53 protein-coding genes, 6 tRNA genes and 1 pseudogene (1 of these 60 only partly in view) are annotated in these 55,080 nt (G+C 72.3%); 40 read left to right on the top strand and 20 right to left on the bottom strand.

The annotated features are described in order from the left end of the window. Positions 1-220: the end of a histidine phosphatase family protein gene (locus tag ACFW6B_RS30095; RefSeq protein WP_386600835.1), read on the top strand. 374 nt of this gene lie to the left of the window's left edge; the window shows 220 of its 594 coding nt (coding positions 375-594); its start codon lies beyond the left edge, outside the window; it ends in the stop codon at positions 218-220. Here ACFW6B_RS30095 and ACFW6B_RS30090 read toward each other — a convergent pair. Next, positions 202-699, bottom strand: coding sequence for a DUF6314 family protein (locus ACFW6B_RS30090; RefSeq protein ID WP_386600833.1), 498 nt, complete (start codon positions 697-699; stop codon positions 202-204). The two genes, ACFW6B_RS30095 and ACFW6B_RS30090, sit on opposite strands and share 19 nt — an antisense overlap. A 119-nt stretch (positions 700-818) precedes the next feature. Continuing rightward, positions 819-1,640 (bottom strand): LysR family substrate-binding domain-containing protein, encoded by an 822-nt coding sequence (locus tag ACFW6B_RS30085; protein WP_386600831.1) that lies wholly within the window; start codon positions 1,638-1,640, stop codon positions 819-821. A gap of 82 nt (positions 1,641-1,722) precedes the next feature. Between ACFW6B_RS30085 and ACFW6B_RS30080 the strand changes: the two genes are divergently transcribed. The 7 genes from ACFW6B_RS30080 (at position 1,723) to ACFW6B_RS30050 (ending at position 8,156) form a co-directional block, all read left to right on the top strand. After that, positions 1,723-2,115, top strand: a complete 393-nt coding sequence (locus ACFW6B_RS30080; RefSeq protein WP_386600829.1) for a DUF5997 family protein — start codon at positions 1,723-1,725, stop codon at positions 2,113-2,115. Between the two features lie 135 nt (positions 2,116-2,250). Then, on the top strand, positions 2,251-3,186 hold the full coding sequence (locus ACFW6B_RS30075; protein ID WP_386600827.1) for an RNA-binding protein: 936 nt from the start codon (positions 2,251-2,253) through the stop codon (positions 3,184-3,186). A gap of 108 nt (positions 3,187-3,294) precedes the next feature. Beyond that, entirely contained in the window at positions 3,295-4,323 is a 1,029-nt protein-coding gene (gene argC, locus ACFW6B_RS30070; RefSeq protein ID WP_386600825.1) for an N-acetyl-gamma-glutamyl-phosphate reductase, read from the top strand. Beyond that, the gene (argJ, locus tag ACFW6B_RS30065; RefSeq protein WP_386600824.1) at positions 4,320-5,474 is read left to right on the top strand and encodes a bifunctional glutamate N-acetyltransferase/amino-acid acetyltransferase ArgJ; all 1,155 of its coding nucleotides are present in this window, start codon (positions 4,320-4,322) and stop codon (positions 5,472-5,474) included. Before argC ends, argJ begins: the two co-directional genes overlap by 4 nt. Then, positions 5,471-6,394, top strand: coding sequence for an acetylglutamate kinase (gene argB, locus ACFW6B_RS30060; protein WP_386600822.1), 924 nt, complete (start codon positions 5,471-5,473; stop codon positions 6,392-6,394). Before argJ ends, argB begins: the two co-directional genes overlap by 4 nt. After that, entirely contained in the window at positions 6,391-7,599 is a 1,209-nt protein-coding gene (locus ACFW6B_RS30055; RefSeq protein WP_386600820.1) for an acetylornithine transaminase, read from the top strand. The genes argB and ACFW6B_RS30055 overlap by 4 nt, the downstream gene beginning before the upstream one ends. 20 nt (positions 7,600-7,619) lie before the next feature. Next, positions 7,620-8,156 carry an arginine repressor gene (locus ACFW6B_RS30050; RefSeq protein WP_151468406.1) on the top strand — a complete coding sequence of 179 codons (537 nt, stop codon included), beginning with the start codon at positions 7,620-7,622 and terminating at the stop codon, positions 8,154-8,156. 82 nt (positions 8,157-8,238) lie between these two features. Here the strand turns inward: ACFW6B_RS30050 and ACFW6B_RS30045 are convergent, their stop codons facing one another. The 6 genes from ACFW6B_RS30045 to ACFW6B_RS30020 all read right to left on the bottom strand — a co-directional run bounded on the left by ACFW6B_RS30045 (position 8,239) and on the right by ACFW6B_RS30020 (position 13,836). Continuing rightward, complete coding sequence (locus ACFW6B_RS30045; protein ID WP_386600902.1) at positions 8,239-8,976, bottom strand: FAD:protein FMN transferase; 738 nt, start codon at positions 8,974-8,976, stop codon at positions 8,239-8,241. Positions 8,977-9,022: 46 nt separating this feature from the next. Then, positions 9,023-9,793: an FMN-binding protein gene (locus ACFW6B_RS30040; RefSeq protein WP_386600817.1), complete on the bottom strand. Its 771-nt coding sequence runs from the start codon at positions 9,791-9,793 to the stop codon at positions 9,023-9,025. Positions 9,794-9,812: 19 nt separating this feature from the next. Continuing rightward, positions 9,813-11,150, bottom strand: coding sequence for a ferric reductase-like transmembrane domain-containing protein (locus ACFW6B_RS30035; RefSeq protein ID WP_386600900.1), 1,338 nt, complete (start codon positions 11,148-11,150; stop codon positions 9,813-9,815). 428 nt (positions 11,151-11,578) lie between these two features. After that, positions 11,579-12,271: a L,D-transpeptidase gene (locus ACFW6B_RS30030; RefSeq protein ID WP_386600816.1), complete on the bottom strand. Its 693-nt coding sequence runs from the start codon at positions 12,269-12,271 to the stop codon at positions 11,579-11,581. Positions 12,272-12,274: 3 nt separating this feature from the next. Beyond that, complete coding sequence (locus tag ACFW6B_RS30025) at positions 12,275-12,862, bottom strand: pyridoxamine 5'-phosphate oxidase family protein (RefSeq protein ID WP_386600814.1); 588 nt, start codon at positions 12,860-12,862, stop codon at positions 12,275-12,277. Positions 12,863-12,996: 134 nt separating this feature from the next. After that, positions 12,997-13,836, bottom strand: a complete 840-nt coding sequence (locus ACFW6B_RS30020; protein ID WP_386600812.1) for a hypothetical protein — start codon at positions 13,834-13,836, stop codon at positions 12,997-12,999. 336 nt (positions 13,837-14,172) lie between these two features. On the opposite strand from ACFW6B_RS30020, the gene ACFW6B_RS30015 reads away from it, so the two are divergent. From ACFW6B_RS30015 to ACFW6B_RS29995, 5 genes are all read left to right on the top strand, one after another. Beyond that, complete coding sequence (locus ACFW6B_RS30015; protein ID WP_386600810.1) at positions 14,173-15,366, top strand: argininosuccinate synthase; 1,194 nt, start codon at positions 14,173-14,175, stop codon at positions 15,364-15,366. A 135-nt stretch (positions 15,367-15,501) separates the two neighbouring features. After that, entirely contained in the window at positions 15,502-16,935 is a 1,434-nt protein-coding gene (gene argH, locus ACFW6B_RS30010; protein ID WP_386600808.1) for an argininosuccinate lyase, read from the top strand. 129 nt (positions 16,936-17,064) lie between these two features. Beyond that, complete coding sequence (locus ACFW6B_RS30005) at positions 17,065-18,036, top strand: aldo/keto reductase (RefSeq protein ID WP_386600806.1); 972 nt, start codon at positions 17,065-17,067, stop codon at positions 18,034-18,036. A gap of 118 nt (positions 18,037-18,154) precedes the next feature. Next, positions 18,155-18,706 carry a TetR/AcrR family transcriptional regulator gene (locus ACFW6B_RS30000; RefSeq protein ID WP_386600804.1) on the top strand — a complete coding sequence of 184 codons (552 nt, stop codon included), beginning with the start codon at positions 18,155-18,157 and terminating at the stop codon, positions 18,704-18,706. Beyond that, positions 18,703-20,220 carry an MFS transporter gene (locus ACFW6B_RS29995; RefSeq protein ID WP_386600802.1) on the top strand — a complete coding sequence of 506 codons (1,518 nt, stop codon included), beginning with the start codon at positions 18,703-18,705 and terminating at the stop codon, positions 20,218-20,220. The genes ACFW6B_RS30000 and ACFW6B_RS29995 overlap by 4 nt, the downstream gene beginning before the upstream one ends. A gap of 368 nt (positions 20,221-20,588) precedes the next feature. Here the strand turns inward: ACFW6B_RS29995 and ACFW6B_RS29990 are convergent, their stop codons facing one another. Continuing rightward, entirely contained in the window at positions 20,589-21,218 is a 630-nt protein-coding gene (locus ACFW6B_RS29990) for a 1-acyl-sn-glycerol-3-phosphate acyltransferase (protein WP_225860412.1), read from the bottom strand. 448 nt (positions 21,219-21,666) lie between these two features. On the opposite strand from ACFW6B_RS29990, the gene ACFW6B_RS29985 reads away from it, so the two are divergent. The 3 genes from ACFW6B_RS29985 to ACFW6B_RS29975 all read left to right on the top strand — a co-directional run bounded on the left by ACFW6B_RS29985 (position 21,667) and on the right by ACFW6B_RS29975 (position 24,021). Beyond that, the gene (locus ACFW6B_RS29985; RefSeq protein WP_386600800.1) at positions 21,667-22,830 is read left to right on the top strand and encodes a glycerophosphodiester phosphodiesterase; all 1,164 of its coding nucleotides are present in this window, start codon (positions 21,667-21,669) and stop codon (positions 22,828-22,830) included. A 134-nt stretch (positions 22,831-22,964) separates the two neighbouring features. Next, positions 22,965-23,459 carry an RNA polymerase sigma factor gene (locus ACFW6B_RS29980; RefSeq protein WP_386600798.1) on the top strand — a complete coding sequence of 165 codons (495 nt, stop codon included), beginning with the start codon at positions 22,965-22,967 and terminating at the stop codon, positions 23,457-23,459. 58 nt (positions 23,460-23,517) lie between these two features. Continuing rightward, a complete protein-coding gene (locus ACFW6B_RS29975) occupies positions 23,518-24,021 on the top strand; it encodes a GNAT family N-acetyltransferase (protein ID WP_386600796.1) in 504 nt (167 codons plus the stop codon). Positions 24,022-24,046: 25 nt separating this feature from the next. On the opposite strand, the gene ACFW6B_RS29970 is transcribed toward ACFW6B_RS29975, so the two are convergent. After that, the gene (locus tag ACFW6B_RS29970) at positions 24,047-24,517 is read right to left on the bottom strand and encodes a hypothetical protein (protein ID WP_386600795.1); all 471 of its coding nucleotides are present in this window, start codon (positions 24,515-24,517) and stop codon (positions 24,047-24,049) included. Position 24,518: 1 nt separating this feature from the next. Then, positions 24,519-24,878, bottom strand: a complete 360-nt coding sequence (locus ACFW6B_RS29965; protein WP_386600793.1) for a hypothetical protein — start codon at positions 24,876-24,878, stop codon at positions 24,519-24,521. A 619-nt stretch (positions 24,879-25,497) separates the two neighbouring features. Between ACFW6B_RS29965 and ACFW6B_RS29960 the strand changes: the two genes are divergently transcribed. The 8 genes from ACFW6B_RS29960 to ACFW6B_RS29925 all read left to right on the top strand — a co-directional run bounded on the left by ACFW6B_RS29960 (position 25,498) and on the right by ACFW6B_RS29925 (position 36,912). Further along, complete coding sequence (locus ACFW6B_RS29960; protein WP_386600791.1) at positions 25,498-26,532, top strand: methionine ABC transporter ATP-binding protein; 1,035 nt, start codon at positions 25,498-25,500, stop codon at positions 26,530-26,532. Continuing rightward, entirely contained in the window at positions 26,529-27,266 is a 738-nt protein-coding gene (locus ACFW6B_RS29955) for a methionine ABC transporter permease (protein WP_386600789.1), read from the top strand. Before ACFW6B_RS29960 ends, ACFW6B_RS29955 begins: the two co-directional genes overlap by 4 nt. 123 nt (positions 27,267-27,389) lie before the next feature. Beyond that, positions 27,390-28,223 carry a MetQ/NlpA family ABC transporter substrate-binding protein gene (locus tag ACFW6B_RS29950; RefSeq protein ID WP_386600787.1) on the top strand — a complete coding sequence of 278 codons (834 nt, stop codon included), beginning with the start codon at positions 27,390-27,392 and terminating at the stop codon, positions 28,221-28,223. 175 nt (positions 28,224-28,398) lie between these two features. Beyond that, a complete protein-coding gene (locus ACFW6B_RS29945; RefSeq protein WP_386600785.1) occupies positions 28,399-29,037 on the top strand; it encodes a GNAT family N-acetyltransferase in 639 nt (212 codons plus the stop codon). 311 nt (positions 29,038-29,348) lie between these two features. After that, the gene (gene cbiE, locus ACFW6B_RS29940; RefSeq protein WP_386600783.1) at positions 29,349-30,560 is read left to right on the top strand and encodes a precorrin-6y C5,15-methyltransferase (decarboxylating) subunit CbiE; all 1,212 of its coding nucleotides are present in this window, start codon (positions 29,349-29,351) and stop codon (positions 30,558-30,560) included. A gap of 346 nt (positions 30,561-30,906) precedes the next feature. Beyond that, a complete protein-coding gene (cobT, locus tag ACFW6B_RS29935; protein WP_386600781.1) occupies positions 30,907-34,647 on the top strand; it encodes a nicotinate-nucleotide--dimethylbenzimidazole phosphoribosyltransferase in 3,741 nt (1,246 codons plus the stop codon). Between the two features lie 149 nt (positions 34,648-34,796). Further along, complete coding sequence (cobA, locus tag ACFW6B_RS29930) at positions 34,797-36,029, top strand: uroporphyrinogen-III C-methyltransferase (RefSeq protein ID WP_386600779.1); 1,233 nt, start codon at positions 34,797-34,799, stop codon at positions 36,027-36,029. Positions 36,030-36,093: 64 nt separating this feature from the next. After that, positions 36,094-36,912 (top strand): TrmH family RNA methyltransferase, encoded by an 819-nt coding sequence (locus ACFW6B_RS29925; RefSeq protein WP_386600778.1) that lies wholly within the window; start codon positions 36,094-36,096, stop codon positions 36,910-36,912. Positions 36,913-36,953: 41 nt separating this feature from the next. On the opposite strand, the gene ACFW6B_RS29920 is transcribed toward ACFW6B_RS29925, so the two are convergent. Continuing rightward, entirely contained in the window at positions 36,954-38,279 is a 1,326-nt protein-coding gene (locus tag ACFW6B_RS29920) for a serine/threonine-protein kinase (RefSeq protein ID WP_386600898.1), read from the bottom strand. Between the two features lie 196 nt (positions 38,280-38,475). Between ACFW6B_RS29920 and ACFW6B_RS29915 the strand changes: the two genes are divergently transcribed. From ACFW6B_RS29915 to ACFW6B_RS29900, 4 genes are all read left to right on the top strand, one after another. Further along, positions 38,476-38,709, top strand: coding sequence for a hypothetical protein (locus ACFW6B_RS29915; protein WP_386600777.1), 234 nt, complete (start codon positions 38,476-38,478; stop codon positions 38,707-38,709). A gap of 241 nt (positions 38,710-38,950) precedes the next feature. Then, positions 38,951-39,157, top strand: a complete 207-nt coding sequence (locus tag ACFW6B_RS29910) for a hypothetical protein (RefSeq protein WP_386600775.1) — start codon at positions 38,951-38,953, stop codon at positions 39,155-39,157. Positions 39,158-39,759: 602 nt separating this feature from the next. Then, a complete protein-coding gene (locus tag ACFW6B_RS29905) occupies positions 39,760-40,719 on the top strand; it encodes a phosphotransferase family protein (protein ID WP_386600773.1) in 960 nt (319 codons plus the stop codon). A gap of 74 nt (positions 40,720-40,793) precedes the next feature. Further along, positions 40,794-41,084, top strand: a complete 291-nt coding sequence (locus tag ACFW6B_RS29900) for a zf-TFIIB domain-containing protein (RefSeq protein ID WP_386600771.1) — start codon at positions 40,794-40,796, stop codon at positions 41,082-41,084. Positions 41,085-41,245: 161 nt separating this feature from the next. On the opposite strand, the gene ACFW6B_RS29895 is transcribed toward ACFW6B_RS29900, so the two are convergent. The 5 genes from ACFW6B_RS29895 to ACFW6B_RS29875 all read right to left on the bottom strand — a co-directional run bounded on the left by ACFW6B_RS29895 (position 41,246) and on the right by ACFW6B_RS29875 (position 41,705). Beyond that, positions 41,246-41,317: transfer RNA gene (locus ACFW6B_RS29895), tRNA-Val, on the bottom strand. Positions 41,318-41,357: 40 nt separating this feature from the next. Next, positions 41,358-41,429 (bottom strand) — tRNA-Val (locus tag ACFW6B_RS29890). 19 nt (positions 41,430-41,448) lie between these two features. Next, positions 41,449-41,520 (bottom strand) — tRNA-Val (locus ACFW6B_RS29885). A gap of 1 nt (position 41,521) precedes the next feature. Next, positions 41,522-41,595, bottom strand: a tRNA-Cys gene (locus tag ACFW6B_RS29880). Positions 41,596-41,632: 37 nt separating this feature from the next. After that, positions 41,633-41,705: transfer RNA gene (locus tag ACFW6B_RS29875), tRNA-Gly, on the bottom strand. A gap of 156 nt (positions 41,706-41,861) precedes the next feature. On the opposite strand from ACFW6B_RS29875, the gene ACFW6B_RS29870 reads away from it, so the two are divergent. The 3 genes from ACFW6B_RS29870 to ACFW6B_RS29860 all read left to right on the top strand — a co-directional run bounded on the left by ACFW6B_RS29870 (position 41,862) and on the right by ACFW6B_RS29860 (position 44,771). Further along, a complete protein-coding gene (locus ACFW6B_RS29870; RefSeq protein ID WP_386600769.1) occupies positions 41,862-42,908 on the top strand; it encodes a chorismate-binding protein in 1,047 nt (348 codons plus the stop codon). An 86-nt stretch (positions 42,909-42,994) separates the two neighbouring features. Then, positions 42,995-43,816 (top strand): aminotransferase class IV, encoded by an 822-nt coding sequence (locus ACFW6B_RS29865; RefSeq protein WP_386600767.1) that lies wholly within the window; start codon positions 42,995-42,997, stop codon positions 43,814-43,816. A gap of 130 nt (positions 43,817-43,946) precedes the next feature. Beyond that, entirely contained in the window at positions 43,947-44,771 is an 825-nt protein-coding gene (locus ACFW6B_RS29860; RefSeq protein WP_386600765.1) for a GNAT family N-acetyltransferase, read from the top strand. Positions 44,772-45,024: 253 nt separating this feature from the next. On the opposite strand, the gene ACFW6B_RS29855 is transcribed toward ACFW6B_RS29860, so the two are convergent. Continuing rightward, positions 45,025-45,558, bottom strand: a complete 534-nt coding sequence (locus ACFW6B_RS29855; protein ID WP_386600764.1) for a DsbA family protein — start codon at positions 45,556-45,558, stop codon at positions 45,025-45,027. Between the two features lie 198 nt (positions 45,559-45,756). Here ACFW6B_RS29855 and ACFW6B_RS29850 point away from each other — a divergent pair, with 198 nt between their 5' ends. After that, positions 45,757-46,203: a hypothetical protein gene (locus ACFW6B_RS29850; RefSeq protein WP_386600762.1), complete on the top strand. Its 447-nt coding sequence runs from the start codon at positions 45,757-45,759 to the stop codon at positions 46,201-46,203. Between the two features lie 155 nt (positions 46,204-46,358). After that, positions 46,359-46,511: a hypothetical protein gene (locus tag ACFW6B_RS29845; RefSeq protein ID WP_167455603.1), complete on the top strand. Its 153-nt coding sequence runs from the start codon at positions 46,359-46,361 to the stop codon at positions 46,509-46,511. A gap of 116 nt (positions 46,512-46,627) precedes the next feature. Here the strand turns inward: ACFW6B_RS29845 and ACFW6B_RS29840 are convergent, their stop codons facing one another. Next, the gene (locus ACFW6B_RS29840) at positions 46,628-47,191 is read right to left on the bottom strand and encodes a CGNR zinc finger domain-containing protein (RefSeq protein ID WP_386600760.1); all 564 of its coding nucleotides are present in this window, start codon (positions 47,189-47,191) and stop codon (positions 46,628-46,630) included. A gap of 356 nt (positions 47,192-47,547) precedes the next feature. Continuing rightward, positions 47,548-47,961 carry an SsgA family sporulation/cell division regulator gene (locus ACFW6B_RS29835; RefSeq protein ID WP_003959770.1) on the bottom strand — a complete coding sequence of 138 codons (414 nt, stop codon included), beginning with the start codon at positions 47,959-47,961 and terminating at the stop codon, positions 47,548-47,550. A 191-nt stretch (positions 47,962-48,152) separates the two neighbouring features. On the opposite strand from ACFW6B_RS29835, the gene ACFW6B_RS29830 reads away from it, so the two are divergent. From ACFW6B_RS29830 to ACFW6B_RS29800, 7 genes and pseudogenes are all read left to right on the top strand, one after another. After that, positions 48,153-48,599 (top strand): TIGR02611 family protein, encoded by a 447-nt coding sequence (locus ACFW6B_RS29830; protein ID WP_386600759.1) that lies wholly within the window; start codon positions 48,153-48,155, stop codon positions 48,597-48,599. An 81-nt stretch (positions 48,600-48,680) separates the two neighbouring features. Continuing rightward, positions 48,681-48,752, top strand: a tRNA-Val gene (locus tag ACFW6B_RS29825). A gap of 665 nt (positions 48,753-49,417) precedes the next feature. Beyond that, entirely contained in the window at positions 49,418-50,707 is a 1,290-nt protein-coding gene (locus ACFW6B_RS29820; protein ID WP_386600757.1) for an extracellular solute-binding protein, read from the top strand. Between the two features lie 11 nt (positions 50,708-50,718). Further along, positions 50,719-51,675 (top strand): carbohydrate ABC transporter permease, encoded by a 957-nt coding sequence (locus tag ACFW6B_RS29815; protein WP_386600755.1) that lies wholly within the window; start codon positions 50,719-50,721, stop codon positions 51,673-51,675. Next, entirely contained in the window at positions 51,672-52,565 is an 894-nt protein-coding gene (locus ACFW6B_RS29810; RefSeq protein WP_386600753.1) for a carbohydrate ABC transporter permease, read from the top strand. The genes ACFW6B_RS29815 and ACFW6B_RS29810 overlap by 4 nt, the downstream gene beginning before the upstream one ends. A gap of 1 nt (position 52,566) precedes the next feature. Next, positions 52,567-53,184 carry a hypothetical protein gene (locus ACFW6B_RS29805; protein ID WP_386600751.1) on the top strand — a complete coding sequence of 206 codons (618 nt, stop codon included), beginning with the start codon at positions 52,567-52,569 and terminating at the stop codon, positions 53,182-53,184. A 133-nt stretch (positions 53,185-53,317) separates the two neighbouring features. Beyond that, positions 53,318-54,985, top strand: a pseudogene (locus ACFW6B_RS29800) (Tat pathway signal sequence domain protein); the annotation flags it as partial. Between the last annotated feature and the right edge of the window lie 95 nt (positions 54,986-55,080).

The raw sequence follows: 55,080 nt of genomic DNA, 5'->3' as shown, positions 1-55,080 counted from the left end.
CGCCTGGCTCGACACCCGGCCGGGGGAGGACGGCGGCAGCATCGTCGCGGTGGCCGAGCCGTCGGTGGTACGGGCCGCGCTGGTCTACGTGCTGAAGGCTCCGCCGTCGACGTACTGGAACATCGACGTCCGCCCTCTGTCGGCGGTCGCCGTGACGGGCCGGGCCGGCCGCTGGAACCTGCGCGTGGACGGGGCGCCCGCTCAGCTCAGGCGCGTGTAGCCGGTGGTGAGCACCAGGTCCTTCGCGGGCCCGCGCACCCGCCAGACGGACCGCCAGTGGTCCTCGTCCCGGACCGTGAACTCTCCCCGGTAGAGATCCGCCGCGCACGGGTGGTCGGCGACGCAGTGCCCGCTCGTCAGGTCCAGGTCGTGGAACGGACGGCCGTCGGAGAACCGTACGAGAGCGGTCCCGGGGCCGTGGCCCGGCAGGAACCGCAGGGTCCGCTCGGCGGGCCGTGCGACGCCCTGCCACACGAACGTGCCCGACTCCCGGTGCAGCAGCCCGCAGCCGTCCGGCGACCGGCCCTCGTTCAGCGCCTCATTGTCGTCCAGCGGCTCGCCGTCGTCCGGCGGACCGAAGACCGTCGTGCCGGTGAAGCGACCCTCGGCGCCGCTCGCGAGGTCCCGTACGGTGCGCTCGACCCGCCAGTTTCCGGCCAGGTACGCCAGCACGTCCTCGACCGGCCAGAACTCGCCCATGCCGCCTCGTTCTCCGTCCCGTCCGACGCGGCGCACCGCGCCCGCGCGCTCCAGCCGCTCCCTGCCCCCGCCGCCCGGGTCACCGGCCGACGGCCGCCGTGCCCCGGCCGGTCGCGGGGTCAGGAACCGCGGCGGGGCCTGCCGCGCTTCGCGCCGCCCTTCGGACCGCCGTTGCCGGAGCCCCGGGAGTTCTTGGCCGCGGCCCTTCCGCCGCCCTTGCCGCCCGCCTGGCCGGACGCCGGCTTGCGCCGGGCGCCGCCGCCCGTGGCCGGCTTCCGGGGGGTGGACTTCGCCGCCCCCCGGTCCTTCTGCGCCGCGGCCGGGGCCTGGGAACGCCCGCGCGTGCTGTTGACCGTGCGTCCGCGCACGATGCCGATGAAGTCCTCCACCATGTCGGTGGTCCGCTCCTCGGGCCACGCCAGCGCGACACGCGACTCGGGGGCGTCCGTGACCGTCCGGTAGGTGAGGTCCTTGCGGTGGTGGAGCCGGGCGAGGGACTGCGGCACGATCACGACCCCGATGCCCGCGGCGACGAGTTCCACGGCGTCCGCAGTCACGGCGGGCCGCTCCAGCGCGGGCCTGCCCGGCAGCCGCTCCCAGTCCAGCGGGTCGTCCTCGGGGTGCAGCACGATGTCGTCGGCGAGGTCCTCGCCCGAGACCTGCTCGACGGCCGCCACGATGTGGTCCTTGGGGACCACGACGACCGTCGTCTCGGTGTAGAGGGGGATCGCGCTCAGGTCGGTCCCGTCGACCGGCAGCCGGACGAACCCCGCGTCGGCGTCGCCGCGCCGCAGGACGTCGTACACCTCGGCGGCGGACACCGGGACGAGGACCAGGGGGACGTCGGGCAGCCGCTCGTTCCAGATCCGCACCCACTTCGAGGGCGTCACCCCCGGAACGTAGGCGAGCCTGAAGGAAGGGGATGCTTCGGAGCCGGTCACCACGTCAGATTACCCGGCGGGGCCCTGGGCGCCGTACCCGCGATGGTCGGCGGGGGCCCGCGCGCTCGATACCCTTGACCCCATGAGTTCGCACCAGACCGCCCAGACGATGAAGCCCGCCACCGCGGCGAAGAAGCTGGGTGTGTACCTCGAGGCCACCCCCGCCGAGTTCCGGGAGGGTGTCGTCTCGCGTGCCGAGCTGAACGCGCTGCAGAGCGACCCGCCCGCGTGGCTCCAGGAGCTGCGCCGCACCGGACCGCACCCGCGGCCCGTCGTCGCCGCCAAGCTCGGCGTCTCCATCGCCGGACTCGCCCGCGGCGGCGTCAGCGAGGCCCTGACCACCGAGCAGATCGAGGCGCTGAAGACCGAGGACCCCGAGTGGCTGCGGCGTGAGCGCGCCACCCAGGCGGAGGTCCGCAAGGAGACGGCGCGCATCAAGCAGAAGAACGAGGAGCGGGACGCGAAGCGTTCCTGACCGGCCCGGGCCGCCCCGCCCGGGCCGCCCGCCGGCGGCCCCTTGGGGCCGGCCGTTCCGCGCCGGTCGTACGGCTCGAAGGGGGCCGGCCGCGGGTCCGGGCCGGCGCCACCTTCGACCCCGTCCAGGAGCAGCGTGCCGCCGGCCTTCGTCCACCGGATCACCAAGTACGACCCCGCCGACCGTGACGAACACGGTGGCTACCGGGGCACCGAGGACACGGTCAGCGACCACGGGCCCGTCGAGGCCGCGTACCTGGCCGCGATCGCCGCCTTCGCGGAAGCCGCGGGCGTCGACCGGCTGGAGATCCGTGAGCCCTCCGTCACCGGATACGTCCACTTCGGCGTCCGGCCCGCGGTCGAGGGGCACGGACTCGACGGGCTCTTCCCGGCCGACCTCACCGGCTACCACGACGGCGCCGAGGTCTCCCTGACGGTGGCCCTGGAACTGGTCCGCGTCATGCTCCGCGAGCAGGGCGCCTGGTGCCGGCTGGAGGCGGGAGACGCGTTCACCGTGCACGTCGGCTGGGACCAGTACGTGTACGTGGGCAGCGACCGGTCCTGCGCGGACGCCGTGGCCCGTACGCGCGCGCTCGGCCTCTTCCCGGAACCGCTGACGGCCTCCCCCTACGCCGCGGAACCGGAGGTGACGGAGGCCGCCGACGAAGACTTCTGGGCGTCCGTGCGCACCGAGCTGGCGGCACGACGGGGACTGCTGCTGGAGGAGACCCACGTCGGCACACGCTGGCACCGCCTCACCGCGGAGAACCTCGACGCGGTCCGCGCCGGTCTCGGTCCGCGGGCCCTGCTGACCGTCTGGCCCGACCTGCAGCCCGACGCCGACGCGGTCCTGACCGCACTGCCGTCCGAATGGCACGTGGAGTTCGTCTGGGAGGCGCGGGACGGAACGGTCAAGGGCGTGATCGCCGACGAGACCGACCTCCAGGAGCTCACCGCCCTGGTGGCCGGTGCGCGGGCGGCCCGCGCCCTGTCCATCTACGTCGACGAACGCCACCCGCTCCTCCACGCCGCCCTGCCCGACGGCGACGGCGTGCTGCGCGCACGCTGGTGATCAGACCGGTGAAGGCCGGCCCGACGGACCCCGCGTGCCGGCCGGCATCAGAGGATTGCATAAACGTGCAGCGAAACGTATAGTCATGCCATCCAAGAGGAGGGTTCCATGGCGATGCGCGCGGCGGTGGCGGGAGCGAGTGGGTACGCGGGCGGGGAACTGCTGCGCCTGCTCCTGGCGCACCCCGAGATCGAGATCGGCACCCTGACCGGCAACTCCAACGCGGGCCGCAGACTCGGCGGCATCCAGCCCCATCTGCTGCCGCTCGCGGACCGGGTCCTCACCGAGACCACCGCCGAGGCCCTGCGCGGCCACGACGTGGTGTTCCTCGCGCTGCCCCACGGCCAGTCCGCAGAGGTCGCCGAGCAGCTCGGTCCCGAGGTCCTCGTGGTCGACATGGGGGCCGACTTCCGGCTGAAGGACCCGGCGGACTGGGAGCGGTTCTACGGTTCCGCCCACGCCGGGACCTGGCCGTACGGCCTCCCCGAACTTCCGGGTGCCCGCGCCGCGCTGGAGGGGTCCAAGCGCATCGCGGTACCCGGTTGCTACCCGACGGCCGCCTCGCTGGCCCTGTTCCCCGCGTACGCGGCGGGGCTGGCGGAGGCCGAGGCCGTGATCGTCGCCGCCTCCGGCACCTCGGGCGCCGGCAAGGCGCCCAAGGCACACCTGCTCGGCAGCGAGGTCATGGGGTCGATGAGCCCGTACGGAGTCGGCGGCGTCCACCGGCACACCCCGGAGATGGTCCAGAACCTCTCCGCCGCCGCCGGTGAGCCCGTCACCGTCTCCTTCACCCCCACCCTCGCGCCCATGCCCCGCGGCATCCTCGCCACCTGCAACGTCAAGGCGAGGCCGGGCGTCACCGCCGAGTCGGTCCGGGCCGCCTACGAGAAGGCGTTCGCCGACGAGCCCTTCGTCCACCTCCTCCCCGAGGGACAGTGGCCGGCCACGGCGTCCGTCTACGGTTCCAACGCCGTTCAGGTCCAGGTCGCGTACGACGCCGCCGCGCACCGCATCATCGCGATCAGCGCCATCGACAACCTCACCAAGGGCACCGCGGGCGGTGCCGTCCAGAGCATGAACCTCGCCCTCGGTCTTCCCGAGGACCTGGGGCTTTCCACGATCGGAGTCGCACCGTGAGCGTCACGGCAGCACAGGGATTCATCGCGGCGGGCGTCGCCGCGGGAATCAAGGAGAACGGCAACCCGGACCTGGCCCTCGTGGTCAACACCGGGCCCCGCCGCGCCGCCGCGGGCGTCTTCACCTCCAACCGTGTGAAGGCCGCGCCGGTCCTGTGGTCGCAGCAGGTCCTCAAGAGCGGCGAGTTGAACGCCGTCGTCCTCAACTCGGGCGGCGCCAACGCCTGTACGGGCCCCAAGGGCTTCCAGGACACCCACGCCACCGCCGAGAAGGTCGCCGAGACCCTCGGGGACATCGGCGCGGGCAGCGTCGCCGTGTGCTCGACCGGCCTCATCGGCGTACTGCTCCCGATGGACAAGCTGCTTCCGGGCGTCGACCTGGCCGTCTCCCAGCTCGGCCCGCACGGCGGCGAGAAGGCCGCCATCGCCATCAAGACGACCGACACCGTGCACAAGACGGCGGTCGTCACCAAGGACGGCTGGACGGTGGGCGGCATGGCGAAGGGCGCCGGCATGCTCGCGCCGGGCCTGGCCACCATGCTCGTCGTGCTCACCACCGACGCGGACGTGGACAGCGCGGACCTGGACCGGGCGCTGCGCGCGGCCACCCGCACCACCTTCGACCGCGTCGACTCCGACGGCTGCATGTCCACCAACGACACCGTGCTGCTGCTCGCCTCCGGAGCCAGTGGAACCACCCCGGACCACGCGGAGTTCGCCGAGGCGGTCCGCGCGGTCTGCGACGACCTCGGACAGCAGCTCATCCGGGACGCCGAGGGCGCCACCAAGGACATCAAGGTCGAGGTGATCAACGCCGCGACCGAGGACGACGCCGTCGAGGTGGGCCGCTCCATCGCCCGCAACAACCTCCTCAAGTGCGCCATCCACGGCGAGGACCCCAACTGGGGCCGCGTCCTGTCCGCCATCGGCACCACCTCCGCCGCCTTCGAGCCCGACCGGCTCAACGTCGCCATCAACGGCGTGTGGGTCTGCAAGAACGGCGGGGTCGGCGAGGACCGCGAACTCGTCGACATGCGCTTCCGCGAGGTCCACGTCGTCGCGGACCTCGCCGCGGGCGACGCGACCGCCACGATCTGGACCAACGACCTCACCGCCGACTACGTCCACGAGAACAGCGCCTACTCCTCATGACGAATCCGACGAACCCGACCCGTAGGCACACCGCCCTGCCCAAGGCGCAGATCCTCATCGAGGCACTGCCCTGGCTGACCCGGCACCGCGGCAAGACCGTCGTCGTCAAGTTCGGCGGCAACGCCATGATCGACACCGAGCTGAAGGCCGCCTTCGCCCAGGACATCGTCTTCCTGCACCACGCGGGCCTCAGGCCGGTCGTCGTGCACGGCGGCGGTCCCCAGATCAACGCGGCCCTCGACCGGCACGGCATCGTCAGCGAGTTCAAGGCGGGCCTGCGCGTCACCACCGAGGACGCGATGGACGTCGTGCGCATGGTGCTGGCCGGACAGGTCCAGCGCGAGCTGGTCGGACTGCTCAACGAGCACGGACCGCTCGCCGTCGGCCTCACCGGCGAGGACGCGCACACCATCACCGCCACCAAGCACCGGCCCAGGATCGACGGAGAGCTGGTCGACATCGGGCGGGTGGGCGAGATCACCGCGATCGACACGGGCGCGATCGAGGCCCTGCTCGCCGACGGCCGCATCCCGGTCGTCTCCTCGATCGCCCGGAGCCAGGACGACGGACATGTCTACAACGTCAATGCTGATACGGCGGCTGCGGCACTCGCTGCCGCGCTGGACGCCGAGACCCTCATGGTCCTCACGGACGTCGAGGGCCTCTACGAGGACTGGCCGAACAGCGACGAGGTGATCAGCCGCCTCACCGCCTCCCAGCTGGAGAAGCTGCTTCCCGAGCTGGCCAGCGGCATGGTGCCGAAGATGGAGGGGTGCCTGCACGCCGTGCGCAACGGCGTCACCACCGCCCGCGTCATCGACGGCCGGGTCCAGCACTCGATCCTGCTGGAGATCTTCACCGACGAAGGCATCGGCACGATGGTCGTGCCGGACGACGAGGAGACGGGGGACGCGGAATGACCGGCAGCACGACGAACGAGGAGCTCACCCGGCGCTGGCAGGGTGCTCTCATGGACAACTACGGCACCCCGCGGCTGCCGCTCGTCCGCGGTGCCGGAACCAAGCTGTGGGACGCCGACGGCAACGAGTACCTCGACTTCGTCGGCGGCATCGCGGTCAACGCCCTCGGCCACGGCCACCCCGCCGTCGTCGAGGCGGTGAGCCGGCAGATCGGCACCCTCGGCCACGTCTCCAACCTCTTCGTCGCCGAACCGCCCGTCGCCCTCGCCGAACGGCTGCTGCAGCTCTTCGGCCGCGAGGGCCGGGTGTACTTCTGCAACTCGGGCGCCGAGGCCAACGAGGGCGCGTTCAAGATCGGCCGGCTGACCGGCAGGACCCACATGGTCGCCACCACCGGCGGCTTCCACGGCCGGACCATGGGCGCCCTCGCGCTCACCGGCCAGTCCGGCAAGCGGGAGCCCTTCCTGCCGCTGCCCGGCGACGTCACGCACGTCCCGTACGGCGACGCGCAGGCCCTCGCCGAAGCGGTCACCGACGACACCGCGCTGGTGATCATCGAGCCGATCCAGGGCGAGAAGGGCGTGGTCGTACCGCCCCCCGGCTATCTGAAGGCGGCGCGTGCCATCACCGCGGCCCACGGCGCCCTGCTCGTCCTGGACGAGGTGCAGACCGGCATCGGCCGCACCGGCCACTGGTTCGAGTACCAGGCCCACGAAGGCGTCCTGCCGGACATCGTCACGCTCGCCAAGGGCCTCGGCGGCGGACTGCCGCTCGGCGCCACCGTCGCCTTCGGCCGTGCCGCCGCCCTGCTGGAGCCGGGCCACCACGGCACGACCTTCGGCGGCAACCCGGTCGTCTGCGCCGCCGGACTCGCCGTGCTCGACACCATCGAGTCCGAGGGGCTCCTGGAGAACGTCAAGCGCGCCGGCGAGAAGCTGCGGAACGGGATCGAGGGGCTCGGGGACGGTTCCGGCCACCCGTTGATCGACCACGTCCGGGGTGCCGGACTGCTCCTGGGTATCGTGCTCACCGAGCCGCTCGCGCACCGGGTGCAGCAGGCGGCTCAGGACGCCGGTCTCCTGGTGAACGCGCCCGCCCCCGATGTCGTACGGCTGATGCCGCCGCTGAACCTCGGCGACGACGAGGTGGACGCGTTCCTCCGGGCCCTTCCCGGCATCCTCGACGCGGCCAACGGGGACGGGTGATCCCGGGAGATGGGACGACGATGAGTCAGGCGCAGGACCACGAGCACGCAGGGCCTGCCGTACCGCAGACCCGCACCGCACGCCACCGCAGGATCGTGGACATCCTCAACCGGCAACCGGTGCGCTCGCAGAGCCAGTTGGCGAAGCTCCTCGCCGACGACGGGCTGAACGTCACCCAGGCGACGCTCTCCCGGGACCTCGACGAGCTGAACGCGGTGAAGATCCGCAACAACGACGGCGACCTCATCTACGCGGTGCCGAGCGAGGGCGGGTTCCGCACCCCGCGCGCGCCGCTGGGGGAGTCGGCGAAGGAGGAGCGGATGCGCAGGCTCTCCGCGGAGCTGCTGATCTCCGCGGAGGCCTCGGCCAATCTCGTGGTCCTGCGCACCCCGCCCGGGGCCGCGCAGTTCCTCGCCTCGGCGATCGACCAGGCGGAGCTGCACGACGTCCTCGGCACGATCGCGGGGGACGACACCCTGATGCTGATCAGCCGCGATGCCACGGGCGGCCAGGCGCTGGCCGATCACCTGCTGCGGCTGGCCCAGAACGATCACTGACGCGTACGACGGTGGAGGCGCGCCCGGCGACCGGGCGCGCCTCCACCGTCGTAGGCCCTGACGCGGGCGCGGCCGGCGCCGGTCAGCCCAGGCGCCGGGCGAGGCCGCCCGTGCAGCGGACCTCGTTGCCCGCCGTGATGAGCAGCGCCTCCACGTCCGGGAGCGACTCCAGCCAGTCCAGGCCCGCCCGCGAGCCCATCGCGAAGGCCGCGGTCGCCCAGGCGTCCGCCCAGGTCAGCCGAGGGCCGACCACGGTCACGGCCACCAGGTCGGTGACCGCGGACCTCCCGGTGCGCGGGTCGACGATGTGGGTGCCGCGTTCGGCGGTGCCCGAGGTCGCGACGGCCAGCTCGTCGGCGCCGGCCGCGGAGACCACCGCGGCGAGCGAGCCCGGGCGGAGCGGGTCGGACACGCCCACCCGCCAGGGGCGGTGCGGCCCGGGGACCCCGCGGAGCTGGACGTCCCCGCCGCCGTTGACGCTCACCCCGCTCGCCCCCGCCTCGGCGAGGCGCAGGGCCGCGCGTTCGGTCGCCCAGCCCTTGACGACCCCCGTGGGATCGAGCCGTCCCTCGTAGCGCGTGCTGAACCAGCCGTCGCTGACCCGTTCCGCCTCGGCGCCCAGGGTGAGCACCTCGGCGACCTCCGGGTCGCACTCCTCGACGGTGAGCTCGCCGCGCGCCAGCCGCGAGATCTGGCTGTCCTCGCGGTAGGTGCTGAAGACCTCGTCCACGCGGTGCAGTTGGGCGATCGCCTCCTCCAACGCCGTGCGCACGGCCTCGGGTTCGCCGCCGCGCACGTCGAAGGAGAAGACCGTGCCCATCACCTCCTCGGCGTGGCGCAGCTCCTGCGGTGCGTCCTGCCCGGACTCAGACACCGGCCTTGTCCAGGGCGGACTGCAGGGACTTCTTGTAGCCCTCGCTGGTGTAGGTGGCGCCGGAGACGGTGTCGATGTCGGCGCTGCCCGCCGCGACGGCCTCCTGGTTGAGCTTGGGAACCGAGAGCTCGGTCTTCTGGCCGCTGGTCCCGCCGGAAGGCGCCTGCACGGCCTCGGCCTTGGTGACCTTCTTGCCCTCGAGGGTGAGCCGGACCTGGACGGGCCCGTACTGGGTGTTGGTCACGGACCCGGTGACGACGCGCGCCTGGGCGGCCGGTGCCGCCGAGGACCCGGAGGACCCCTGCGTGCCGCCGGCGGCCTTCGCCTTGTCCAGGGCGGACTGCAGGGACTTCTTGTAGCCCTCGCTGGTGTAGGTGGCGCCGGAGACGGTGTCGATGTCGGCGCTGCCCGCCGCGACGGCCTCCTGGTTGAGCTTGGGCACCGAGAGCTCGGTCTTCTGCGAGCTGGTCCCGCCGGAGGGCGCCTGGACCGCCTCGGCCTTGGCTATCCTGCCGCCGCTCATGGTCAGCCGCACCTGGACCGGCCCGTACTGGGTCTGCGCCACGTCACCGAGGACGGTGCCGCCCGACTGCCCGGCGGCGGCGCCCTGCGCGGCGGCCGTCTGCTGGGGGGCGGCTCCTCCGGCCTGCGCCGAGGCGGCGGCCGGGTCGGACGCGGGCTTGAGCGCCAGCAGCAGCACGATCCCGGACACGGTGGCGGCACTGGCCAGCATGAACCGGCGGATGGGGTGGTTTTTCTTCATCGTTCCTGACTCCCGTCGCTCACATCTCGAACGACTCGTGATGGATGCGGCGGGCGGGGACGCCCGCGCCGCGCAGTGCCGCGTACACCTCCTGGGCGAAGCCGGGCGGCCCGCACATGAAGACGTCGTGGTCGTCTATGTCCGGCAGCTTGCGGCGCAGGGAGTCCGCCGAGATGTCCGGACGCTCGCCGTCGGGGCTGTTCACCGCGTACATCAGGCGCGCCCCGCGCTCCTTGGAGATGGCGGCCAGTTCGTCCCACAGGGCCAGGTCCTGGGTGGTGTTGGCCCGGTAGAGCAGCGTGAGGTCGCCCGACCCGCCGGGAAGGGTCTCGAACAGCGTCCGCATCGGGGTGATGCCGACGCCGCCCGCCACCAGGAGCACCTTGCCGCGGCTGCGCTTGTCGGCGGTCAGCGCGCCGTACGGGCCCTCCGCCCAGACCTTGGTGCCCGGCTGCAGGTCGCGCAGGCCGGCGCTGTGGTCGCCGATCGCCTTCACGGTGATGCGCAGCATGTTGGGGCGGGGTGAGGCCGAGAGCGAGTACGGGTGGGAGCTGAACCGCATTCCCGGCGCCAGGAAGCGCCAGCGGAAGAACTGACCCGCCTCGGCGCCCATCCGGTGCAGCTTGCGTCCGCTGATGAGCACCGACACGATGCCGGGCGTCTCCTCGATGACCGCCTGGACCCGCATCCGGTGCTTCATGTTCAGCCGGATCGGAGAAAGGATTCGGTACCAGATGACCAGGGCGGTCACCGAGCCGTAGAGCCCGTACCAGACGGTCTTGGCGACGGGTTCGACCGCGAAGTCGTTGCCGGTGGAGAGCTGGTGCCAGAAGGTCAGGAACACCGCGGCGTACGTCAGCAGGTGGACGTGGTACCAGGTGTCGTACGGGATCAGCCGGCGCAGCCAGCCGACGGAGATGAACCCGATCAGCACGAGCAGTCCCGTGCCGATCGCGGCCTTGCCCATGTCGGGAAGCTGGTTGACCGAGTCGACGGTCTGCTGCACGATCCCGCCGAGCCCCTTGCCGGACTGCAGGGCGTAGGCCCACATCGTCAGGAAGAGGTGGGCGATGACCATGCAGATGGTGTACCGGCCGGTCATCGCGTGCCAGCGCGCCACCCGGTCGGATCCCACCCGGCGTTCGAGGGCGGGGACCCGGGCCATCTGGAGCACCACGAGGGCCATCAGGTACCCGGCGAGCAGCCCGGTGATGCGGCCGGCGTTGAGGATCCTGGCGTTGTTGTCCGCGATGGACGGGGTGTTGTGCCACCACAGCCACAGGACCGCGGCGGCGCCGGCCCAGACGGCGACCAGCAGTGGGACGGCGGGCGAGCGGCGAGGGCGGATTCGGCGCATGGTCTGGCGCCGCGCGGCGCGACCACCGGCGATCGTGGACACGGTTCCTCCGTGTTCGTCCTGGAGAGACGGGGTGAGGGGAGTGGCCCCCTGGCCCAGAGATACGGTCCACGACGCCCGTGTGTTCAGAAGCCCGCCGAGTCGAGTGCGGACCACGGCGACCGCCTGTGTCCGTCACTGGTGTACGTGGCTCCGGACACCGGGTCGATCCGGGTGCTCCGCGCGGCCGGTGTCTCGCGTCCGAGCGCGGGAAGCGCGTAACTGCCGATCTCCTGGTTCCTGGGATTGTCCGAAGGATAGACGACCGGCGGGATTTTGTGATCTTGCCGACGGGTCTTTCTCGGGGCGTGTGCGGCGGTCCGGGAAGGCATCCGGCCCGCCGCCCGGGGCTCCGTGCGCGCCGATGGCCGCCGCGGCCCCGGGTGCCGTCAGTACCGGGTGACCGCCGTCGCCCCGCCGGTCGTGCCGATGACGATGTGCGGTCTGCGCGCGGGGTCGGCCCACGCGAGGATCCGCCGCATCGCGTCCGCCGGCACGGACACGCAGCCGGCGGTCGGCCCGCTCCCGTCGACGTGCAGGAAGATGCCCGCGCCCCGCCCCCGTACGGGCCGGTCGTAGTTGAACCCGATGACCACGGCGTACGCGTACTGCCTGCCGTAGGCGGTCAGGTGCTCCGACTCCCCGGCCCGGCAGTCCGCGGGGCGTGGCTCGGTCCACCGGTTGTAGGACCGGGAGGCGTTGTCCTGGCACCACCAGGAGTCCCGGGTCACCCGGCGGTACGGCATCGAGGTGCCGTCCGGCGCCGCGCGGGTCCCGAACGCGTACGGCAGCTCGTACAGGCCCGTGGGCGTGGTGTTCGTGCCCTGGCGCCGGGCTCCGCCCTCGACGAGTCCGCGCGCCCCGAACCGCGCCGGCGCGGAGCCGGCCCGCACCCAGCGTCCGTCCCGCAGGTCCCACCAGGTGAGGGTCCCCGAGGTCGCGTTCGCGCGCGGTGCCTCGGCGACGAGGAGCTGGCCACCGGTGCCGGCGAGCCGCGCGGGCGGCACGGCGACGGGCGGCGGTCCGCCCGGGGCCAGGGCGAACAGGGATGCGGACGCGAGGGCGGCGGCTCCGAGGCGCATGGCTCAGACCGTACTGGGGGGCAGCGGCAGCGGCAGCCCGGGAAGTCCGTCCAGGCTCGTCGCGATGTGCTCCTTCTTGGTGAAGTACGCGCTCAGCGAGGCGTCGTCCTCGCGCGCGAAGCGCTTGCCGTGCAGGTCGCGGTCCTCGTCGTAGGACATGAAGGGCACCGCGTAGCCACAGGAGTCGCGGACGAGCTCGGCCGTCACGACGATGATCGCGCGCAGCCCGTGCGGGGTCGGGTCGATGCCGTCGAAGTGGGTGAGGAGTTCCTTGAAGCGCGGGTCGTCGCGGAAGACCGGTTCGCCCCGGCCGTGCACCCGGACGATGTTGGGCGGGCCCTGGAAGGCGCACCACATCAGGGTGATCCGGCCGTTCTCGCGCAGGTGCGCGATCGTCTCGGAGGTGCTCCCGGCGAAGTCCAGGTAGGCCACGGTCAGTTCGTCGAGAACGGCGAACGAGCCGGTGAGTCCTTTGGGGGAGAGGTTGACCGTGCCGTCGCCGGACAGGGGCGCGGTCGCGGTGAAGAAGAGGGGCTGGGCCTCGATGAACGAGCGGAGGCGGCCGTCGATGCGCTCATAAGTCTTTCCCATGTCTAACGATTATCGGGGAAAGTCGTTCGTCCGTCTAAGGGATTACGGGTTCCGGCGGCGTCGTTCAGGGGCACCGCCGGAACCCGCGGACCGCCCCGGCCGGCGTCTGCGGGGCGGTCGTGTCACCGGTCAGGTCACTTGTTCAGCGTGCAGGCCGCGAGGGTGTCCAGTCCGGTGGGCTTGGCGGCGGTGCGGCCGATGGAGATCGCGATGCGGTCGATGGTGGAGGCGCGCTTGTCCTTGAGGGGGCCGAGGATGGCGTTCTGGACGAAGTTGGGGCCGCCCTGTCCGACGGTGTCGGCGAGTCGCTTGTTGGCCTCGGCGATCTGGGTGTTGAGGAGGGCGAGGTTGCGGTCGACCTCGGCCTTCGCGGAGGCGGGGACGGCGGGCAGCTGGGAAGCGACGTCCGGGCAGGTGATGGTGCCGGCCGCGGTGGCGGCGCCCGCTCCGGCGGCGTCCCCGCCCGCCTGCGCGGGAGCCGACGCGCTCGGGGCGGCGGTGGCGGCGCCCCCGCCGCCGGCGGCCGCGCCTCCCGCGCCGAGGGAGCAGGCCGCGAGGGTGTCCAGTCCGGTGGGCTTGGCGGCGGTGCGGCCGATGGAGATCGCGATGCGGTCGATGGTGGAGGCGCGCTTGTCCTTGAGGGGGCCGAGGATCGCGTTCTGGACGAAGTTGGGGCCGCCCTGTCCGACGGTGTCGGCGAGTCGCTTGTTGGCCTCGGCGATCTGGGTGTTGAGGAGGGCGAGGTTGCGGTCGACCTCGGCCTTCGCGGAGGCGGGGACCGCAGGCAGCTGCGAGGCGACGTCCGGGCAGCTGATGGTGCCCGCGGCGGCCTTCGTCGTGGCGTTCTGCGCGTTGTTCTGCGTCTCACCCGCCAGGGCGCTGCCGGCGATCACCGCCGCGGACAGCACCACGGCGGAGGCTCCGCCGATCATCACGACGCGCCGCTTGTTGTACTTCGGAAGAGCCCTGGACATGCGGAATCCTCACTCGGGTCGGGGTGGACGACCGTCCGGTGTTCGACGGGTCGGCCGTTGTCCGTGTGCCTGTCGTGCGTGAGCGCGGCGCCTGCGTTCAGCGGGAGATACGCGAAAGCGGTTTCGGGCGTTCAACGCTCCGTGAAGATTCCTCGGCCGGCCGCGCGGAGGCGCGCGCCTCCCGCGTCCGGAAGCACGCCGCCGCGCGGTCGCGGCGGAGCGGCACGCATGTCCCCGCGGTCCGGGAACGCGCCACCGCCGTGCGGGTCGATTGACGAAACATGCAGAGTGCTGCATACTCATGCATGTCAGCGAATGCACTGTGAGGAGAATCCCGTGACCGAGCGCGTCGTACTCGCCTACTCGGGCGGTCTGGACACCTCCGTCGCCATCGGCTGGATCGCCGAGGAGACGGGCGCCGAGGTCATCGCCGTTGCGGTCGACGTCGGCCAGGGCGGCGAGGACCTGGACGTCATCCGCAAGCGAGCCATCGCCTGCGGTGCCGTCGAGGCCGAGGTCGCGGACGCCAAGGACGAGTTCGCCGACGAGTACTGCCTCCCGGCGATCAAGGCCAACGCCCTCTACATGGACCGCTACCCGCTGGTCTCCGCGCTCTCCCGGCCGACGATCGTCAAGCACCTCGTCGCCGCCGCCCAGAAGCACGGCGCCACCACGGTGGCCCACGGCTGCACGGGCAAGGGCAACGACCAGGTGCGGTTCGAGGCCGGCATCGTCGCCCTCGCGCCCGACCTCAAGTGCATCGCCCCGGTCCGCGACTACGCGATGACCCGGGACAAGGCGATCGCCTTCTGCGAGGAGAAGCAGCTCCCGATCGCCACCACCAAGAAGTCCCCCTACTCGATCGACCAGAACGTCTTCGGGCGCGCGGTCGAGACGGGCTTCCTGGAGGACATCTGGAACGCCCCGATCGAGGACATCTACGAGTACACCTCGAACCCGGCCGAGGCCCGCGAGGCCGACGAGGTGATCATCACCTTCAAGCAGGGCGTCCCGGTCGCCATCGACGGCAAGCCCGTCAGCGTGCTCCAGGCCATCCAGCAGCTCAACGAGCGTGCCGGAGCCCAGGGCATCGGCCGGATCGACATGGTCGAGGACCGGCTCGTGGGCATCAAGTCCCGTGAGGTGTACGAGGCGCCGGGCGCGATCGCGCTGATCACCGCGCACCAGGAGCTGGAGAACGTCACCGTCGAGCGCGAACTCGCCCGCTACAAGCGGCAGGTCGAGCAGCGCTGGGGCGAACTGGTCTACGACGGCCAGTGGTTCTCCCCGCTCAAGCGCGCCCTGGACGGCTTCATCGCCGAGGCCAACCAGCACGTCAACGGCGACATCCGGATGACCCTGCACGGCGGCCGCGCGGTCGTCACGGGCCGGCGCTCCGACACCTCGCTCTACGACTTCGACCTCGCCACGTACGACACCGGCGACACCTTCGACCAGGCCGCGGCCAAGGGCTTCATCGACATCTACAGCCTGTCGTCGAAGATCGCCGCCAAGCGGGATCTGGCCTAGGACGTAAGGGACTTGGCGCGGGCCGTGTCGTGTCCGCCGCCTCGGACCCCCGAGCAATAGCCTGGCAGCCGCCTCCTCACGCACGTGCGCGTGGGGAGGCGGCGGCACATCCACACCTTTCGAGGAGTAACGCAAGTGAGCAGCAACAGCGGTGACGTCCGGCTCTGGGGCGGCCGGTTCGCCGACGGTCCCGCCGAGGCCCTGGCCAAGCTGTCCGCGTCGGTCCACTTCGACTGGCGCCTCGCGCCGTACGACATCGCCGGTTCGCGTGCCCACGCGCGCGTGCTGCACAAGGCGGGCCTGCTCACCGAGGACGAGCTCACGCGCATGATCGAGGGCCTCGACCGGCTGGAGTCGGACGTCGCCGACGGCTCCTTCACGGGCACGATCGCCGACGAGGACGTCCACACCGCCCTGGAACGCGGCCTCCTGGAGCGCCTCGGCCCCGACCTCGGCGGCAAGCTCCGCGCCGGCCGCTCCCGCAACGACCAGGTGGCCACGCTCTTCCGGATGTACCTGCGCGACCACGCCCGGATCATCGGCGGTCTGATCGCCGACCTCCAGGAGGCGCTGATCGGCCTGGCGGAGGCCCACCCGGACGTGGCGATGCCGGGGCGCACCCACCTCCAGCACGCCCAGCCCGTGCTGTTCGCGCACCACGTCCTGGCCCACGTCCAGTCCCTGTCCCGGGACGCCGAGCGGCTGCGCCAGTGGGACGAGCGGACGGCCGTCTCGCCGTACGGCTCCGGCGCCCTGGCCGGCTCCTCCCTCGGCCTGGACCCCGAGGCGGTGGCGAAGGACCTCGGCTTCGAGCACGGCAGCGCCGCCAACTCCATCGACGGCACGGCCTCCCGCGACTTCGTGGCGGAGTTCGCCTTCGTCACCGCGATGATCGGCGTGAACCTCTCGCGGATCGCCGAGGAGGTCATCATCTGGAACACGAAGGAGTTCTCCTTCGTCACCCTCCACGACGCGTTCTCCACGGGCTCGTCGATCATGCCGCAGAAGAAGAACCCGGACATCGCCGAGCTGGCGCGCGGCAAGTCGGGCCGTCTGATCGGCAACCTGACCGGGCTGATGGCCACGCTCAAGGCGCTGCCCCTCGCGTACAACCGCGACCTCCAGGAGGACAAGGAGCCGGTCTTCGACTCCTGCGACCAGCTGGAGGTCCTGCTCCCCGCCTTCACCGGCATGATGGCCACGCTGACCGTCCACCGCGAGCGCATGGAGGAACTGGCCCCGGCCGGCTTCTCGCTCGCCACCGACATCGCCGAGTGGCTGGTCAGGCAGGGCGTGCCCTTCCGCGTCGCGCACGAGGTCGCCGGCGAGTGCGTGAAGGTCGCCGAGGCGGAGGGCAAGGAGCTGGACGAGCTGACCGACGAGCAGTTCGCGAAGATCTCGGCGCACCTCACGCCCGAGGTGCGGACCGTCCTCGACGTCCCCGGCGCCCTCGCCTCCCGCGACGGCCGCGGCGGTACGGCACCGAGCGCCGTCGCCGTCCAGCTCGCCGAGATCAAGACGGACGTCGCCGTGCAGCAGACGTGGGCGGCGGCCAAGCGGAAGAAGTAGGACGGCACGCACCCGCCCCGGCCCGCGGAGCGGACACGGCCCGCGGGCCGGGGCGGGTGCCGTACGGCGGAGGGCGTCGCGGGTTACGTTGGCCGGGAGCCGTAAAGGAGCCGACCGAACGGAGCCGCGATGCCCTTCGCACGTCTCGCCTCAGCCACGACTCCCACCGCGCACCTCGGCCTGGGGCTCGCCGCGGTGGGCCGCCCCGGCTACATCAACCTCGGGCGCGAGGAGGACCTCCCGGCCGACCGCAGTGTCGACGCCCTGCGCGAGCGCACCCGTGAACTCCTCGAAGCCGCCTACGCCCAGGGCGTGCGCTACTTCGACGCGGCCCGTTCCTACGGCCGCTCCGAGGAGTTCCTCGCCGGCTGGCTGAACAGCCGCCCGGACGTCGACGACGTCGTCGTCGGCAGCAAGTGGGGCTACACGTACACGGCCGGCTGGCGCACCGACGCCGAGGCGCACGAGGTCAAGGACCACGGCCTCGCCACGTACGAGCGGCAGCGCGCCGAGACCGCGGAACTGCTCGGCGACCGGCTCGACCTCTACCAGATCCACTCGGTGACCCCGGACAGCCCGGCCCTCACCGACAAGGAGCTGCACGCGGCCCTCGCCGAGGCGGCCGCCCAGGGCCTGTCGATCGGCTTCTCCACCAGCGGGCCCGCGCAGGCGGAGGCGATCCGGGCGGCGCTGGCCGTCACGGTCGAGGGCGCGCCGCTCTTCCGTACCGTCCAGGCCACGTACAACGTCCTGGAGACCTCCGCCGCCCCGGCCCTCGCCGAGGCCCACGACGCCGGGCTCACGGTGATCGTCAAGGAGGGCATGGCCAACGGCCGGCTCGCCGGGTCCCACGCGCCCGAGGTGCTGCGCGCCGTCGCCGGGGAGACCTCCCTCGGCTGCGACGCGGTGGCCCTCGCGCTGATCCTGCGGCAGCCCTGGGCCGGCGTCGTGCTCTCGGGCGCGGTCACCGCCAACCAGCTCGCCTCGAACCTGCACGCGGCGGTCGTCGACCTCGACGAGGACCAGCTCACCCGGCTCGCCGCGCTGGTGGAGGAACCGCGGGCGTACTGGGAGCGACGCGGACGGCTTCCCTGGCACTGAGCGCCCCGGCGCCGAGTGTCCTTCCGGTGGCACCGATGTGAGACATCCATTGACGCCGATGTGAGACATTCATGCATCGGATGAGACATTGATGTCTCATTTGCTGTATGGTCGTCTCATGGCTGTCGACCGTGACCACGTGCTGCGCAGCGCAGCCGCCCTGCTCACCCGCAAATCCACCGCGACGATGGACGAGGTGGCCAAGGCCGCCGGCATCAGCCGGGCCACGCTGCACCGCCAGTTCGCCGGCCGGGACGCGCTCGTGCGCGCGCTGGAGGCGCTCGGCATCGAGGAGTGCGAGGCCGCCCTGGACGCGGCCCGCCTCGACGAGGGCAGCGCACAGGAGGCCGTGCGCCGCCTGGTCGGGGAGCTGGAGAAGGCGGCGGGACTGCTCGCCTTCCTCTACACGGAGAACCAGCTCTTCGAGGGCGACGGACAGAACGAGGGCTGGGCCCGGCTCGACGGCCGGATGGCCGCCCTGTTCCGGCGCGGCCAGGAGAGCGGCGAGTTCCGCATCGACCTCACCCCGGCCTGGCTCACCGAGGCGCTCTACGGGCTGATGGCCTCGGCGTCCTGGGCCGTGACCGAGGGCCGGGTCGCAGCCAAGGACTTCCACCACATGATCGTCGAGCTGTTGCTCGGCGGCGCGCTCAGGAGAGAGGAACCATGACCAGCACCCTGCGGCCGGCGGTCGCGACGGAGACGCCGAAGCGTCCGGGCCGCTGGCTCGCGCTCTGCGTCCTCGTCCTCGCCGTGCTGCTGGTGACCGTCGACGCGACCGTCCTCGGCCTCGCGACCCCGTACATCAGTGAAGACCTCGAACCGTCAGGAACCCAGCTCCTGTGGATCGGTGACGTCTACTCCTTCGTCATCGCGGGCCTGCTCGTCTCCATGGGCAGCCTCGGCGACCGCATCGGCCGCAAGAGACTGCTGCTGGCCGGCGCCACGGCGTTCGGCCTGGTGTCCGTGCTCAACGCCTATGCGGCGACACCCGGGACGATGATCCTGGCGCGGGCGCTGCTCGGTGTCGCGGGCGCGACCCTGATGCCCGCCACCCTCGCCCTGATCCGCAACATCTTCCACGACCCGCGCGAGCGCAGCCTCGCCATCGGCATCTGGGGCGCGACGGCCTCCGCGGGCACGGCGGTCGGTCCCGTCGTCGGCGGCTTCCTGCTCGAACACTTCTGGTGGGGGTCGGTGTTCCTCATCAACCTTCCGGTGATGGTGGTGCTCGTCCTCGTCGGGCGCGTACTCCTCCCGGAGTCGAAGAGCCCCGACCCCGGCCCCTGGGACCTGGTCAGCGTGGCCCTCTCGCTCCTCGGCGTGATCGGTGTGGTGTACGCGGTGAAGGAGCTCGCCGCGCACGGTCCGGGCGGGCAGGCGCTCGCCGCGGGCCTGCTGGGCGCGGGCGCCCTCTTCTGGTTCGTACGCCGCCAACTGACGCTTCCCACGCCCCTGCTGGACGTCCGGCTGTTCCGCAACCGGGGATTCTCCGGCGCGGTGCTCGCCGACCTGTTCACCGTGCTCGGCATGTCCGGACTCGTGTTCTTCCTCTCCCAGTACCTGCAACTCGTGCAGGGGCGCGGGCCGTTCGAGGCGGGACTCGCCGAAGTCCCGGCCGCCGTCGGGGCGGTGGCGGCGGGTCTGGTCGCCGGGCGGGCCGCACGGCGCTTCTCCGTACGGACCGTCGTGTCCGGAGGGCTCGCCGCGGTGGGTCTCGCGCTCGGCGCGCTCACCACGCTCGACCGGTCCACCGGCTATCCGCTGCTCGGCACGGCCCTGCTCGTCGTCGGCGTCGGCGCGGGCTTCTCCTTCACCGTCACCGCCGACGTCATCCTCTCCGCCGTGCCCAAGGAACAGGCCGGCGCCGCGTCCGCGGTCTCCGAGACGGCGTACGAACTCGGCGCGGCCCTGGGCATCGCCCTGCTCGGCTCCGTCGTGACCGGCGTCTACGCGGGCTTCACCGGCCCCGCGGGCACGCCGGCCGGGGCGCACGACTCGCTGGGCGGAGCGGTGGAGGCCGCCGGGAACCTGCCCGGGCACACCGGCGAGGCGCTGCTGACCGCGGCCAGGGAGTCCTTCGTGGACGGTCTGGCCCTCGCCTCGGCCGCGGGCGCCGTGGTCCTGCTCGCCACCGCGGTGGCGGCCTGGTTCCTGCTGCGCGGCCGGAAGCTGGAGGTGTAGCCACGGGTGGGAGTCGCGGCAGCGCGAAGGCTGGTCCCACCCGGGGGCGCGGCCGCGGGAAGGTGGGCTCCGCTCCGGAGGCACGGCCGGCGGGGACGGGCCCTCGCCCGGAGACACGGTCGCCCCGGGTGGGCTTCGCCCGGAGGCGCGGTCGCGGCACGAGGCTCCACCTGCGGGCGCCAAAGGGGTCGGGCCCCCCCCGGGGTGTTCGGGGGGGGGCCGCCCCGGGGGGCCACGCCCGGGGGGCCAGGCGCGCGGGGCGGGGGGGGGGGGCGCGCCACCCCGCCCCCCCCGGGGGGCCCCTGGGGCGCGCCCCCCCCCGGTTTTGGCCGGCCGCCCCCCGACCCTGGTGCTCCAGCGCGGCAGCGCTACGCGGCCTTCGCCTTGGTGGCGTACATGTCGACGTACTCCTGGCCGGACAGCCGCATGACCTCGGTCATCACGGAGTCGGTCACGGCGCGCAGCACGTACCGGTCGCGGTCCATGCCCTCGTAGCGCGAGAACTCCATGGCCGGACCGAAGCGGACCGTGACCTTGCCGGGGCGCGGCATGCCCGCGCCGCCCGGCTGGAGCTTGTCCGTGCCGATCATCGCGAACGGGACGACCGGGGCGCCGGTCATCAGGGTGAGCCGGGCGATTCCGGTACGGCCGCGGTACAGACGGCCGTCGGGGGAGCGGGTGCCCTCGGGGTAGATCCCGAAGATCTTGCCCTCCTCCAGCACGCGGCGGCCGGTCATCAGCGCGGCCACGCCGCCGTTGGCGCCGTCCCTGTCCACCGGGATCATGCCGACGCCGGTGAAGAACCACGCCATGAGCCGGCCCTTGAGGCCCTTGCCCGTGACGTACTCGTCCTTGCCGATGAAGAACACCTGCCGGTCGCAGACCAGCGGAAGGATCATCGAGTCGATGAACGTGAGGTGGTTGCCGGCGAGGATCACCGGGCCGTCGCCGGGGATGTTCTCCACGCCTTCCACCCGTAGGCGGAACATCGGGCGCATGATCGTTCCGAACACTGCCTTGATGAGCGCGAAGCGGGACAACGGGCCCTCCGGTTTCAAGGGATCGGTATGGAATCTGTGCAGGTGAGGACGATACTCGCGGTTCCCGGATGATTGCACATCGGGTTCATCGACCGGATACGCACTGTTGACCTGCGTTTACCTGCGGTTGTGCGCCCGTGGGCGGTGGACACCGGGGCGATCCGGTGTGACGGACATCGCGCACGGGCACCGGCGAACGGGTGAGCGCCCGCGAAGGGCCGCCCGCCCGCCTCTCCCCCCGTCTGCCCCCGGCCGTCCCTCCGATGCCGACGGACCGTCATGTTCCGCATCCCGCGGGGGATCCGAGGTCACCCACTGTTCCGCCGCGGGCCTCCCTCCCGTCACGCGGGGACACCTACGATCGTCCCGCTTCGACAGGCAGGCACCTACGGCGGGAGGAGCGCTCATGGGAGCGCAGGAGTCGAACGGTCAGGAGCGGGGCACGGCGCGGCGGACGCTGCTGTCGGCCGCGGTGCTCGGGGCGGGCGGAGCGGCCCTCGCCCTGCCGGGCACCGCGAGCGCGGGCGAACGCCACGGGGGCGGCGGCTACCGGAGCCTGCCCAGACCGACCGTCATCGCCCACCGCGGCGCCAGCGGCTACCGGCCGGAGCACACCTTCGGCTCGTACCAGCTCGCCCTCGACCTGGGCGCCGACGTCGTCGAGGCCGGCGACCTGGTGCCCACCAGGGACGGCCACCTCGTGTGCCGCCACGAACCGGAGATCGGCGGGACCACGGACATCGCCGCGCACCCCGAGTTCGCCGGCCGCAGGACCACCAAGACGCTCGACGGCGTTCCCGTCACCGGCTGGTTCACCGAGGACTTCACGCTCGCCGAGCTGAAGACCCTGCGCGCCGTGGAACGCGTCCCCGCCAACCGTCCGCACAACACCCTCTACGACGGCCGCTGGGAGATCCCCACCTTCGAGGAGGTGCTCCGCTGGCAGGACGAGCAGACCCGCAGGCGGGGCAAGCAGGTCTGGATCTACCCCGAGACCAAGCACCCCACCTACTTCCGGTCCCTCGGCCTCGGCCTGGAGGAACGGGTCGCGAGACTGCTGCGCAAGTACGGCAAGGACAGGAAGGACTCGCCCGTCATCCTCCAGTCCTTCGAGCCGAGCAGCATCCAGCGGCTGGACGAGCTCGTCGGCAACCCGCTCGTCGTCCTGCTGTCCGCCGCGAACACCCGCCCCTGGGACTTCGTCGCGGCCGGTGACCCCCGCACGGTCGCCGACCTCGTCACCCCCGCGGGCCTGGAGTGGATCGCCTCGTACGCGCAGGGCATCGGCCCCACCCTCGACCTCGTCATCCCCAAGGACGCGGCCGGCAACCTCACCAGCCCGACCACGCTCGTCGCCGACGCGCACCGCGCGGGCCTGATCCTGCACCCGTACACCATGCGCAACGAGAACCCCTTCCTGCCCGCGAACTTCCGCAAGGGCACCGCCGCGGACGCCTATGGAGACCCCTTCGGCGCCTTCAGGGCCTACTTCGAGACGGGCATCGACGGGGTGTTCTCCGACAACACGGACACCGCGGTGCTGGCCCGCGCGGACTTCCTCGGGCGATGAGTCCGCCGCACCCCTTCGCCGACCGGCCGGGGCGGGCGCCCGCCCCAGGTCAACGCACGGCCCTCCCGTCCCGGATGGGGTGAGAAACGGCCGCCCCGGCAACCCCGCGCCGGGGCGGCCGCGTCGTGCCGCACATGACCCACGAGCTGCTCACCACCCTGCGCCCGCTGCTCGCCGCCGAGGCGTCCGCGGAGGCCCACGCCTCCGGCGCCGAGCGGGGCGACCTGGAACAGGCTGTCTGGCTGCGGCTGCTGGAACGCCTGGACGCGGCGGGACCGCCCGCCGACCCGCAGCGCTGGGTGCGCCGCGCCGTGCGCTCCGAGGGCCGCCGGAGCCGCCGGAGGGCCCGCGTCGAGCAGCCCTACGCCACCGAGCCCGCGGACGACGGCGGCCCCGGCCCGGAGCAGCGGGCCGTGGCCGCCGTCGTCCGGCGCGAACTGCACGCGGCGGTGCGCCGGCTGCCCGGCCGCTGCCCGCGCCTCATGGCCGCCCTGCTCTCCCCGGAAGACCTCACATACCGGCAGATCGCGGGCCAGTTGGGTATCTCACAGGGCAGTCTCGGCCCGGAACGCTCCAGATGTCTCGGATGTCTTCGGCGATTGCTGGCGACGGAGGTTGCGGTCCGCTGACGACGGGGATAGGAGTGGGGGACAACCGGCGGAACAGGTGAGCGGGAGGCATGCACACATGGGCATGAGCGTGACCATCTCGGCGGCGACCGAGCAGGACGCGGAATCGATCCTGAAGCTGCAGTACCTCTGCTATCAGAGCGAGGCCGAGCTGTACGGCGACTACGGCATGGAGCCGCTCACACAGCCCCTCGACTCGCTCAGGGCGGAACTGGCGGGCGGCACCGTCCTGGTGGCCCGGCTCGGCGACGAGGTGGTGGCCTCGGTACGCGGCGCCGTCGACACCGACGGAACGGCCCGCATCAACAAGCTCATCGTGCACCCGCGCATGCAGCGGCACGGCCTGGGCGGACGTCTGCTCGACGCCATCGAGGCCCGCCTCGGCGCCGAGGGGGCGGCGAAGTCCTTCCAGCTGTTCACCGGCCACCGCAGCGAGCGCAACCTGCGCCTGTACCGCAAGCACGGCTACGCCCCCGTCTCGCAGGAGCGGGTGGGCGAGCGCCTGACGCTGGTGACCCTGGCCAAGGGCGCCGACGTGGGCGCGTACGCCACCAGCGCCTGAACGCGGCAGGCCGGGGCCGCTGCCGTCAGCCGGCGTTCGTACGCGCCTTGCGCAGCCAGTACATCGCCGACAGCGGCAGCAGGACCGGGATGAACAGATAGCCCATGCCGTAGTCCGACCACACCGTGGCGTCGGGGAACGCGGAGGGCTCGGCCAGCGTCCAGGTCCCGACGACCAGTACGCCCGCGAGCTCGGCGGCGCAGCACACCAGCGCCGCCCTGCGCGCCCTCTCGCCGCCGCGCACCAGCGAGTACGTGATGAACCCGTAGACGAGACCGGCGACCGCGGAGAGCGAGTAGGCGAGCGGCGCCCTGTCGAACTGCGTGGAGATCTGCACGGCCGACCGTGAGACGGCGCCGACCACCATCACCCCGTACAGCCACACCAGCAGGATGCCCGGGCCGCCGATGAGCCGCGTGCCCTTCGTGCCGGCGGCCGGTGCTCCGTCCCGCTCGTCCCGAGTCGTCACGCTCGTGTCCTCCTCCGCGGCCGTCATCTCAGCCTCCCCAGATGTCGTAGAGCCGGACCTCGAGCACGGCGAGGACGACGCCGCCGGCCGCCACCGTGACCGAACCCCAGCGGGTGCGTTCCGCCAGCGACATGAACCCCGCGGCGGGAACGCAGGCGAAGGCGCCGATCAGATACGCCACGAAGATGGTCGTGCCCTGTTCCGGCTCCTCGCCGCGCACCAGCTGGACGACACCGATCACGAGCTGGACCAGGGCGAGCAGGCTCACCACGGCCATGCCGATGAAGTGCCAGTCCTTGGTGGGCTGATCGCGGTGGGCGGCCCAGCCGCACCAGGCGGCGAGCGCGAGCGCGGCGACGGCCGTCGCGACCGTCAGGGCATCAAACATGCCGCGACCCTATTACGGGCCAAAAGACCTGATGCGCTCGCCCCCGGACCGCCCGTCGGCCGGCCGGCGATCCGGTTCGCCGCGCCGTCGCCGAGGGCGCCCCGCCGGACTCCCGGCGCGGCACGCTCCTGGCCACCGTGGCATTGGCCACAATGTGTCAGGTCCGTGAACGCGGCGCGGACCACGCCGGGACCCCGTCCCCCTTGTCCGTACTGGGGACAAGGGGAGAAGGGGGAGTTCGGCCCGGGCCGAAAACAGTCCACGACTGTCCGCTATTCGGACAGCGGGGCGGTTCCCGGCTTCCGGTCTGCTTTACTTCCTTCCATGACCACGACGAGCGACCGCATCCTTGCGACCGAGGCGACCATGACGCCCGGTGCTCGTTGTATGTGTCGAATGTGCGCCTGTTAGAGGGCCCCCGCACCACCGTCTGATCCCGCGCCCCGAAGCGGGACCGCCGCGCCCTGTGTCCGTACCGCGTACGTGACCGGGCTGCCCCGCGCACACGTTCTCCCTTCCGGTTCCATCGCCATCGCGAGAACCGTGCCGCGTTCCGACCGCATGCACCCGTGCCGGGCGCTCACCCGTGCCCCGCACTCGACAGTGACGGAATACCCCAGTGATCACGACAACGGGCCTCACCAAGGTCTACCGCTCGCGCGGCCGTGAAGTGACCGCCCTCGACGGCGTCGATCTGCACGTACGCGAAGGCGAGGTGTACGGCGTCATCGGCCAGTCCGGTGCCGGCAAGTCCTCGCTCATCCGCTGCGTCAACCTCCTGGAGCGCCCCAGCTCCGGCACGGTCACCGTCGACGGCCAGGACCTCACCGCCCTCGCCGGGAGCGGCCCCCGCGCCGGCCGGGAACTCCGCCGGGCGCGCAGCCGGATCGGCATGGTCTTCCAGCACTTCAACCTGCTGTCCTCGCGGACCGTCCAGGAGAACGTCGAGCTGCCGCTCGACATCCTCGGCCTCTCCCGCAGGGAGCGCGGCCACAAGGCCCTCCAGCTCCTCGACCTGGTCGGCCTGTCCGACAAGGCCGGGTCCTACCCGGCCCAGCTCTCCGGAGGCCAGAAGCAGCGTGTCGGCATCGCCCGCGCGCTGGCCGGCGACCCGAAGGTGCTGCTCTCCGACGAGGCGACCAGCGCCCTCGACCCGGAGACCACCCGCTCCATCCTCCAGCTCCTGCGCGACCTGAACCGGCAGCTCGGTCTGACGGTCCTGCTCATCACCCACGAGATGGACGTCGTCAAGACGGTCTGCGACTCGGCCGCGCTGATGGAGAAGGGCCGCATCGTCGAGTCCGGCACCGTCAGCGAACTCCTCGCGACGCCCGGCTCCGAACTGGCCTCCGCGCTCTTCCCGGTCAGCGGAACCGCCTCCGGCGACGACCGCACCGTCCTCGACGTCACCTTCCACGGCGAGTCGGCCACCCAGCCGGTCATCTCGCAGCTCTCGCGCACCTACAACATCGACATCTCGATCCTCGGCGCCGCGATGGACACCGTCGGTGGCCGGCAGGTCGGCCGGATGCGCATCGAACTGCCCGGCCGCTACGAGGAGAACGTCGTGCCGATCGGATTCCTGCGCGAACAGGGCCTGCAGATCGACATCCAGGGGCAGCAGCCCGAGCTGGTCAAGGAAGGTGCCAAGTGAGCTGGTCCGAGATGCAGCCGTTGCTGTCCGAGGAGTGTTGGAACACGCTCTACATGGTCGGCTGGTCCACCCTCATCGCGATCGTCGGCGGTCTGCCGCTCGGCGTCCTGCTGGTGCTGACGGACCGCGGCGGCCTGCTGCAGAACGTCGTCGCCAACAAGGTCGTCGGGCAGGTCGTGAACATCGCCCGCTCGATGCCGTTCATCATCCTGATGGTCGCCCTGATGACCTTCACGCGGTGGGTCACCGGTACGACCATCGGCCGCGACGCCGCCATCGTGCCGCTCGCCATCGGCGCGATCCCGTTCTTCGCGCGTCTGGTCGAGACGGCCGTCCGCGAAGTGGACGGCGGGCTCGTCGAGGCCGTGCAGGCGATGGGCGGCAACACCTGGACCGTCGTCCGCAAGGTCCTCGTCCCCGAGTCGCTGCCGTCGCTGATCTCCTCGGCGACCACCACGGTCGTGGCCCTCATCGGCTACTCCGCGATGGCCGGCACCGTCGGCGCCGGCGGCCTCGGCGACCTCGCCATCCGCTACGGCTACCAGCGCTTCGAGACCGAGCTGATGTGGATCATCGTCGCCATCCTCGCCGTGGTCATCTCGGCCATCCAGTTCGCCGGCGACCACGCGGCCCGCACCCTGGACCGCCGGAGCGGCCACTCCGGCCCCGCCCCCAGGCTGCGCCTGCTGAAGGCCGGCCGGCCCGCCGCCACGGACGTCGGCGAGGCCGCCTGAACGACCCGCGGACCCGCGCGGTCCCCGGCCCCGCCGCGGACCCGCGAGGTCCCGGCCCCACCCGCAGATTTCCCCGTCCACCCCATGACGGGGTCGCTCAACCCCACAGGAAAGGCACTTTTCGTGCGTAACACCGCCAAGATCACCACCGCCGTCCTCGCCGCCGGAGCCCTCACCCTGGGCCTGACCGCCTGCGGATCGGACAAGGGCTCCACCGCCTCCGACACCAGCGGCCCGCTCGTCGTCGCCGCCAGCCCGGTTCCCCACGCCGAGATCCTGAACTTCATCGAGAAGAACCTCGCGAAGAAGGCGGGCCTGGACCTGGAGGTCAAGGAGTTCCAGGACTACATCGTCCCGAACACGGCCACCGAGGACGGCTCGGTCGACGCCAACTACTTCCAGAACCAGCCGTACCTGGACGACTTCAACAAGAAGCGCGGCACCCACATCGTGCCCGTCGTCACGGTGCACCTGGAGCCGCTCGGCCTCTACTCCCACAAGGTGAAGAGCGCCGACGCCCTGAAGGACGGCGCGACCGTCGCGGTGCCGAACGACGCCGTGAACGAGGCGCGTGCCCTGAAGCTGCTCGCGTCCGACGGGCTCATCACCCTCAAGGACGGCACCGGCAACGAGGCGACCCCGCAGGACATCGCCAAGAACCCCAAGAACCTCAAGTTCAAGGAGGTCGAGGCGGCTCAGACCCCGCGCTCCCTGGACGACGTGGACGCCGCGGTGATCAACGGCAACTACGCCATATCCTCCGACCTCGAGCCCGCCAAGGACGCCCTGGTGCTGGAGTCGGCGACGAACAACCCGTACGGCAACTTCCTCGCGGTCAAGAAGGGCAACGAGAACGACCCGCGCGTGAAGAAGCTCGCCAAGCTCCTCACCTCGCCCGAGGTCAAGAAGTTCATCGAGGACAAGTACGCGGGTTCCGTCATTCCGTCGTTCAAGTAGGGGCGCGACGGGCCGATTTGCGGCCCACGGCCCGACTCGTCACCGCACGGGGTCCACTCCATCACCCGGAGTGGACCCCGTTGTGCGGTTCAGTGGTTTCATACTGCATGCTGGGCAGTTCAGCGGACCCGACGGCACATCAGGTCCGAAGGCCCCGACGGTTACGGAGCGTCGCATGACGAGCACCTTCCCCGACATCTCCATCAGCACGGAGCGGTTGGTCCTGCGTGCGCTCGACGAGGACGACGTGTCCGCGCTGACCGAGATGATGAACGACGAGATGGTGGCGGCCTGGACGTCCATCCCGCAGCCGTTCACCGAGGACGGTGCCCGCGACTGGATCGACGACTACGCCCCCACGGAACGCGCTCGGGGGCGCGGACTCGACCTCGCCGTCACCGAGTTCCTCACCCAGCGCCTGGTCGGCGTCATCCAGCTCGGCAAGACCAACTGGCGGGTCCGGTCCACCGAGCTGTCCTACATCATCGCCCCCTGGGCGCGCGGCGAGGGCTACGCGTCCGAGGCCGCGCTCGCCACCGCCCGGTGGCTCTTCCGCGAGCAGAAGTTCGAGCGGGTGGAACTGCGGACGGCCGCGGGCAACACCGCCTCGCAGCAGGTGGCCCAGAAGATCGGCTGCATCAGCGAGGGCGTGCTGCGCAACGCCTGCATAGCGCGTACCCGGACCGAGGAAGGCACCTGGGTGGACCTGCGCACGGACTTCATCGTCTGGAGCCTGCTGCCCGAGGACCTCGACGGCATGGACGGGCACCTCGGCGACACGGGCGGCTTCGCCTCCTTCAACGACTGGAACTGAGGGACCGGGCGGCCGGGCGGCGGCCCCGTCCCGGGATCCCGGTCCTGTGATCCCGGTCTCGCGGGGGCGGCCTCGCGGAGCCGGCCTGGCGGACACGGCCCGGTGGATCCGGATCCGTCGTCCTGCCTCGTGCCAGGGCCCGTGTCCCGGTCCGTGTCCCGGTCCGTGTCCGGGCCCGCCGCGGCCGTCGCGGGCCCGCTCCCCGCGCCACGCCGCCCGCCACGCTCCCGCCGGGCCGCACCGGGGTACCCTCACCAAGCCCCCTCGGGCTGCACCTGAGACCTGCGAAGACCTTCTGGAGACTGACGACGATGGCCGACCGGGTCACGGTGATCGGGTGGGACGGCTCGCCGCTGACCGTCGCGGCGCGCTCCGCTCTCGGCGCCGCCACGCTGGTGGCCGGCGCGGCCCACCACCTCGACCTCCCCGAAGTGCCCGAGAGCGCCGAACGCGTCCGGCTGGGCAGCATCGGCCTCGCCGCCCGCCGCATCGCGACCCACCGGGGCACCGCCGTCGTCCTCGCCGACGGGGACCCCGGATTCTTCGGCCTCGTACGGACCCTGCGCGCACCCGAGTTCGGCCTGGAGGTCGAGGTCGTGCCCGCCGTCTCCTCCGTGGCCGCCGCCTTCGCCCGCGCCGGAATGCCCTGGGACGACGCACAAGTAGTCGTCGCACACAGCCGCACCCTGCGACGCGCGGTGAATGTATGCCGGGCCCACACCAAAGTCGCCGTCCTCACCTCACCCGGCGCCGGACCCGCCGAACTCGGGCTGCTCCTCGAAGGAGTGCACCGCACCTTCGTCATCTGCGAGGAACTCGGCACCGCCCGGGAGCAGGTCACGATCCTCACCTCCGACAAGGCGGCCGACCACACCTGGCGCGACCCGAACGTCGTGATCGTCATCGGCGGTTTCGTCGCCGCGGCCGAGGGGGGCGGCTGGATCGCCGGCCGGGAACCCGCCGGCGGACCGCGCGGCTGGGCGCTGCCCGCCCGCGCGTACGGCGGCGCGCTCGGCGAGGGCGAGGCGGATCTCCTGCGCGCCGCCCAACTCGCCCGGCTGGGGCCGCGGGTCGGCGACCTCGTCTGGGACATCGGCTGCGGCAGCGGCGCCTTCGCCACCGAGGCCGCCCGCACCGGTGCCGCCGTCATCGCGGTCGACCGCAGCCCGGGCTCCTGCGCCCGCACCGAGCACTCCGCCCGCCGTTACGGGGTGCAGATGCAGATCGTGCACGGCAGCGCCCCGCACGCCCTCGAGGACCTGCCCGAACCCGATGTCGTACGGGTCGGGGGCGGGGGAGCGGCGGTCGTCTCCGCGGTCGCGGACCGCCGTCCCCAGCGCATCGTCGCGCACGCCGCGACCCGTGACGCCGCCGAACTCATCGGCCGCGATCTGACCGAACACGGTTACGACGTCGAGTGCGCCCTCATCCAGTCCGTCGAACTCGACGTCCGGGCCTGGACGGAGAAGGAGCGGAGCGTCGCTTTCCTGCTCTGCGGCCGTCTCCCGGATCGCGCCCCGTGATCCTGTTGTCGTACTGCGCGCGGTAGGCTGGCCGATCGTCGTACCGCTCCCGGAGCTCGGCCTTTCGTAGGCCAATGTCCGGAAAACCCGCCCGTTTTGAGGCGTGTGTGGTACGGCGGAACCTGGGGGGACGCGCAACGTGGCGCAGTCCACAGCGGGCACTCGCGGATCACGCTGTCGCGAGGGCGGGATGACCGGGACAATGCCTGTTAATGGCTTTGTCGTCATTGTTGACCGGTCGTACGTGCCGCTGGGCACGCACGCTCGTTCTTCACTGTGGGGCGGTCGGTGCGCCGTTCCGGGCGAGCTGGACTTTGGAGCACTAACCGATGGGCGAGGGGTACGCATGACCGACACCGGCCAGGTCCCGGGCGAGGGATTGCCGGAGAACGCAGGCATGGTGGAGCAGCCGGGCGTCACCACGCCGGGCGCGTACACCTACCTCGATTCCTCCGAGAACCCCGTCGAGGAGGACGACCTTCTTCTCCTGCCGGGCGCGCCGGGCGCCCAGGGCGCCTGGGGCAACGAGGTGCCGCCGCCGGCCCCGATGCCCTTCACGGACGAACCCGGTCCGCACGAGACGGACGGACGCGACACCGGCGCGATCGACCTCGGTGCCGTGCGCGCGCCGAGTCCGGCGCCCGTGCCCCAGCCGGTCCAGCAGCCCGTGGCGCCGCGCCGTCCGCTGCACCTCGGCCCGCCCACGCCGGACGGTTCCTCCAGCCCGGTGCGCTCGCTGGCCGACCGCGGACCCGCGGGCGCCCGTCCGAGCCCCATGGCCACCCCGGTCGTTCCGCTGAGCCAGGCCGGCCCGCAGACCGTCGGCCCCGAGTACCTGGACGTGCCGCAGGCCGGTGACACCCTGTCGCAGAGCGCGGTGCCGTGGGCGACCGTGCCGGCGGGCGGCGAGGCCGCGGCCACGGAGACGGCCGTCCCCGAGGCGGCCCCGGCCGACTCCCCGGTGAGCACGGAGCCCGCACCGGGCCCCGAGGCGCCGCAGGCCACGGAGGCCGAGCAGGCGCCCGTCGCCGTGGCGGAGCCCGTCGCCCACGACCCGGCCCAGGCGCCGGTGCCGGGGGCCGACGAGGTGCCGGCCGACCTCCAGGACCAGGCGGACGGCCCGGCTCCCGAGGCCGTGCCCGGCACGGACGGCCCGGCCGACCAGCAGATTCCCGGCGCCCCGCAGTTCCAGGACGCCCCGGACGTCCTGGACGCCGACCCCGCCGACATCGCGGCACAGGCCGCGGACCTCACCGACTCCGCCGTGCAGGCCGCCGACCCCGCCGACCCCGCCGACACCGCGGACACCGCCGACGCCGCCGTACAGACCGCGGACGAGGCGCAGGCACCCGAGGCCGTACCGGCGCAGACCGCCGAGGACGCCGAGGCCGTGCCCGCGCAGCCGCTCGCCCCGGCCGAGGGCGTCGCGCCCGCCGAGGACCCCGCCGCCGCGCAGGTCCCGGCACAGCCCGACGGCCAGGACGCCCAGGGAGCCGACCCGGCCGCACCCGGTGTCCAGGAAGCCGTGTCCGCGGAGCCCGCCGCCCCGATGCCCGAAGGCGCCGCCCCCTCCGCGGACGAGGCGTCCCTGCCCGGCGCCGGGCAGCCCGCCGACGCCCCGGCCCCGCACGTCTACGAGACCCCGGACTCCGCCCTGTCGGCGCTCTCCGCGCGCACGGCGGAAGCCGCGCCGGACGGGCAGGACCTCGCCCCCGAGGCGGTCCAGGCCCAGCAGCTCGCCGACCGGCCGGTCTTCACCGACGAAGGCGCCGACCCGTCCGGGAACGGCCCCGTCGCCGACGGCGCCGACCCGTCCGGGCCCGGCACCACCGACGTCCCGCAGGCCGTACCGGTCGGCGTGGCCGCGCTGACCGAGGCCGCCCACCAGCCCGTCGGCGACCCGCACGACCAGGCCCACGGCGACCGGCGGCCCGAGAGCGCCCCGGACGTCGCCGGGGTCCCCGGCGCGCCCCTCGTGCCCGGGGCCGACCAGAGCCTCGGCGGGGTCGTGCTCGTGGACGGCGCGGTGCCCGCGCACTCGGCCCCGACCCCGCCGCACGGCATGATCCTGGCCCCGGTGTCCGCCGAGGAGCAGCCGCCGGCCCAGGAGCCCGCCCAGGCCGTGGCGCCCCTCCCGGTCGAGGAGACCCCCGCGGCGCAGGCCGAGCCGGTCGCGCAGGTGTCGGTGCCCGCCCCCCGGGAAGCGGAGGCCGGCCCCGAGGCCGCCCCCGCGCCGCAGCCGCTCGCCGTGGAGCCGGAACCCGTGGCCGCGCAGCAGGCGGAGGACCTGCACACCCAGGGCGCCGACCAGGAAGAGAGCACGGCCGTGGTGGAAGAGGTACACGAGTCCACCGGCCCGGCGGCCCCCGCCTACAACGACGCGGAACGCGAGGCCGTCCTGCGCGTGATCCGCGAGCGCCGTGACATCCGCAACGGCTTCCGCAGCGACCCCATCCCGCACGACGTGCTGCTGCGCGTCCTGGAGGCGGCGCACACCGCTCCGTCCGTCGGTCACTCCCAGCCCTGGGACTTCGTCGTCATCCGCTCCGCCGAGACCCGGCGCAGCATGCACGAACTCGCCCAGCGCCAGCGCGAGGCCTACGCCAAGTCGCTTCCCAAGGGCCGCGCCAAGCAGTTCAAGGAACTGAAGGTCGAGGCCATCCTCGACACCCCGGTCAACATCCTCGTCACCGCCGACCCGACCCGGGGCGGCCGGCACACCCTGGGCCGGCACACCCAGCCGCAGATGGCGCCGTACTCCTCCGCCCTCGCGGTCGAGAACCTGTGGCTCGCGGCCCGCGCCGAGGGCCTCGGCGTCGGCTGGGTCAGCTTCTTCGACGAGCGCGAGATGGTCCGCGCGCTGGGCCTGCCCGAGCACCTCGAAGCGGTCGCCTACCTCTGCGTCGGATACGTCGACGAGTTCCCGGACGAGCCCGAGCTGATGCAGGCCGGCTGGTCCAAGCGCCGCCCCCTGTCGTGGGTCGTGCACGAGGAGACGTACGGCCGCCGCGCCCTGCCCGGCGAGGAGCCGCACGACCTGCTCGCCGAGACCGTCTCCAGCATCCGCCCCCTGGACGCCAAGGCGCTGGGCGAGGCGTGGGAGCGCCAGAAGCGGATGACCAAGCCCGCCGGGGCCCTCGGCATGCTGGAGATCATCTCCGCGCAGCTGTCGGGCCTGTCCCGGATGTGCCCGCCGCCGATCCCGGAGCCCGCCGCCGTCGCGATCTTCGCCGGTGACCACGGTGTCCACGCGCAGGGCGTCACCCCCTGGCCGCAGGAGGTCACCGGCCAGATGGTGGCCAACTTCCTCGGCGGCGGCGCGGTCTGCAACGCGTTCGCCAACCAGGTGGGTGCCGAGGTCTGCGTCGTCGACGTGGGCGTCGCCTCCGACCTGCCCGCCACCCCGGGCCTGCTGCCGCGCAAGGTCCGCGCCGGCACCGCCGACATGACCACGGGTCCCGCCATGACCCGGGAAGAGGTCGTCGCCGCCCTGGAGGTGGGCATCGAGACGGCCCGCGACCTGGTGGCCGCGGGCAACAAGGCACTGCTGACCGGTGAGATGGGCATCGCCAACACGACCGCGTCGGCGGCCCTGATCTCGGTCTTCACCGGCGCCGACCCGGCCGAGGTGACGGGCCGGGGCACGGGGATCAACGACGAGACCCTGGCCCGCAAGACCGAGGTCGTCCGGCGCGCCATCGAGCTGCACCAGCCGGACCCGGCGGACCCGATCGGCGTCCTCGCGGCGATCGGCGGCCTGGAACACGCCGCCATGGTCGGCCTCCTCCTCGGCGGCGCGTCCCTGCGGACGCCGGTGATCCTGGACGGGGTCAGCGCGGGTGCCGCCGCCCTGGTGGCCCGCGCGATCGCGCCCGAGGTGCTGGCAGCCTGCATCGCGGGCCACCGCAGCGCCGAGCCCGGTCACGTGGCCGCCCTGAACAAGCTGGGCCTGCGCCCCCTGATCGACCTCGACCTGCGTCTGGGCGAGGGCACTGGCGCCCTCCTGGCCCTGCCGGTCGTGCAGAGCGCGGCCCGGGCGATGCACGAGGTCGCGACGTTCGACTCGGCCGGGGTGACCGAGAAGTAGGCCCGCGGCACGGGCGGGGCGGGCAGCCGTACGAGCTGCCCGCCCGGTCCCGCCGTAGTCTGGATTCCTACCGAAGAACCCCACGTCAGGGCCGCTCCAGAGCCGCAGCGCCCACCGCAACGCCCGCCTGTACGAGGAGCCGCACCTCCATGGCCGAACACCCCGCCTACCCCGTGGGCCTCCGTCTCGCCGGCCGTCGCGTCGTCGTCCTCGGCGGTGGCCAGGTGGCCCAGCGCCGGCTTCCCGCGCTCGTCGCGGCGGGCGCGGACGTCCACCTCGTGTCCCCTGAGGCGACCCCGTCCGTCGAGGCGATGGCCGACTCCGGCGAGATCACCTGGACGAGGCGCCCCTACGAGGAGGGCGACCTCGCCGACGCCTGGTACGCGCTGATCGCCACCAGCGACGCCTCGGCCAACGCCGAGGCGTCGGCCGAGGGCGAGCGCCACCGCGTCTGGTGCGTCCGCTCGGACGACGCCGACGCGGCGACCGCGTGGACCCCGGCCACCGGCCACAGCGAGGGCGTGACCGTCGCCGTCCTGACCACCGACGCCAAGGGCCGCGACCCCCGCCACACCGCCGCCATCCGCGACGCCGTGGTCGAGGGCCTGCGCGACGGGACGCTCGTCGCGCCGCACCACCGCACCCGCGCCCCCGGCGTCGCCCTGGTCGGCGGAGGTCCCGGAGACCCCGACCTGATCACGGTCCGCGGCCGCCGGCTGCTGGCGGAGGCCGACGTGGTCATCGCCGACCGCCTCGGCCCCCGCGACCTGCTCGCCGAACTCCCGCCGCACGTCGAGGTGATCGACGCGGCGAAGATCCCGTACGGCCGGTTCATGGCCCAGGAGGCCATCAACAACGCGCTCATCGAGCACGCGAAGCAGGGCAAGTCGGTCGTCCGGCTGAAGGGCGGGGACCCGTTCGTCTTCGGCCGCGGGATGGAGGAGGCCCAGGCGCTCGCCGAGGCGGGCATCGCCTGCACGGTCGTCCCCGGCATCTCCAGCTCGATCTCGGTGCCGGGCGCCGCCGGGATCCCCGTCACCCACCGGGGTGTCGCGCACGAGTTCACCGTGGTCAGCGGTCATGTCGCCCCCGACGACGAGCGCTCCCTCGTCGACTGGCCCGCCCTCGCCGAGCTGCGCGGCACCCTCGTCGTCCTCATGGGCGTCGACAAGATCGGCAAGATCGCCGACACGCTCGTGGCGCACGGCAAGCCGGCCGACACCCCCGTCGCCCTCGTCCAGGAGGGCACGACCGCGGCGCAGCGCCGCGTCGACGCCACCCTGGCCACCGTCGCCGAGACCGTCCGCGCCGAGGACGTGCGGCCGCCCGCGGTCATCGTCATCGGCGAGGTCGTGGGCGTCGGCTCCGGACTCCCCGAGTAACCCCGGGTAACCCAACCCGTTCCCAGCCGTTGGCACCGCACCCAGGACAAGGCAGTATCACCCTGTGGCCGATCTCATCACCGTCGAGAACCCCGACGACCCGTGTCTGCGCGACTACACGGGCCTGACCGACGTGGAACTGCGCCGCAAGCGCGAACCCGCCGAGGGCCTGTTCATCGCCGAGGGCGAGAAGGTCATCAGACGGGCCAAGGACGCCGGCTACGAGATGCGCTCGATGCTGCTGTCCGCCAAGTGGGTCGACGTCATGCGCGACGTCATCGACGAACTCCCGGCACCCGTCTACGCGGTCAGCCCCGAGCTCGCCGAGCAGGTCACCGGTTACCACGTGCACCGGGGAGCACTCGCCTCGATGCAGCGCAAGCCGCTGCCGACGGCGGAGGAACTGCTGCGCACCGCGCGCCGGGTCGTCGTCATGGAGTCGGTCAACGACCACACCAACATCGGCGCCATCTTCCGCTCGGCCGCCGCCCTCGGCATGGACGCGGTGCTGCTCTCCCCGGACTGCGCCGACCCCCTCTACCGCCGCTCGGTGAAGGTCTCGATGGGCGCTGTCTTCTCGGTCCCGTACGCCCGTCTCGACACCTGGCCCAAGGGCCTGGACTCGGTGCGCGAAGCCGGGTTCAACCTGCTCGCCCTCACCCCGGACGAGAAGGCGAGGTCCCTCGACGAGGTCGCCCCGCACACGATGGAGCGGGTCGCGCTGATGCTCGGCGCGGAGGGCGACGGGCTGTCCACCCGGGCGCTGATGGCGGCCGACGAATGGGTCCGCATCCCGATGGCCCACGGCGTCGACTCCCTGAACGTCGGCGCGGCGGCCGCGGTCGCCTTCTACGCGGTGGCGACGGGCCGTCCCACGAGCTGAGGGCCGCCCTCCGGGCGACGACGGGAGCCGTCGGACACGCCCTAGGGCCTGTCCTCGCCGCCTCGGTGGTGCGCGCTCCGGTGCGCACCGGCGATCGCGCCGCCCGCGGGCAGGGGCCCGGACGCCGACTGCTCCCGTTGCACGCCGACGCGCGGACCGTCGTCGAGTCCGCGCGACGGCCCCTGGCAGCCCTGGGCCGCCGCGATACCGAGCGCGACCAGCAGCGTCACCACCACGAACACGAAGAGCCGCTGGCGCAGCAGCCGCGGATTGGCGGGCCGCCGGCCGGTCCCGGTGGCGCGCGGGCCGGACCGCCCGGTACCGCTGCGGGGGGCGGGCCTGTTCCCGGTGCGGCCGGTGTTGCGGGCGGGTGCCGGACGCGATCCCGACCGCGATCCGCCGTTGGTCCCGCCGGTGCGCGGCGGGGGAGTGGTCCCCGGCCGCCGCTGGGTGCGCTGCTCGGCGTACTGCTCGGCCAGGCGTCCCGTCGGCCGGTCCGGGGCCGAGCGCGGCGCGGGCGGTCGCGCGTCCACCATGCCCTGGGCCTCGCGGGCCGCGATCTCCTTGAGCCGCAGGGACAGTTGGAGGGTGCTGGGCCGCTCCTCGGGATCCTTCGCCAGACAGGCCCGGACCAGCGGCGCGAGCGCGTCCGGGACCCCGTGCAGATGCGGCTCCTCGTGCACCACCCGGTAGAGCATCACCTCGGAACTGCCCTGCCCGAAGGGCGAGTCCTGGGTCGCCGCGTACGCGAGGGTGGCCCCGAGCGCGAACACGTCCGTGGCCGGGGTGACGGCGATGCCGCGCACCTGCTCCGGCGCCAGGAAGCCCGGGGAGCCGACCGCCGTGCCGACGTGGGTGAGCGTGCTGGCCCCGGTCGCCCACGCGATGCCGAAGTCGATGATCCGCGGTCCCTTCGGGGACAGCAGGATGTTGGACGGCTTGAGGTCGCGGTGGACCACCCCGGCCTCGTGCACCGCGACCAGTCCCTCGGAGAGGGCGGCGCCGACGGCGGCCACGTCGGCGGCCGACAGCGGCCCCTCCTCGGCGACCTTGTCGTGCAGGGAGGGGCCGGGCACGTACTGGGTGGCGAACCACGGACGGTCCGCCTCCAGGTCGGCGGCGACGAGCCGCGCCGTGCAGCCGCCCCTGATCCTCCGTGCCGCCGACACCTCGCGCGCGAACCGGGAGCGGAACTCCTGATCCTCCGCCAGATCGGGCCGGATCACCTTCAGCGCCACCCGCTGGCCCCGTCGGTCGGAGCCCAGGTAGACGACACCCATGCCTCCCGCGCCGAGCCGTCGGTGAAGCCTGAACGAGCCGACGACACGCGGGTCCTCGCGCCTCAGGCGCATCATCGCCATGTCCATCCCCGCTGCCCGGTCCGTTTGACGAGCCACAGCTTACGTTTCCGCGGCCGGGTGCGCGCAGAGGCCGCGCCCTCTCGTTTTGATCGATTGTCAGTGCCGGGTGGGAAACTTGAGAGGTGGTCAGGGAGCTTTGAAGCAGAGCCCCTTTGGCCTGTTCTTGATCCCAACCGTCCATCGTCGAAGGGGGATTGAGCTCATGAAGGGTGATCGGGTGGAGATAGTCGTGGACGCGGGGGACACGACGCGCACGTACGAGGTGGTGGCGAGCAGGGCGGGTCGCCGGGTGGAGACGGCGGTGCGCCGAGGTGTGGTGGAAGTGAGCGAAGTCACTCGAAACGGAACAGTGGTACGGACCGCCCGCTTCATGGCGACTCGGGTGCTGGCGCTGGTCGAGCAGCCGGTTCCCCGGGAGGACGGCCCGGAACAGTAGGGGCACATCGGGCGACCCCTCCGGGAAGACCCTGAGACCCGGGCCCACGTCTCCACCCACGGTAGTACTCAGCAGGTCACGGCTCATCCTCCGGGAGGCCCGGCAATCGGTACGAGGGCATGACGACCCGTCGTCGTCACACGCCTAGATTTGAGGTCAAGCGGCGGGTGCAGCACTCGTCCCCCGAGGTCAGACACCCGCCGCTGCCAGACACGACGGAATCTCGGTCAGGAGAGGGACCATGGCCCACACGGCACCGCGGACAGAGCTCCGTACGCAGGGACGCAAGGTGTACACCGCCGCGTTCGGCACCCGCCAGGGTCAGCGCCACCCCTTGGTGGCGACAGCGATGGTCCTCCCCCTGGCGGCCCTGCTCGTGGTCGCCTTCGGCGGCTGGGACGCGGTGGTCACACAGGCGTCGTCCGTGGGCGTGATGCTGGGGCGCTGAGCGGCGCCCCAGGCCCGGAAGAGCGGTCCGGGCGGGGACATCCGGCCATGAAACCCCGTGGGGACGGGGGTGCGGCGGACGGCAGGAAGATGCCCGCGCAGCTGGGGAGCTGCGCGGGCATCTCTTTGTGCCCGCCGCCCGCCGCCCGCCGCCCGCCGTCTGCTGCCCGCTGCCCGCACTCGCCGGCGGTGCTCGGCGCCGGGTGCTCGGGCCGGGCGGCGGGGCCGGGGCGGACGGGCCCCGTGACCCGGTGCCGGTCCGCGCCGGTGGCGGAGACGCCGGGCGTACGGGTTCGGGCGCACCCCGGAAGAACCGCGCCACGTCGGCGGCGCAGGGCTCCGCACGGTCCACCACGAGACCGGCCGCACGGTTCGGCGAGGGCGGAGGGCTGCCGGAGTACCGGAGCCTCGGGGTGCGGCGGTAAGCCCGCCGGGTGCCGGGTGCCGGGTGCCCGGGGATCGGGTGCCGGTGCGTCGGGGTTCCCGGGCGGGCCGGGGCATCGAGGGGGCCGGCGCTGGAGGTCCGCTTCGGGTGCGTACCCTCACCGGCAGGTGCCCGGCGGCCGATGCCGTACAGGCCCGTCGTCCGGCCCAGGGAGATCCGTGACCGTCCCCAGTCTGCTGTCAGCGCTCGCCGCCGCGGCGCGCGGCGCGGCTCACCCGGCGGCGGCCGTGCCCCGCCCCCGCGGAGCCTGCGCCTGCGGTGCCGAGGACATCCTCCTCGCGGACCGCGACGACGGCACGGTGGTCCGCCACGGCGGCGTCGTCGCCAAGGCCCACGCCCCCGACACGGAACCCGGCGCGCTCGCCCTGCGGGTCTCCGCCGCCACGCGCCTCCCCGGCATCCTCCTGCCCCCGTCGGACCCGGTCCCCGCCGGCCTCCTCGGCCGCCGGGTGACCCTCTGGCCGTACGGCGCCCCCGTCGACCCCGACGCACCCGACGCGGCCCCCTGGGAAGCGGCCGCGACCCTGCTGGCCCGGCTGCACCGGGCTCCCGTTCCGGAGGGGCTGCCGCCGATGCGGGGACCCGTCAAGGCCGCCCGCGCGATCGCCCGGATGCGCGCGGCCGGCCCGCACCCGGCCGCCGCTCCGGTCCTGCGGGCCTGGGCCGCCCTGCCCGCCTGGGCGCGGGCCGAGGCCCCGGTGCCGGACGCCACGGTCCTGTGCCACGGTGACCTGCACCTCGGCCAGCTCGTACGCCACCCCGCGCCGGACGGTCCCTGGCTCCTCATAGACGTCGACGACCTGGGCGTCGGCGATCCCGCCTGGGACCTGGCCCGTCCCGCCGCCTGGTACGCCTGCGGGCTGCTGCCGCCCGACGAATGGCTCCGCTTCCTGACCGCCTACCGGGAGGCGGGCGGCCCCGCGGTCCCCGCCGACGGCGATCCCTGGCCCGCCCTGGACGTCGCGGCCCGCGCCCTCACCGTGCAGACCGCGGCCCTGGCGATCGCCAAGTCCGTCGCCGCGGAGCAGCCGTTGGACGAGGTGCAGCGAGCCGTGGTCGACGCCTGTGACCGAATGAGTACCGTCCCGCCCGAGTTGACCCGGGGTTTCGCGACGTAGGCTGCAACCGACCGAGGGCGGGCGGTGTCCGTCCTGGCGGAAGCAGTATCGACCGGCGAGGAGTTGAGCCGAGCATGCAGTGTCCGAAATGTCATGCGCCGATGCACACGTACACCCGCAACGGTGTCCAGATCGAGCAGTGCAGCGGCTGCCGCGGGATCTTTCTCGACTACGGCGAGCTGGAGGCGCTGACCCGCGTGGAGGCGCAGTGGTCCCAGCCCGCGCCGCCGCCCCCGGGCGCCCCGCAGGCGTACCCGTCCGCGCCGGCCCCCGCATGGGGCGCCCCGCAGCACGGCGGTCACTACGGCGGCCACGGCGGCCACCACCGTCACAAGAGCTTCGGTCACATGCTCTTCTCCTCCTGAACCACCCCGAAGGGGCCCTTCCGAACGGAGGGGCCCCTTCGGCGTGTCCGGATTCCCTTCGGCGTGTCGGGGTCCCCGTGTGTCCGAGCCCACGCGGGCCGGTCCACGGAAGCCGGGTACGACGAAGCCCCCGGTCGCCGAGACGACCGGGGGCTTGCTTGTGCGCGATACTGGGATTGAACCAGTGACCTCTTCCGTGTCAGGGAAGCGCTCTCCCGCTGAGCTAATCGCGCAGGTCACGCGGCCGGAGCCACGCTTACTGCTGGTACTGCGTGCGCGATACTGGGATTGAACCAGTGACCTCTTCCGTGTCAGGGAAGCGCTCTCCCGCTGAGCTAATCGCGCGGGGATCCTTGCGGACCGGTGGACGATACTGGGATTGAACCAGTGACCTCTTCCGTGTCAGGGAAGCGCTCTCCCGCTGAGCTAATCGTCCTTGGAGGTGGAGACGGGATTTGAACCCGTGTAGACGGCTTTGCAGGCCGTTGCCTCGCCTCTCGGCCACTCCACCAGGAGTGCGGGTTCGGGAAGATCCCCCACTTCCTGCGAGCGGACGACCAGGTTCGAACTGGCGACCTCAACCTTGGCAAGGTTGCGCTCTACCAACTGAGCTACGTCCGCTTGTCGTTTCCGTTTCGCTTGCGCGTCCCGGCGACGTGTTGAACTCTAGCGGATTCCCGGGCCAGTACAAAAACGCGTTTGTGCAGCGTGCTGCGGTCTGTCCCCCCGAGGACATGGCCAGGGCGTTCACCGGACGCCCGTCCTAGACTCGTCTGCGTGCTCGACCTCCCTCCTCTGGCCCGCTTCGGCGGCCTCGTCGCCACCGGTCTCCTCGATGTCACCAGCGATCCCGCGGCCCTCGACTCGAGCGGCTTCTGGGCCGTCTCGGCCGACTTCGAAGGGCGTCTGACCTGCGCCCGCTTCCGCGACGTACGAGAGGAGCCGGTGCCCGCCCCGGTGCCCGGACGGTGGCACGGACCGTCGGCCGGTGACTGGACGTCCTCCCTCGACCGCGCCGCGTACACCGCCGGCGTACGGCGCATCCGGGAGCACATCGCGGCCGGCGAGGTCTACCAGGCGAACCTCTGCCGCGTGCTCTTCGCGCCCGTCCCGGCCGACGCCGACGTCGACGCGCTCACCGCTCTGCTGGCGCGCGGCAACCCGGCCCCGTACGCCGGAACGATTCGGCTGCCGGACCACGGCGTCGAGATAGCCACCGCCTCCCCGGAGCTCTTCGTGCGCCGCGCGGGCCGCGGCGTCGAGTCGGGGCCGATCAAGGGCACCGGGCGCACCGAGGCGGACCTCCTGGACAAGGACTACGCCGAGAACGTGATGATCGTGGACCTCGTCCGCAATGACATCGGCCAGGTCTGCGCCACCGGCACCGTGACCGTGCCCGACCTGTGCGTCGTCGAGAAGCACCCCGGGCTCGTGCACCTCGTCTCCACCGTCAGCGGGGAACTGCGCGAGGACGTCGGCTGGCCCGAGCTCCTCGCCGCGGCCTTCCCGCCCGGCTCCGTCACCGGCGCGCCGAAGTCCAGCGCCCTGCGGATCATCGACGCCCTGGAGACCGCGCCGCGCGGCCCGTACTGCGGAGGCATCGGCTGGGTCGACGCCGACCGCGGCACCGGAGAGCTGGCCGTCGGCATCCGCACCTTCTGGATCGACCGCGCCGACGGCGTCCTGCGCTTCGGCACGGGGGCGGGCATCACCTGGGGATCCGACCCCGAGGGGGAGTGGCGGGAGACCGAGCTGAAGGCGTCCCGGCTGCTCGCGGTAGCGTCGGGAACGTACGACGCGGGTGACGGGCCCCTCTCCGACTGACCCGGTTTCGGGGACGGCGCGGGGACCGGGCCGGAACGCCGTGCCGGACGACACACCCGGCACACTCACATGCGAGGTAGGGACCAGTGAAGCTTTGGCTCGACGGCGGGCTGCAGGACATCGAGGCCGCCCGTGTCTCCGTCTTCGACCACGGACTGACCGTGGGTGACGGCATCTTCGAGACCGTGAAGGCGGTCGACGGCCGGCCCTTCGCGCTGACCCGTCACCTCGACCGGCTGGCCCGCTCGGCACGCGGCCTCGGTCTGCCCGAGCCCGACGCCGACGAGGTGCGCCGCGCCTGTGCCGCCGTCCTCGAGGCCAACCCGATGCCGCTCGGCCGGCTCCGCATCACCTACACCGGCGGTCACGGCCCGCTCGGGTCCGACCGCGGAGAGCACGGTCCGACCCTCGTCGTCGCGCTCGGCGCCTCCGACCCGCGCCCCGACTCCACGGCCGTCGTCACCGTCCCCTGGACCCGCAACGAGCGCGGCGCCCTGACCGGTCTCAAGACCACCTCGTACGCCGAGAACGTCGTCGCCCTGGCCCGCGCGCGTGAACACGGCGCGTCCGAGGCGCTGTTCGCCAACACGGTGGGCCGACTCTGCGAGGGCACCGGGTCGAACGTCTTCGTCGTCCTCGACGGTGAGATCCACACCCCGCCGGTCGCCTCCGGCTGTCTCGCCGGCATCACCCGTGCCCTCGCGGTCGAATGGACCGGCGCCAAGGAGACCGACCTGCCGCTGGACGTCCTGGAGAGCGCCGACGAGATCTTCCTGACGTCCACGCTGCGCGACGTACAGGCCGTGCACCGGGTCGACGCCCGTGAACTGCCGGGCGCGCCGGGCCCGGTGACCGCCAAGGCCATGCGCGTCTTCGACGAGCGGGCCGGGGACGACCTCGATCCCTGACCGGTCCGGCGGCCGCCGGAACCCGCGCCGTCGGCCGGTCCGGCCGACGGCGGCCGCCAGGTGACCAGGCTTCCGGGACCGCCGGGAAATTCGGCTGCCGACGCGGTCGTCAGCGGGTACAACACCCCTGATGACGACGACCCTGCGGCCGACCGAGCCGCTCCACCGCGCCGCCGACGGGACCCTCTCGCGCCGCTACCAGGTGTGCGTGAACAGCCGTCCCGTCGGCCGGGTACACCTCGCCACGGAACCCGGCTCGGGCCCGCCCGCCGCCAGGATCCACGAGCTCCGCGTCGACGAGCCGGACCGCGGCCGGGGCCGGGGCACCGTGGCCGCGCTGGCGGCGGAGGAGGTCGCGCGGGGGTGGGGCTGCCGGCAGATCGTGGTGACCGTTCCCGGTGACGCCCCCGCGGCCCTGGGGTTCACGAGGATGCTCGGTTACGTCCTGCGCAACCGGAACATGGAGAAGACGCCCGACGGCTCCGCGCCGGTCCTTCCCCCCGGCAGCGCCGACCGTCCCATGACGCGGGACGAGTTCGAGGTCTGGGACCGGGAGGGCAGACGGCAGTACGCGGAGGACTGGATCCGGCGTGGCGTGCCGGAGGCCGAGGCGCTCGCCAAGGCGGACCGCGACTTCGGCGGCGCACTGCCGCAGGGCCCGGACACGGCGAACATGTGGCTGAGCGTCCTGGAGCACGAGGGCGTCCCCGTGGGCGATCTCTGGGTGGGGCGCCGGGGCGCACGCGCCTTCGTCTACGACGTCGGGGTCCGCGCGGACCGGCGCGGGCGCGGCCACGGCCGGACGCTCATGCGGCTCGCCGAGGCCAGGGCGACGGCCGCCGGACTGGACCGGATCGCGCTCAACGTCTTCGCGGGGAACACCCCGGCCGAGCGGCTCTACGAGTCGCTCGGCTACGAGACGACGGAGTACCACCTGTACAAGACGCTGCTGTAGACGGGAGTGAGGCTCTGCCCCGGCCGGGACGGGGCTCCGGCCGGGGCGGGGCACTGCCGGGGCCGGGGCGGGGTCTCGTCCCGGCCCCGGGAGGCGCGGGACAGGGCGCGGTTCCGGCCTGGACAGGGCACGGCTCCGGTCCGGAAAGGGCGCTGCCCGGGCCGGGCCCGTCGTTCGGCACGGGCCACTGCCCGGCACGGGCCCGGCTCCGTGGTTCGGTGCGGGCCCGGGGCCGTCACGGCGACGGCGTGGGTCAGGCCTGGCCGGCGAGCAGCCGGTCGGCGATCTCCTCGATCCGCTCGCGCAGTCCCTCCTGGCTCTTGCCGCCGTCCAGACGCTCCCCGCCGATGACGTACGTGGGGGTGCCGGTGACACCGATCGCCTTGCCCTCGGCCTGGTCGGCGTCGACGATCAGGATGTGCCGCCCGTCGATCAGGGCCGTGTCGAACTCCTCGGCGTCCAGGCCGAGTTCCCGTGCGACCTCGACCAGGAAGGCTTCGCCGCCCTTGCGGTCCAGTTCCTCGACACGACCGAGCACGGCCTCGACGTACGACCAGCCGGCGCCCTGCTCCGCGGCTTCCTCGGCGGCCTGCGCCGCGGCGAAGGCGTGCTTGTTCTTCTCCAGGGGGAAGTGCCGAAGCCGCGGCTCCAGGCGGTCGCCGTAGCGGGCGCGCAGCGCGTCCAGGTCGGCGAGGGCGCTACGGCAGTCGGGGCACTGGAGGTCGCACCAGACGTCCAGGACGACGGGGGCCGGGCGCGTGGCGGAGGAGCCGGAGGAGTCGTTCATGGAACCAGTCTCCCAGTCCGGCCGGAGGGAGGTTCCACCAGGCGGCCGGGCGATGGAGGGCTCCACCGGGACCTGAGGAGGACGGTGACCCCGAGATGTCCCTGAGGTGTGCCCGGACCGTGGCATACCGGGCGGGCCGCGGTGCAGGATGGAAGGGACGAGGAACATGCCGCACCCAGCCACGCCTGGAGGACCGGAATGATCGCAGAGACCGTCTGCTCCGCCGTCTCCGTCGCCGGCCTGGGCATCGCCGCGGTGACGGCGTACCGCAAGCGTTTCCTGGCCGCCGCCCGGATCGCCGCCTACTCCCTGGTGCCGCTCGGTCTGGTCATGACCGGAGTGGTCGGCTGGCTCGCCGACACCGCGTTCAGCCCGACCGCCTGGGCCGGCTTCGCGGTGCTCGGCGGCGCATGGGCGCTGTTCATGATCACCCGCGCCGTGGAGCGGCGCGGCGGTGGGACCCGGAAGGAACGCAAGGCGGCGAAGGCCGCCGCGCAGCGCGGAGTGGCCGCTCCCACGGCTTCGGCTCCGTCGCTGGGCCCGGGCGCCGGCCCCGGCTCCCGGCCGACGGCGGAACCGCGGGCGACGGGTTCCGGGGACGACTTCAGCGACATCGAGGCGATCCTGAAGAAGCACGGCATATGACCTGCAGAAGCGACACAAGATCACAAGCGTGACGCAGGGAACGCGCGGAACCGTTCACGTTCGAGCGCGCCCGTCACATGATCCAGCGAACTCCCGTATATTCCGGGCGTGTTGATCGCGAAGCAGGCGCACTCTGCGTCATCATCGCCCGCGAGATGCTGGACACAACAACGAGCGACACCGCTGCTCCGCCCGAGGAGCGGCGCGGTTGTCTCTTCGCGCTCTCCCAGCCGCCGCTGATGATCTTCCTTGCGGTGATCGGCTGTCTGCTGCTCATGGCTTCGCTGCACGACCTGCTGCTGCTCTGAGCTGTACACGGAGCCCCTGGCGCCACCCGCCGAGGGCTCCGTCAGTCCGGCACGGGGCCGGACCCCTCTGTCCACGGGGCGGCCCGGCCGGCCCTCCCCGTGGTGGTGCGACCCGCTCAGCCCGCGGCTTCCTTGCGGCGAGCCCGGTAGGCGGCCACATGGAGCCGGTTCCCGCAGGTGCGGCTGTCGCAGTAGCGGCGGGAGCGGTTGCGGGAGAGGTCGACGAAGGCCCGTCGGCAGTCCGGGGCCTCGCAGCGCCGCAGCCGGTCCTGTTCTCCGGCGACCACGAAGAAGGCCAGCGCCATCCCGCAGTCGGCCGCGAGGTGGTCGGCGACCGACGCCCCCGGCGCGAAGTAGTGGACATGCCAGTCATAGCCGTCGTGGTCCGTCAGCCGGGGCGTGGTGCCGGCGGCCGCGACCAGTTCGTTGATGAGCGAGGCGGCGGTCCGCGGGTCATCGGCGGCGAAGATCCCGGCGAACAGGCCGCGAACGTCCTGCACGGCCGCGAGATCGCGCTCCGACAGCACCCCGACATCGCTGATGTTGTGCTTTCGTACGAAATCGGCGAGGGACGCCACGTCGGCGAGTCCGTCCGCCGTCCCGCTCTCGTCCTCCGGCGCGGTGTTCACCAGATCCACCACGGCGTCGAGTGCGCACCGGGTGTCGTGGGTGATCAGCACGTTTCGCTCCCTGGCCTGGGGGCCGGGCGAGGGCGCCCGTCCGATGCTGGCCGATGGTAGTGGCTTCCCGTCGCGGCCGAGACGGGCGTGGGGCGCGAAGAAGGGAGGGAGCGGCCCAGGAGGGTGGGTGCGAAGGAGGGGAGTGGTGGCCCGGGAGTGCGGGTGCGAAGAAGGGAAGGGGGCCCAGGGGCGTGGGTGCGAAGGAGGGGAGGGGGCCCGGGAGTGCGGGTGGGCGCGCGGCGGCGCCGCCACCGCGATACCTCCGCGGTGGCGGCGCCGGCGCCTGCCCTATGCGATTGTCTGGGCCCGAGCCGTCTCCCCGAGTGGACGGCGCCGGGCGGCTCTGTCGTGACGCGTCAGCTCTCGGCCAGGATGTGTGAGAGCTCCGTGTCGAGATCGAAGTGCCGGTGCTCCGTGCCCGGCGGCACGGCTGCGTCCGTTCGCTTCAGGAATGACTCCAGGGCCCGCGCGGGGGCTTCGAGCAGGGCTTCACCCTCTGGGGAGCTGAGGGCGATGCACACGACGCCCTGGCCGTGGCTCCGGGACGGCCAGACTCGGACGTCGCCGGTACCGGTGGGCCGATGCAGGCCCTCGGCGAGGAGGTCGCGGGCGAACACCCACTCGACGGTTTCCTCGGCTCCGGTGTGGAAGGTGGCGTGCACGGCATAGGGATCGGCCGTGTCATACCGCAGTCCTGCGGGTACAGGCAGTGAGGACTCGCTCGACACAACGAGGCGCAGGTGCAGCTCGCAGCTGACCGTGGTGTTCATAAGCGCCAGGGCCTTTCGCTCAGTGTGCGCTCGGGGATTCGCACGTCGGCGAAATCGACATGCCACCTACGGTGCCGTTGTAAACCCCTCTGAGGGTTTTGCATGTCTTTATGTAACTCATCCGGCCGAGGGCGCCTTCTCCGGATAGGGCCATTCCGGTGACTGGTTTCTCTCGGGTAGGGTTTGGTCGTATGAATACGGGGAGTGACGAGTCGGGCGAGGTCACCACGGCCGGTGGCGGCGCGGACGGCGGTGCGGACGGCGAGCGGGCGCTCGGTTCCCGGGCGCCTCATTTCATCAAGGCGCGCCGCGCGCTGCACGTGAGCTGGCAGGTGGGCGTTTTCGTCGTCGGGCTCGCGGTGGTCGCCGCGGGTGTGGTCATGCTTCCACTGCCCGGGCCGGGGTGGCTGGTGATCTTCGGGGGCATGGCGATCTGGGCGACCGAGTTCGTCTGGGCCCAGCTGGTGCTGCGCTGGACGAAGCGGAAGGTCACGGAGGCCGCGCAGCGGGCGCTCGATCCCAAGGTCCGGCGTCGGAACATCATCCTCACCACGGTCGGTCTCGTGATCGTCGCCGTGCTGGTGGGGGTGTACCTGTGGAAGTTCGGCCTCGTGATGCCGTGGAACATCACGGAGTGAGGGGGCCGTCCGGACGTCGTCCGGGGCGCCTCGGATGGTCGAAGGCAACCCGTGACATGGGGTAATGTTCTTCCTGCGCCCGGGCGATTAGCTCAGCGGGAGAGCGCTTCGTTCACACCGAAGAGGTCACTGGTTCGAACCCAGTATCGCCCACACGTAGGGAAGACGGCCCTGGTCCACGACATCGTGGACCAGGGCCGTTCTCGTTGTGTCGGTGCGGGGTCGCCGTGCCGGCCGTCGCGGTGTCGCTCCGGTGGGTGGGTCGGGGCCGTGCCGGCGCATCGGCCCGTCGCCGTTGGACGAGAGGTGGGCGTCGGTGGCGACGGGCATCGATGTACCGGCACGGCCTCGACGGCGCATAGCCGGCTGCAGGTGCATCGTGGTGACGATTCCAGCCCCGGCCGGGAAAGTTTCAGCCCTTCCGGCGTTTGAGGAGCGGGGGGCGGGGGCGGTGCCCCCGGTTCGGGTCGGGTAGGGGCGGAGGGGGCGAAAGAAGTCCCCGGTCTCACGCTCCGTTTACTTCGGGCACGTGGGCACCCCGTCGGCGTCTGTCGCGGTAGTGCGTTTTCGGCCGCGCCCCCGATCCGCGCCGTCGGTCGCGGGGCGTTCGGCGGGCCGACCGCGAGGGTCCGGGCCTGCGTGCTTCCCCGCGGGCGTGGAGGAAGGGGTGCGGCAGACGGCGCGGCGGGATCGGAGCGTCGTACGTCAATTCCTGCCCGAATCATTGACGCGCCCGGGGCGCCTCCGTACCTTGTGCCAGCAAGCGCTTACTTGAAACGATTCATGCAGGCGGCGTCGACGTGGCGGGGAGGCCGGCAGTGGGGAACAACGGGAGTGTCGAGAGGCGTACGGTGCTCAAGGCGGCCGGAGCCTCGGCGGCCGCGCTGGGGCTGGCCGCGACGACGGGCTGCGGCGGCAGCGGAAGCGGCGCCGGGGACGGGACGGTGACGATCCGTTACGCCTGGTGGGGTGCGGACGAGCGGGCGAAGCGGATCAACCGGTCCGTCGCGCTCTTCGAGAAGAAGTATCCGAAGATCAAGGTGCAGACGGACTTCCAGGATTACGTGGCCTTCTGGGAGAAGTTCCAGACCCAGGCCGCGGGCGGAAATCCACCGGACGTATTCCAGAACGCCGTCGGTTTTCTGCGGAAGTACGACAAGCGGGGGATCCTGCTCGACCTCAAGTCCCAGATAGACGCCGGAAATCTCAGCCTGAAAGGCTTCCGTGCCGGAGTCGAGAAGGTCGGGCAGGTCGACGGGAAACAGCTCGGAATTCCCGTCGGATCCAACACCATGTCACTTGTCGTCGACGAGAAGGTGTTCGAGAAGGCGGGCATCGAGCCGAAGCGGGGCTGGACCTGGGACGAGTACTTCGCCGCGCTCAAGAGGATCCACGACACGCAGAAAGTGGCGGGCGACACCGGCTACTTCAGCATCATGTACCTGTACGACCTCTACCTCCGGCAGAACGGCAAGGCGTTCTTCACCGAGGACGGACTCGGTTTCGACGAGGCCGATCTGACGGAGTGGTGGACCGACGGATACAACCGGGTGAAGGCCGGCATCGTCACCGATCCCAAGCGGGTCGAACAGGACAAGCCGAAGTCGTCCCTCTCGGCGGGCCACGCGGCCTCCGAGTTCACGTGGGACAACTTCACGGTCCGTTATACGGCCGAGGGTGACAGCAGTTACGGTCTTGCGCCGATCCCGACGACCGACGGCAAGCAGACCGGCCAGTACCTCGCCTCGCTGATGCTCAGCGCGTCCGCCCGCACGAAACACCCCGAGGAAGTCGCCCGGTTCATCGATTTCATGGTCCATGACCCGGAAGTCGGAAAGATCATGGGTTACGACCGCGGGATTCTCTCCACCACCGAGCAGTTCGACGCGTTCCAGCCCGCCGACGCCCCCAGCAAGGCCATCGCGCGGTACGAGCAGGACGTGGCCGCGGCCGGTGTGCTGGGCGCGATCACCCCGCATCCGGCAGGCGCCGACACCGTCGAATCCGCCTTCCTGCGCATCGGCGGCGACATGTCGCAGGGCACCACCAAGGTCTCCGACGCGGTGAAGCAGTTCTTCTCCGAGGCGAAGACCGCCCTCGCCGTCTGATGGGAACCGCCGTGACGCTCGTCAAGGACTCCCCGCCCGACGCGGCACCGGGACCCCGCGCGGCCCCCGGCGCCGGCGGGCGCCGACGACGAGGGGAGAACCTCGCCGGCTATCTCTTCATGTCGCCCTGGATCGCGGGCTTCCTGCTCCTGACCGCGGGCCCGATGGCCGCCTCCCTCTACTTCGCCTTCACCGACTACGACCTCTTCGACCCGCCGCGGTGGATCGGCTTCGGCAACTTCACCGCCATGTTCGACGACCCCCGGTGGCAGAAGTCCGTCGAGGTGACGGCCGAGTACGTCGTCATCGGTACGCCGCTCAAACTGCTGCTGGCGCTCGGGGTGGCCCTGCTCCTCGCACGGAGCCGCCGCGGCCAGGCCTTCTACCGGGCCGCGTTCTACGCCCCCTCGCTGATCGGCGCGAGCGTCTCGGTCGGCTTCGTCTGGCGCGCGCTGTTCTCCGACGACGCCGTAGTGGACCGTACGCAGTCCTTCCTCGGCCTCCGCTCCGGAGGCTGGGTCGGCGACCCGGAGTGGGTGCTCTACAGCCTGGTGGCGCTCACCGTCTGGCAGTTCGGCGCCCCCATGGTCATCTTCCTGGCCGGACTCAAACAGGTGCCGAAGGAACTGTACGAGGCGGCGGAGGTGGACGGCGCGGGACCGCTGCGCAGGTTCTGGAGCATCACGCTGCCCATGCTGTCCCCGGTCCTGTTCTTCAACGTGCTCCTGGAGACGATCCACTCGTTCCAGATCTTCGGTTCGGCGTACGTGGTCTCCAACAGCACCTGCGGTCCGGCCGACGCCACGCTCGTCTACACCTGCTACCTCTACCAGAAGGGCTTCAGGGAGTCCCAGATGGGCTTCGCCTCCGCCATGGCCTGGATGCTGCTCCTCGCCGTCGCGCTGGTGACGGCCGTCCTCTTCTGGTCGCAGAAGCGCTGGGTGCACTACGAGGGGGACGCCCGATGAGCACCGCCACGGGCAAGGTGCCCGGTCCCGGCACCGCGAGGACCCCGGTACGCGCACGGGGGCGCGCCGGCTCGCTCGCCTGGCACGTCGGAGCCCTGCTGGTCCTCGCGGTCGTCCTCTACCCCGTGCTCTGGGTCCTCGGCGCCTCCTTCAAGCCCGGCCGCGAGATCATCGGCAGCCTGGAACTGTTCCCGTCCGACCCGGTCCTGGCCAACTTCACGGGGCTGACCGACGGGATCGCCGACATCCCGATCACCACCTTCTTCGAGAACTCCCTGTTCTACGCGCTCGGTTCGGTCGCCGGCATCCTGGTCTCCTGCTCGCTGACCGCGTACGCCTTCGCCAGGATCCGGTTCGCCGGGCGGAACGTGCTGTTCTCGCTGATGATCGGCACCCTGCTGCTGCCGTACCACGTGCTGCTCATCCCGCAGTACGTGATGTTCCAGAAGGCGGGACTGGTCAACACCTACGTGCCGCTGCTGATCGGCAAGTACCTGGCCACCGAGGCGTTCTTCGTCTTCCTCATGGTGCAGTTCATGCGGAACCTGCCGCGCGAACTGGACGAGGCGGCGCGGCTCGACGGCTGCGGCCATCCGCGGATCTACTGGTCGATCGTGCTGCCGCTGTGCCGCCCGGCCCTCATCACCAGCGCCATCTTCACCTTCATCAACGCCTGGAACGACTTCATGGGCCCGCTGATCTACCTCAACGAGCCCGGCAAGTACACGGTCTCGCTCGGCATGATGATGTTCCGCGACCAGGAGGGCGTCGCCAACTACGGCGGCATGATCGCGATGTCGCTGGTGGCGCTGCTGCCCGTGCTCCTCTTCTTCCTCGCCTTCCAGCGGTACCTGATCGACGGCATGGCGACCTCGGGACTGAAGGGCTGACATGACCGTCACGCAGCCGAGGGGCCGCGCCGGGGCACGAGCCCGGAGGCCGCCCCGGGAGTCCGTCCTCGCCGAACCGTTCGCCGTGTTCGCGGAGTGTCTGCTGACCGGTGTGTGGATCGCGGTGGCCTCGCTGCCGCTCGTGACCGTTCCCGCCGCGTTCGCGGCCGGCGCGCGCCACCTGCGCCGGCGCACGGCTCATGAGGGCGGCGGACTGCGGGAGTTCACGGCAGACTTCCGCGCCGCCGTACGGGGCGGCCTGCTCGTCGGAGCCGCCGGATGGGCCGGGGCGGCCGTGGTGTGGGTCGACGTCCAGGCCGTACGCGCCGGAATCCCCGGAGGCCCGCCCGTCGGGGCCGTCGGGCTCCTCGCGCTGACCGGGGGAGTCGTCGCGGTGCTGCGCGCGGCCGCGGTCTGGGAGCCGGGGGCGGTCTGGCGCGGGCTGCTCGCGGACGCCGGGCGCCGGACCGTCCTCGATCCCGCCGGGTCCTTCCTGCTCGTCGGCGGACTGGCCGTGGTGGCCGGATCCGCTCTGCTCGTCGCGCCGCTGGCGGTTCCCGTCCTGGGAGCCGTGGCCGCGGCGGCCGTCGCCGTCGAGGAGCGCCCGCGGCGGCGCTGAGCACGCCCTCCGGCGGCCGGAGCGCCAGGAGACGGACAGGCGCCGCGCACGTCCGGCCCCCGCTCCGTCGCGCAGTCGGCCGCCGTCTCCTGAATGTCATGCCCCTGACCGTCCCGTAAGGAGAGGAAAGGCCATGTCGCCCATCCCCCGCAGGTCCCTGCTCAAGGCGGCCGCCGTCGCCGGAGCCGCCGCCCAGTTCGGCTGGACCCTCGGAACCGCGAACGCGCAGGCCGCCCCCGGAGCGGAAGCCACCGGACCCGACCCCGTGAACCTCGACTGGCTGGAGGACGGCGGCCTCGGCGCCGCCCCCGGTTCCACCGTCGGCGTGCCCTGGCCCAGGGGTGCGTACCGGCCCGGCCAGACGTTCGCGCTCACGGACGCAGGCGGCCGGGCCGTCCCCGTGCAGTCCTGGCCCATCGCCTACTGGCCGGACGGCTCCCTCAAGTGGACCGCCCACGCGACGAGTTCGGACGCCGGTCCCCTTGCGCTGACCGCGGGAGAGGCCGCCGCGCCGGAGCGGGAGGTCACCGTCGGTACGAGCGGCGGGGTCATCACCGTCTCGACCGGGGTCATCACCGCGAAGATCGGCAGGAGCGGCTCCGCGCTGGTCAGGTCCGTGACGCGCGGCACGACCGAGATCGCCAGGGACGGCCGCCTCGTCCTCGTCCGGTGCCCCGAGATCGAGGACGGGGACCAGGGAGCCGTGAAGTCCGAGCGCTTCGAGAGCGCGATCTCCGCGGCCGAGGTCGAACAGGACGGCCCGGTGCGGGCCGTCGTCCGCATCGACGGCAAGCACCGCAGGGGCGAAAGGAGTTGGCTGCCCTTCTCGGTCCGCCTGTACTTCTACGCGGGCGCCGACTCCTTCCGCATGGTGCACACGATCACCTTCGACGGGAAGCAGGAACCCGGGAAGAGCAGCGGCGACTTCGTGCGCGGGCTCGGCGTCCGCTTCACCGTGCCGATGCGGGACGCCGCCTACGACCGGCACGTCCGGATCGGCGGCGACGGGACCGGGCTCCTCCGCGAGGCCGTCCAGGGCGTCACCGGGCTGCGCCGCGACCCCGGAGCCGCCGTCCAGGCCGCCCAGTTCGCGGGCGAGAAGCTCGCCGACCCCTCCACCTGGGACCAACGGGTCACCACCCGGCTCCAGTACGTCCCCCAGTGGGGCGACTACACCCTCTCCCAGCTCTCCGCAGACGGCTTCACCCTGCGCAAACGCACCAAGAAGGGGCACGGCTGGATCGCGGCGGGCGGTGGCCGGCGCGCCTCCGGCTTCGGCTACGTCGGCGGGCCGAGCGGCGGACTCTCCTTCGGACTGCGGGACTTCTGGGAGAAGTTCCCCGCCCAGCTCGACGTCCGCGGCGCCCACACCGACGAGGCCGAGGTCACCCTCTGGCTCTGGTCGCCCGAGGCGCGGCCCATGGACCTGCGCTTCTACCACGACGGCATGGGCCAGGACACGTACGCCGAACAGCTCGAAGGCCTCAACATCACCTACGAGGACCACGAACCGGGCTTCGGCACCCCGTACGGCATCGCCCGCACCTCCGAACTGCTCTTCTGGGCCAACGAGTCGACCCCCACGCCCGAGAGACTCGCCGAGCAGATCGACGCCGTCCGCGTGCTGCCACAACTCGCCGCCCCTCCAAGCCAGTTGATCAAGGCGAAGGTCTTCGGTCCCGGGCTCTACTCCGAGCCCGACCGCTCGACACCGGCCAAGGCGAAGATCGAGGACCACCTCGACTTCCTCTTCACCTACTACAAGGACCAGGTGGAGATGCGCCGTTGGTACGGCTTCTGGGTGCGACACGAGGTCGCACCATTCAAGTGGATAGCCCGGTCACAACTGGGCTGTCTCAGGCCAGTGTTCTGAGGCCTGGCCCCACGCTCACATGC

The organism is Streptomyces sp. NPDC058751, assembly GCF_042746485.1.
Classification (GTDB): Bacteria; Actinomycetota; Actinomycetes; order Streptomycetales; family Streptomycetaceae; genus Streptomyces.
This window is presented reverse-complemented; position numbering and strand designations above follow the sequence as displayed.

Coding starts and splice junctions, on each gene's coding strand:
- ACFW6B_RS30090 (WP_386600833.1), bottom strand. CDS start 699: ATGGGCGAGTTCTGGCCGGTCGAGGACGTGCTGGCGTACCTGGCCGGA.
- ACFW6B_RS30080 (WP_386600829.1), top strand. CDS start 1,723: ATGAGTTCGCACCAGACCGCCCAGACGATGAAGCCCGCCACCGCGGCG.
- argC (WP_386600825.1), top strand. CDS start 3,295: ATGGCGATGCGCGCGGCGGTGGCGGGAGCGAGTGGGTACGCGGGCGGG.
- argB (WP_386600822.1), top strand. CDS start 5,471: ATGACGAATCCGACGAACCCGACCCGTAGGCACACCGCCCTGCCCAAG.
- ACFW6B_RS30055 (WP_386600820.1), top strand. CDS start 6,391: ATGACCGGCAGCACGACGAACGAGGAGCTCACCCGGCGCTGGCAGGGT.
- ACFW6B_RS30050 (WP_151468406.1), top strand. CDS start 7,620: ATGAGTCAGGCGCAGGACCACGAGCACGCAGGGCCTGCCGTACCGCAG.
- ACFW6B_RS30045 (WP_386600902.1), bottom strand. CDS start 8,976: ATGGGCACGGTCTTCTCCTTCGACGTGCGCGGCGGCGAACCCGAGGCC.
- ACFW6B_RS30040 (WP_386600817.1), bottom strand. CDS start 9,793: ATGAAGAAAAACCACCCCATCCGCCGGTTCATGCTGGCCAGTGCCGCC.
- ACFW6B_RS30035 (WP_386600900.1), bottom strand. CDS start 11,150: ATGCGCCGAATCCGCCCTCGCCGCTCGCCCGCCGTCCCACTGCTGGTC.
- ACFW6B_RS30030 (WP_386600816.1), bottom strand. CDS start 12,271: ATGCGCCTCGGAGCCGCCGCCCTCGCGTCCGCATCCCTGTTCGCCCTG.
- ACFW6B_RS30025 (WP_386600814.1), bottom strand. CDS start 12,862: ATGGGAAAGACTTATGAGCGCATCGACGGCCGCCTCCGCTCGTTCATC.
- ACFW6B_RS30020 (WP_386600812.1), bottom strand. CDS start 13,836: ATGTCCAGGGCTCTTCCGAAGTACAACAAGCGGCGCGTCGTGATGATC.
- ACFW6B_RS30005 (WP_386600806.1), top strand. CDS start 17,065: ATGCCCTTCGCACGTCTCGCCTCAGCCACGACTCCCACCGCGCACCTC.
- ACFW6B_RS30000 (WP_386600804.1), top strand. CDS start 18,155: ATGGCTGTCGACCGTGACCACGTGCTGCGCAGCGCAGCCGCCCTGCTC.
- ACFW6B_RS29995 (WP_386600802.1), top strand. CDS start 18,703: ATGACCAGCACCCTGCGGCCGGCGGTCGCGACGGAGACGCCGAAGCGT.
- ACFW6B_RS29990 (WP_225860412.1), bottom strand. CDS start 21,218: ATGCGCCCGATGTTCCGCCTACGGGTGGAAGGCGTGGAGAACATCCCC.
- ACFW6B_RS29985 (WP_386600800.1), top strand. CDS start 21,667: ATGGGAGCGCAGGAGTCGAACGGTCAGGAGCGGGGCACGGCGCGGCGG.
- ACFW6B_RS29980 (WP_386600798.1), top strand. CDS start 22,965: ATGACCCACGAGCTGCTCACCACCCTGCGCCCGCTGCTCGCCGCCGAG.
- ACFW6B_RS29975 (WP_386600796.1), top strand. CDS start 23,518: ATGGGCATGAGCGTGACCATCTCGGCGGCGACCGAGCAGGACGCGGAA.
- ACFW6B_RS29970 (WP_386600795.1), bottom strand. CDS start 24,517: ATGACGGCCGCGGAGGAGGACACGAGCGTGACGACTCGGGACGAGCGG.
- ACFW6B_RS29965 (WP_386600793.1), bottom strand. CDS start 24,878: ATGTTTGATGCCCTGACGGTCGCGACGGCCGTCGCCGCGCTCGCGCTC.
- ACFW6B_RS29945 (WP_386600785.1), top strand. CDS start 28,399: ATGACGAGCACCTTCCCCGACATCTCCATCAGCACGGAGCGGTTGGTC.
- cbiE (WP_386600783.1), top strand. CDS start 29,349: ATGGCCGACCGGGTCACGGTGATCGGGTGGGACGGCTCGCCGCTGACC.
- cobT (WP_386600781.1), top strand. CDS start 30,907: ATGACCGACACCGGCCAGGTCCCGGGCGAGGGATTGCCGGAGAACGCA.
- cobA (WP_386600779.1), top strand. CDS start 34,797: ATGGCCGAACACCCCGCCTACCCCGTGGGCCTCCGTCTCGCCGGCCGT.
- ACFW6B_RS29920 (WP_386600898.1), bottom strand. CDS start 38,279: ATGGACATGGCGATGATGCGCCTGAGGCGCGAGGACCCGCGTGTCGTC.
- ACFW6B_RS29915 (WP_386600777.1), top strand. CDS start 38,476: ATGAAGGGTGATCGGGTGGAGATAGTCGTGGACGCGGGGGACACGACG.
- ACFW6B_RS29910 (WP_386600775.1), top strand. CDS start 38,951: ATGGCCCACACGGCACCGCGGACAGAGCTCCGTACGCAGGGACGCAAG.
- ACFW6B_RS29900 (WP_386600771.1), top strand. CDS start 40,794: ATGCAGTGTCCGAAATGTCATGCGCCGATGCACACGTACACCCGCAAC.
- ACFW6B_RS29860 (WP_386600765.1), top strand. CDS start 43,947: ATGACGACGACCCTGCGGCCGACCGAGCCGCTCCACCGCGCCGCCGAC.
- ACFW6B_RS29855 (WP_386600764.1), bottom strand. CDS start 45,558: ATGAACGACTCCTCCGGCTCCTCCGCCACGCGCCCGGCCCCCGTCGTC.
- ACFW6B_RS29850 (WP_386600762.1), top strand. CDS start 45,757: ATGATCGCAGAGACCGTCTGCTCCGCCGTCTCCGTCGCCGGCCTGGGC.
- ACFW6B_RS29845 (WP_167455603.1), top strand. CDS start 46,359: ATGCTGGACACAACAACGAGCGACACCGCTGCTCCGCCCGAGGAGCGG.
- ACFW6B_RS29835 (WP_003959770.1), bottom strand. CDS start 47,961: ATGAACACCACGGTCAGCTGCGAGCTGCACCTGCGCCTCGTTGTGTCG.
- ACFW6B_RS29830 (WP_386600759.1), top strand. CDS start 48,153: ATGAATACGGGGAGTGACGAGTCGGGCGAGGTCACCACGGCCGGTGGC.
- ACFW6B_RS29810 (WP_386600753.1), top strand. CDS start 51,672: ATGAGCACCGCCACGGGCAAGGTGCCCGGTCCCGGCACCGCGAGGACC.
- ACFW6B_RS29805 (WP_386600751.1), top strand. CDS start 52,567: ATGACCGTCACGCAGCCGAGGGGCCGCGCCGGGGCACGAGCCCGGAGG.